52 protein-coding genes and 1 tRNA gene (1 of these 53 cut by a window edge) are annotated in these 57,671 nt (G+C 34.1%); 33 read left to right on the top strand and 20 right to left on the bottom strand.

From position 1 onward, the window contains the following. The first annotated feature begins 65 nt into the window (after positions 1–65). The 5 genes from ACFX5D_RS02350 to ACFX5D_RS02330 all read left to right on the top strand — a co-directional run bounded on the left by ACFX5D_RS02350 (position 66) and on the right by ACFX5D_RS02330 (position 4,323). A complete protein-coding gene (locus ACFX5D_RS02350) occupies positions 66–521 on the top strand; it encodes a DUF4870 domain-containing protein (protein ID WP_379856656.1) in 456 nt (151 codons plus the stop codon). Between the two features lie 77 nt (positions 522–598). Beyond that, on the top strand, positions 599–928 hold the full coding sequence (locus ACFX5D_RS02345; RefSeq protein WP_073210148.1) for a PadR family transcriptional regulator: 330 nt from the start codon (positions 599–601) through the stop codon (positions 926–928). 5 nt (positions 929–933) lie between these two features. Then, positions 934–2,658, top strand: a complete 1,725-nt coding sequence (locus ACFX5D_RS02340; protein ID WP_379856655.1) for a PspC domain-containing protein — start codon at positions 934–936, stop codon at positions 2,656–2,658. A 2-nt stretch (positions 2,659–2,660) separates the two neighbouring features. Next, positions 2,661–3,401 (top strand): head GIN domain-containing protein, encoded by a 741-nt coding sequence (locus ACFX5D_RS02335; RefSeq protein WP_379856654.1) that lies wholly within the window; start codon positions 2,661–2,663, stop codon positions 3,399–3,401. 88 nt (positions 3,402–3,489) lie between these two features. Next, positions 3,490–4,323 (top strand): GIN domain-containing protein, encoded by an 834-nt coding sequence (locus ACFX5D_RS02330; RefSeq protein ID WP_379856653.1) that lies wholly within the window; start codon positions 3,490–3,492, stop codon positions 4,321–4,323. A 131-nt stretch (positions 4,324–4,454) separates the two neighbouring features. Here the strand turns inward: ACFX5D_RS02330 and trxB are convergent, their stop codons facing one another. After that, a complete protein-coding gene (gene trxB, locus ACFX5D_RS02325; protein ID WP_379856652.1) occupies positions 4,455–5,402 on the bottom strand; it encodes a thioredoxin-disulfide reductase in 948 nt (315 codons plus the stop codon). A gap of 158 nt (positions 5,403–5,560) precedes the next feature. Here trxB and ACFX5D_RS02320 point away from each other — a divergent pair. From ACFX5D_RS02320 to ACFX5D_RS02290, 7 genes are all read left to right on the top strand, one after another. Next, positions 5,561–5,638, top strand: a tRNA-Pro gene (locus ACFX5D_RS02320). Positions 5,639–6,084: 446 nt separating this feature from the next. Continuing rightward, the gene (locus ACFX5D_RS02315; RefSeq protein WP_073210141.1) at positions 6,085–6,852 is read left to right on the top strand and encodes a ParA family protein; all 768 of its coding nucleotides are present in this window, start codon (positions 6,085–6,087) and stop codon (positions 6,850–6,852) included. 4 nt (positions 6,853–6,856) lie between these two features. After that, entirely contained in the window at positions 6,857–7,756 is a 900-nt protein-coding gene (locus ACFX5D_RS02310) for a ParB/RepB/Spo0J family partition protein (protein ID WP_379856651.1), read from the top strand. Next, complete coding sequence (locus ACFX5D_RS02305) at positions 7,756–8,316, top strand: DUF5683 domain-containing protein (protein ID WP_379856650.1); 561 nt, start codon at positions 7,756–7,758, stop codon at positions 8,314–8,316. The genes ACFX5D_RS02310 and ACFX5D_RS02305 overlap by 1 nt, the downstream gene beginning before the upstream one ends. Positions 8,317–8,374: 58 nt before the next feature. After that, on the top strand, positions 8,375–9,076 hold the full coding sequence (dapB, locus tag ACFX5D_RS02300) for a 4-hydroxy-tetrahydrodipicolinate reductase (protein WP_379856649.1): 702 nt from the start codon (positions 8,375–8,377) through the stop codon (positions 9,074–9,076). A 59-nt stretch (positions 9,077–9,135) separates the two neighbouring features. Then, positions 9,136–10,707 (top strand): signal peptidase I, encoded by a 1,572-nt coding sequence (gene lepB / locus ACFX5D_RS02295; RefSeq protein WP_379856648.1) that lies wholly within the window; start codon positions 9,136–9,138, stop codon positions 10,705–10,707. A gap of 82 nt (positions 10,708–10,789) precedes the next feature. After that, positions 10,790–11,416: a WbqC family protein gene (locus tag ACFX5D_RS02290; protein WP_379856647.1), complete on the top strand. Its 627-nt coding sequence runs from the start codon at positions 10,790–10,792 to the stop codon at positions 11,414–11,416. Between the two features lie 10 nt (positions 11,417–11,426). Here ACFX5D_RS02290 and ACFX5D_RS02285 read toward each other — a convergent pair whose 3' ends face one another. The 4 genes from ACFX5D_RS02285 to mutL all read right to left on the bottom strand — a co-directional run bounded on the left by ACFX5D_RS02285 (position 11,427) and on the right by mutL (position 16,096). Beyond that, entirely contained in the window at positions 11,427–12,479 is a 1,053-nt protein-coding gene (locus ACFX5D_RS02285; protein WP_379856646.1) for an endonuclease/exonuclease/phosphatase family protein, read from the bottom strand. 43 nt (positions 12,480–12,522) lie between these two features. Then, positions 12,523–13,386: a rhomboid family intramembrane serine protease gene (locus ACFX5D_RS02280; RefSeq protein ID WP_379856645.1), complete on the bottom strand. Its 864-nt coding sequence runs from the start codon at positions 13,384–13,386 to the stop codon at positions 12,523–12,525. Between the two features lie 125 nt (positions 13,387–13,511). After that, a complete protein-coding gene (locus ACFX5D_RS02275; RefSeq protein WP_379856644.1) occupies positions 13,512–14,258 on the bottom strand; it encodes a rhomboid family intramembrane serine protease in 747 nt (248 codons plus the stop codon). After that, positions 14,255–16,096 carry a DNA mismatch repair endonuclease MutL gene (gene mutL / locus ACFX5D_RS02270; protein WP_379856643.1) on the bottom strand — a complete coding sequence of 614 codons (1,842 nt, stop codon included), beginning with the start codon at positions 16,094–16,096 and terminating at the stop codon, positions 14,255–14,257. Before mutL ends, ACFX5D_RS02275 begins: the two co-directional genes overlap by 4 nt. A gap of 409 nt (positions 16,097–16,505) precedes the next feature. On the opposite strand from mutL, the gene ACFX5D_RS02265 reads away from it, so the two are divergent. Then, positions 16,506–17,078 (top strand): YciE/YciF ferroxidase family protein, encoded by a 573-nt coding sequence (locus ACFX5D_RS02265; RefSeq protein ID WP_379856642.1) that lies wholly within the window; start codon positions 16,506–16,508, stop codon positions 17,076–17,078. 154 nt (positions 17,079–17,232) lie between these two features. On the opposite strand, the gene ribH is transcribed toward ACFX5D_RS02265, so the two are convergent. Continuing rightward, positions 17,233–17,808, bottom strand: a complete 576-nt coding sequence (gene ribH / locus ACFX5D_RS02260) for a 6,7-dimethyl-8-ribityllumazine synthase (RefSeq protein WP_379856641.1) — start codon at positions 17,806–17,808, stop codon at positions 17,233–17,235. A 104-nt stretch (positions 17,809–17,912) separates the two neighbouring features. Continuing rightward, positions 17,913–18,686, bottom strand: a complete 774-nt coding sequence (locus ACFX5D_RS02255) for a tetratricopeptide repeat protein (RefSeq protein WP_379856640.1) — start codon at positions 18,684–18,686, stop codon at positions 17,913–17,915. A 231-nt stretch (positions 18,687–18,917) separates the two neighbouring features. Between ACFX5D_RS02255 and recF the strand changes: the two genes are divergently transcribed. From recF to ACFX5D_RS02190, 13 genes are all read left to right on the top strand, one after another. Continuing rightward, on the top strand, positions 18,918–19,997 hold the full coding sequence (gene recF, locus ACFX5D_RS02250; RefSeq protein ID WP_379856639.1) for a DNA replication/repair protein RecF: 1,080 nt from the start codon (positions 18,918–18,920) through the stop codon (positions 19,995–19,997). A gap of 80 nt (positions 19,998–20,077) precedes the next feature. After that, positions 20,078–20,776, top strand: a complete 699-nt coding sequence (locus tag ACFX5D_RS02245) for a thioredoxin domain-containing protein (RefSeq protein ID WP_379856638.1) — start codon at positions 20,078–20,080, stop codon at positions 20,774–20,776. Positions 20,777–20,783: 7 nt separating this feature from the next. Continuing rightward, positions 20,784–21,458: a DUF2461 domain-containing protein gene (locus tag ACFX5D_RS02240; RefSeq protein ID WP_379856637.1), complete on the top strand. Its 675-nt coding sequence runs from the start codon at positions 20,784–20,786 to the stop codon at positions 21,456–21,458. A gap of 3 nt (positions 21,459–21,461) precedes the next feature. Continuing rightward, positions 21,462–22,535: a glycosyltransferase family 4 protein gene (locus ACFX5D_RS02235; RefSeq protein WP_379856636.1), complete on the top strand. Its 1,074-nt coding sequence runs from the start codon at positions 21,462–21,464 to the stop codon at positions 22,533–22,535. Positions 22,536–22,537: 2 nt separating this feature from the next. Further along, complete coding sequence (gene asnB, locus ACFX5D_RS02230; protein WP_379856635.1) at positions 22,538–24,385, top strand: asparagine synthase (glutamine-hydrolyzing); 1,848 nt, start codon at positions 22,538–22,540, stop codon at positions 24,383–24,385. 37 nt (positions 24,386–24,422) lie between these two features. Beyond that, entirely contained in the window at positions 24,423–25,436 is a 1,014-nt protein-coding gene (gene murB / locus ACFX5D_RS02225) for a UDP-N-acetylmuramate dehydrogenase (RefSeq protein ID WP_379856634.1), read from the top strand. A 26-nt stretch (positions 25,437–25,462) separates the two neighbouring features. Beyond that, a complete protein-coding gene (locus ACFX5D_RS02220) occupies positions 25,463–26,077 on the top strand; it encodes an FMN-binding negative transcriptional regulator (protein ID WP_379856633.1) in 615 nt (204 codons plus the stop codon). A gap of 99 nt (positions 26,078–26,176) precedes the next feature. After that, positions 26,177–27,283 carry a glycosyltransferase gene (locus ACFX5D_RS02215; protein WP_379856632.1) on the top strand — a complete coding sequence of 369 codons (1,107 nt, stop codon included), beginning with the start codon at positions 26,177–26,179 and terminating at the stop codon, positions 27,281–27,283. Next, positions 27,274–27,825: an RNA polymerase sigma factor gene (locus ACFX5D_RS02210; RefSeq protein ID WP_379856631.1), complete on the top strand. Its 552-nt coding sequence runs from the start codon at positions 27,274–27,276 to the stop codon at positions 27,823–27,825. The genes ACFX5D_RS02215 and ACFX5D_RS02210 overlap by 10 nt, the downstream gene beginning before the upstream one ends. A 154-nt stretch (positions 27,826–27,979) precedes the next feature. Next, entirely contained in the window at positions 27,980–28,801 is an 822-nt protein-coding gene (locus tag ACFX5D_RS02205) for an energy transducer TonB (protein WP_379856630.1), read from the top strand. 306 nt (positions 28,802–29,107) lie between these two features. After that, on the top strand, positions 29,108–29,977 hold the full coding sequence (lipA, locus tag ACFX5D_RS02200; protein ID WP_379856629.1) for a lipoyl synthase: 870 nt from the start codon (positions 29,108–29,110) through the stop codon (positions 29,975–29,977). Between the two features lie 62 nt (positions 29,978–30,039). After that, the gene (gap, locus tag ACFX5D_RS02195; protein ID WP_379856628.1) at positions 30,040–31,047 is read left to right on the top strand and encodes a type I glyceraldehyde-3-phosphate dehydrogenase; all 1,008 of its coding nucleotides are present in this window, start codon (positions 30,040–30,042) and stop codon (positions 31,045–31,047) included. Between the two features lie 15 nt (positions 31,048–31,062). Continuing rightward, positions 31,063–33,237 (top strand): tetratricopeptide repeat-containing hybrid sensor histidine kinase/response regulator, encoded by a 2,175-nt coding sequence (locus ACFX5D_RS02190; protein WP_379856627.1) that lies wholly within the window; start codon positions 31,063–31,065, stop codon positions 33,235–33,237. Between the two features lie 6 nt (positions 33,238–33,243). On the opposite strand, the gene ACFX5D_RS02185 is transcribed toward ACFX5D_RS02190, so the two are convergent. Together ACFX5D_RS02185 and lpxK are read right to left on the bottom strand one after the other, a co-directional pair. Beyond that, positions 33,244–34,056, bottom strand: a complete 813-nt coding sequence (locus tag ACFX5D_RS02185) for a purine-nucleoside phosphorylase (RefSeq protein ID WP_379856626.1) — start codon at positions 34,054–34,056, stop codon at positions 33,244–33,246. After that, positions 34,028–35,077, bottom strand: coding sequence for a tetraacyldisaccharide 4'-kinase (lpxK, locus tag ACFX5D_RS02180; RefSeq protein WP_379856625.1), 1,050 nt, complete (start codon positions 35,075–35,077; stop codon positions 34,028–34,030). The genes ACFX5D_RS02185 and lpxK overlap by 29 nt, the downstream gene beginning before the upstream one ends. 118 nt (positions 35,078–35,195) lie before the next feature. On the opposite strand from lpxK, the gene ACFX5D_RS02175 reads away from it, so the two are divergent. The 4 genes from ACFX5D_RS02175 to rluF all read left to right on the top strand — a co-directional run bounded on the left by ACFX5D_RS02175 (position 35,196) and on the right by rluF (position 38,883). Continuing rightward, the gene (locus ACFX5D_RS02175; RefSeq protein ID WP_379856624.1) at positions 35,196–36,290 is read left to right on the top strand and encodes a Nif3-like dinuclear metal center hexameric protein; all 1,095 of its coding nucleotides are present in this window, start codon (positions 35,196–35,198) and stop codon (positions 36,288–36,290) included. A gap of 3 nt (positions 36,291–36,293) precedes the next feature. Then, entirely contained in the window at positions 36,294–37,073 is a 780-nt protein-coding gene (locus tag ACFX5D_RS02170) for a zinc ribbon domain-containing protein (protein WP_379851189.1), read from the top strand. A 38-nt stretch (positions 37,074–37,111) separates the two neighbouring features. After that, positions 37,112–37,960 (top strand): alpha/beta fold hydrolase, encoded by an 849-nt coding sequence (locus ACFX5D_RS02165; protein ID WP_379856623.1) that lies wholly within the window; start codon positions 37,112–37,114, stop codon positions 37,958–37,960. Positions 37,961–38,070: 110 nt separating this feature from the next. Then, entirely contained in the window at positions 38,071–38,883 is an 813-nt protein-coding gene (gene rluF, locus ACFX5D_RS02160) for a 23S rRNA pseudouridine(2604) synthase RluF (RefSeq protein ID WP_379856622.1), read from the top strand. Positions 38,884–39,013: 130 nt separating this feature from the next. On the opposite strand, the gene ACFX5D_RS02155 is transcribed toward rluF, so the two are convergent. From ACFX5D_RS02155 to argS, 5 genes are all read right to left on the bottom strand, one after another. Further along, positions 39,014–39,352: a DUF1801 domain-containing protein gene (locus ACFX5D_RS02155; RefSeq protein ID WP_379856621.1), complete on the bottom strand. Its 339-nt coding sequence runs from the start codon at positions 39,350–39,352 to the stop codon at positions 39,014–39,016. A gap of 115 nt (positions 39,353–39,467) precedes the next feature. Next, positions 39,468–40,355, bottom strand: a complete 888-nt coding sequence (locus ACFX5D_RS02150; RefSeq protein WP_379856620.1) for a bifunctional 5,10-methylenetetrahydrofolate dehydrogenase/5,10-methenyltetrahydrofolate cyclohydrolase — start codon at positions 40,353–40,355, stop codon at positions 39,468–39,470. Positions 40,356–40,502: 147 nt separating this feature from the next. Further along, positions 40,503–41,852 (bottom strand): signal recognition particle protein, encoded by a 1,350-nt coding sequence (ffh, locus tag ACFX5D_RS02145; RefSeq protein ID WP_379856619.1) that lies wholly within the window; start codon positions 41,850–41,852, stop codon positions 40,503–40,505. 129 nt (positions 41,853–41,981) lie between these two features. After that, on the bottom strand, positions 41,982–42,707 hold the full coding sequence (locus tag ACFX5D_RS02140; protein WP_379856618.1) for a hypothetical protein: 726 nt from the start codon (positions 42,705–42,707) through the stop codon (positions 41,982–41,984). A gap of 51 nt (positions 42,708–42,758) precedes the next feature. Beyond that, positions 42,759–44,537, bottom strand: coding sequence for an arginine--tRNA ligase (gene argS / locus ACFX5D_RS02135; RefSeq protein ID WP_379856617.1), 1,779 nt, complete (start codon positions 44,535–44,537; stop codon positions 42,759–42,761). A 229-nt stretch (positions 44,538–44,766) separates the two neighbouring features. Between argS and ACFX5D_RS02130 the strand changes: the two genes are divergently transcribed. Beyond that, complete coding sequence (locus tag ACFX5D_RS02130) at positions 44,767–49,050, top strand: T9SS type B sorting domain-containing protein (RefSeq protein ID WP_379856616.1); 4,284 nt, start codon at positions 44,767–44,769, stop codon at positions 49,048–49,050. 195 nt (positions 49,051–49,245) lie between these two features. Here the strand turns inward: ACFX5D_RS02130 and ACFX5D_RS02125 are convergent, their stop codons facing one another. From ACFX5D_RS02125 to ACFX5D_RS02115, 3 genes are all read right to left on the bottom strand, one after another. Beyond that, positions 49,246–49,926, bottom strand: a complete 681-nt coding sequence (locus ACFX5D_RS02125; RefSeq protein ID WP_379856615.1) for a copper homeostasis protein CutC — start codon at positions 49,924–49,926, stop codon at positions 49,246–49,248. Continuing rightward, complete coding sequence (locus ACFX5D_RS02120; protein WP_379856614.1) at positions 49,927–50,922, bottom strand: isoaspartyl peptidase/L-asparaginase family protein; 996 nt, start codon at positions 50,920–50,922, stop codon at positions 49,927–49,929. It lies immediately after the preceding gene. Positions 50,923–51,072: 150 nt separating this feature from the next. Next, positions 51,073–52,080, bottom strand: coding sequence for a 3-oxoacyl-ACP synthase III family protein (locus ACFX5D_RS02115; RefSeq protein ID WP_379856613.1), 1,008 nt, complete (start codon positions 52,078–52,080; stop codon positions 51,073–51,075). A gap of 336 nt (positions 52,081–52,416) precedes the next feature. Between ACFX5D_RS02115 and ACFX5D_RS02110 the strand changes: the two genes are divergently transcribed. Beyond that, positions 52,417–54,828 carry a S9 family peptidase gene (locus ACFX5D_RS02110; protein ID WP_379856612.1) on the top strand — a complete coding sequence of 804 codons (2,412 nt, stop codon included), beginning with the start codon at positions 52,417–52,419 and terminating at the stop codon, positions 54,826–54,828. 191 nt (positions 54,829–55,019) lie between these two features. Here ACFX5D_RS02110 and ACFX5D_RS02105 read toward each other — a convergent pair whose 3' ends face one another. The 3 genes from ACFX5D_RS02105 to ACFX5D_RS02095 form a co-directional block, all read right to left on the bottom strand. Next, complete coding sequence (locus ACFX5D_RS02105; protein WP_379856760.1) at positions 55,020–55,967, bottom strand: ABC transporter ATP-binding protein; 948 nt, start codon at positions 55,965–55,967, stop codon at positions 55,020–55,022. A 105-nt stretch (positions 55,968–56,072) separates the two neighbouring features. Next, complete coding sequence (locus tag ACFX5D_RS02100) at positions 56,073–56,768, bottom strand: YiaD family glycine zipper/OmpA-like lipoprotein (protein ID WP_379856611.1); 696 nt, start codon at positions 56,766–56,768, stop codon at positions 56,073–56,075. A gap of 18 nt (positions 56,769–56,786) precedes the next feature. Beyond that, the gene (locus ACFX5D_RS02095; protein WP_379856610.1) at positions 56,787–57,260 is read right to left on the bottom strand and encodes a hypothetical protein; all 474 of its coding nucleotides are present in this window, start codon (positions 57,258–57,260) and stop codon (positions 56,787–56,789) included. A 180-nt stretch (positions 57,261–57,440) separates the two neighbouring features. Here ACFX5D_RS02095 and htpG point away from each other — a divergent pair, with 180 nt between their 5' ends. Beyond that, positions 57,441–57,671, top strand: the beginning of a protein-coding gene (htpG, locus tag ACFX5D_RS02090) for a molecular chaperone HtpG (protein WP_379856609.1). 1,671 nt of this gene lie beyond the right edge of the window; 231 of the gene's 1,902 nt are visible here — the first part of the coding sequence; the start codon lies at positions 57,441–57,443; its stop codon lies beyond the right edge, outside the window.

Here is a 57,671-nt window from a genome sequence, read left to right as displayed (position 1 = left end):
AATTACTAGGCAACCTAAATATTCAAGAACCTTGGATTTTCAATCATCAATCAAAAAACAAAAAAATGGAAACAACCAGCGACAAAAACACAGCAACATTTACACATTTAAGTACATTAACTCAATATTTTTTTCCTTTTGGAAATTACATTTTTCCAATATTGATTTGGTCATCAAAAAAAGATAAATCTGAGTTTGTAGACTTTCATGGTAAACAAGTACTTAATTTTCAACTGAGTTTATTGTTATATTCTTTGACTTTAATTATGATTGCAGTTCCAATTTTTATCTTCACTGTATTTAATAATATATCTTTTAATTCAATGATGAATCATCACGATTTTGTTTTTACAGATTTCAATTTCGAAAATAACATCGAAATAATTACAGTTGGTCTGGTTGCCGTTCTTATTTTTGTTCTCTTGAAAGTCGCGGAATTTTTCTTAATTATTTATGCTGCAATCAAAACATCAAATGGAGAAAAATACCAATATCCTTTAACCATCCCTTTTATAAAATAAACAGAAGCAAAAAAAATCATCAATTATCAATCAAAAAATGAATAGTTTAATTAACAAAAAATCAAAAAAAACGAATTATGAACATTGAAAACACAAAAGCCCAGATGCGTAAAGGTGTTCTCGAGTTTTGCATCCTATCCGTATTAAAAGAAAAAGATGCATACACGTCGGAAATATTAGACACTTTGAAAAACGCAAAATTATTAGTCGTGGAGGGAACGATTTATCCGCTGCTTACCCGATTAAAAAATGACGGATTACTAAACTACCGTTGGGAAGAATCAACCTCGGGGCCACCTAGAAAATACTATGGTCTAACCGAAATAGGACAAACATTTTTAAACGAACTTAATGGCACTTGGACTGAATTGTCTGATGCTGTAAACCTAATCACAAACCAAAAATAATAGCCATGAACAAGACTGTAAATATTAACTTAGGCGGAATGTTCTTTCATATTGATGAAGATGCATACCAAAAAATGACGCGTTATTTTGACGCTATAAAACGTTCTCTTTCTAAATCATCAGGACAAGAAGAAATCATCAAGGATATTGAAATGCGTGTTTCGGAATTATTGACCGAAAAACAAAAAAGCGATAAACATGTTATTAGTTTGAAAGACGTAGATGAAGTTATTGCTGTGATGGGCCAACCTGAAGATTATATAATCGAAGAAGACAGCCACACTTCACAAACCTATAATGCTGACTCTAAAAGAATCAAAAAGCTTTACCGAGACACTGAAAACGGAATGATTGGTGGTGTTCTTGCAGGATTGGGACATTATTTTGGAATAGACAAAGTTTGGCTTCGAATTTTTCTTTTGTTGATGGTTTTTGTATTTGGATCCGGTGTTTTAGCTTATATCATTCTGTGGATTGTAATGCCAGAAGCAACGACAACTGCTGAAAAACTAGAAATGAGAGGCGAGCCGGTTACCATTTCAAACATCGAAAAAAAAGTAAGAGAAGAGTTTGAAAATGTTTCTGATAAAATAAAAAATGCAGATTACGACAAATATGGCAATCAAATTAAAACGAGCGCCAATAAAATAGGAAGTTCTTTAGGTGATTTTATAATGAACGTTTTCAAAATTTTTGCAAAATTCCTTGGAGTAATTTTGATTATTGCCGGAATTGCAACTTTATTTTCATTACTGATAGCTGTTTTTACTTTAGGTTCTTCTAACTTTATTGATGTGCCATGGAGAAGTTTCATTGAAGCGGGGAATTTTACTGATTATCCGATCTGGTCTTTTGGACTATTGATGTTCTTTGCTGTTGGAATTCCATTCTTTTTCTTGACTCTTTTAGGTTTTAAATTATTATCCCCAACTATCAGGTCTATAGGAAACATTGCAAAATACACATTATTAGCACTTTGGTTAATTGCCATCGCCATTCTAATTTCAATTGGAATCAAACAAGCGTCTGAAGTGGCATTTGAAGGAAAAACAGTAAAAAAAGAAACTATTAATTTGATGCCAAATGATACCTTATTAGTGAAATTCCGATACAACGATTATTACACTAAGGACATTAATGACAGGGAAACCTTCAAGTTTGTACAAGACTCCTCAAACACTGAATTAATTTATTCAAACAATGTAAGATTGCAAATTTTACGCACTGATGAGAAATTACCATTCATTCAGATTGAAAAAATGGCAAGAGGAAAATCATTCCAAGCCGCTAAATTAAGAGCCGAAAAAATAAAATATGCAATTAAAATTGAAGGAAATCATTTAATTTTAGATAATTATTTACTGACTGAAGTAAGCAATAAATTTCGTGATCAGGAAGTGGAAATCTTCTTATATTTACCTGAAGGAACTTTATTAAAACCTGACTCTTCTGTTCAGGATTATGACAGATCTGATGATTCATTCTTCAACTTACATTATAGTTCTGATAACTATGTATACAAAGTACTAGGTTCAAAAGTAAAATGTTTGAATTGTCCTGCCGATGAAAATGAATTTGATGATGTCGATACAGAAAATGATAGCACGCAAACATCAGTTATAATTAATGAAGATGGTGTTACTGTAAAAGGAGATACCATCAGCAATTCGAAAAAAGATTTTAAAGAATTAAAAATAAACAAAGACGGTATTATCATTAAAACCAAATAGCCATGATAAAAATCATCACAATAATCACCAAATTTATTATTGTAACTCTAATTGCCTTACTATTTGCCTCCTGCAACTTTTCAGCAAACATGAAATCAATAAGAGGAAATGGTCACGTTACAACTGAAAAGAGAATTGTAATGGGAGATTTCAAAAGTGTAGAAGTCAGCAATGCCATAGATCTTGTCATTGAACAATCTGACAAAACGGAAATCACTGTTGAAGCCGATGACAATTTGCAAAAAGAAATCATCACTAAAGTAGAAAATGGTGTACTCATAATCTCCTGTGATTACAATTCTTTTATTAACATTAAATCAAAAAAAGTAATTGTAAAAATGCCACTTATTGATAAACTAGAAGCCTCCAGTAGTTCAACAATTAAAAGTACAAGCACACTTAAAGGAGAAAACATTAGCTTGGAAGCCTCGAGTGCAGGCTCTATAAATGTAAATTTAGAAACCGACTCTGTTATTTGCGAAACAAGTAGCGGCAGCACAATTACAATTAGTGGAAAAGCGTTAAAACTGGAAACAACATCTTCAAGTGGAAGCGAAATAGATGCAAAAGGGTTATTGGCAAATGATATAACAGCCAACTCGTCGAGCGGAAGTTCAATATCGGTTCATCCCTTGGTAAGTTTGAATGCGAAAGCCTCTAGCGGTTCTGACATTAATTATGACATTATTCCAAAAAAGATTACTAAAGAAGAAAGTTCAGGAGCCAGTATCAGTAAAACGTAAGAGTTTCCTTTTTATCAAAAACAAAATAAATCATTCATCAAAAGTGGATGATTTTTTTATATTTGTAAAACATTAATCAAAATTCAAAATGAAAAACAATATAACGATATTCCTACTAATACTGTCTACCACTTTAACTTTGGCACAGAAGAAAGACAAAATAAAAGGATCCAGAATAGTAACTATCGAAAACAAGGAAGTGAATAATTTCCAAGCGTTGGAAGTGGAAGATAACATTGAAGTGAACCTAGAGCGAGGAGAAAAAAACACTATAAAAATTGAAGCCGACGATAATCTTCATGATATTATTTCTTTTGATTTAAAAGACAACACACTTCGCATTTATACTTCAAAAGAAGCGGTAAATTATAAAAAATTAATTGTAAGAGTAACCTACAATAGCGATTTAAATCTGGTAACATCAAAAAATGAGGCAACTATAAATGCAATAGAACAAATTCAGTTGGATGAAATCACTTTTAAAACCTTCGACTATTCTAAGCTTTTTTTAAATGTCAATTCTAAAAACTTCATCTTGCAGGCAGATGACAAATCAAAAACAGAACTCAATCTCAAATCGGAAAAAACTACGATACAATTGAGCAAAAATGCAGTATTAAAATCTTTACTTACCACTTTTGATTTAAAAGTTGATTTATATCAAAAATCCAATGCAACCCTAGAAGGTAACGCCACTAAAGCAATAATCCGATTAGACAATAATTCAACTTTAACCGGGAATAAACTAATTGCAAAAGATGCTGAAATAATTACAGAAAGATATACCAATTGCAGCCTATTTATAGAGACAAACGTCATTATTGATGCAGCCGATAAGTCGGAAATACAGCTTTTGGGATCGCCAAAAATAGAAATGCGTCAATTTAGTGGCGAAGCAAAACTATTCAAAAAAATAAATTAAGAAATCTTCTCCTCTGTCCTAAAGAAACGGTCAAAATTAGACTAAATTAATTTCCTAAAAAATTCCTAAAAAAAAAGCCCTGATTTTTTACAAATCAGGGCTTTTTTCTATTGAAAAAATTTCTAAGTCCATTATTCTTTAGAAGCTAAATATCTTTCCGCATCCAATGCAGCCATACAACCTGTTCCAGCAGCAGTTATCGCTTGACGATACACATGATCTGCGGCATCACCGGCAACAAAAACACCGGTAACATTTGTTTTTGAAGTTCCAGGCGTATTAACTATATATCCCGTTTCATCTAATGTGATAAACTCATTAAAAATATCTGTATTAGGTTTGTGTCCAATAGCGACAAAGAAACCAGTTGCTTCTATATCGAAAGTTTCACCCGTTGTTTTATTTAATGCTTTTACACCTGTAACTACTTGTTCATCTCCTAAAACTTCAACGGTATCGTGATTCATTAATATGGTAATATTCTCTGTTTTACGAACACGTTCTTCCATAATTTTTGAAGCTCTGAATTTTTCGCTGCGCACTAACATCGTTACTTTTTTACAAAGTTTTGACAAATAATGTGCTTCCTCACAAGCAGAATCCCCTGCCCCAACTATTACAACTTCTTGGTTTCTATAGAAAAACCCATCACAAACTGCACATGCCGAAACTCCGCCGCCCATTTTCAAATAATGCTGCTCTGATGGAATCCCCAAATATTTAGCAGATGCTCCTGTAGAAATAATTACTGTTTCGCAATGCAATTCTTTAGTTCCATTGATCCATACTTTATGAATATCCCCGGAAAAATCAACTTTGGTAGCCCAACCATCACGCACATCCGTTCCAAAACGTTGTGCTTGTGCCTGTAACCCCACCATCATTTCCGGACCAGTTATTCCTTCAGGATTTCCAGGCCAATTTTCGACTTCGTTAGTTGTAGTCAATTGACCTCCTGGCTGCATTCCTTGATATAAAACTGGATTCATATTTGCTCTGGCAGCATAAATCGCAGCAGTATAACCTGCTGGTCCAGAACCTATAATAAGACATTTAATTTTTTCGATTGTATCTGACATGGTAAGATTTTATTACATTTTTGAAGTTACAAATGTAGTTTTTTAATAAAAAATACGGCTAAAAAAACATCATTTTTACTTATTCCCAAATAATATTCTCCTATTTATCAATATCGCTTGTTAGTCTCAAAATTAGTTTTATATTTGCACTCGCGTTACGGGGTGTAGCGTAGCTCGGTTATCGCGCCTGCTTTGGGAGCAGGAGGCCGCAGGTTCGAATCCTGCCACCCCGACCAAAAGCCGAACATTTCTGTTCGGCTTTTTTTATGCATAAAAATGATTGATCAATCGCATTTTTAAAAAAGAGCATATTATTAAGTTCTACACTAAAATACGATTGCAACCACAAGCAATAAAATTAACCACCTCTCCATCTCAAATCTCTACTTTCCTAGCACAAATTGTAGAGGAAAGCTTCACCGAGCCATAAGCTAATTTTTTCCTGACAGAAAAGAACGACCAAAGGAATCTCCTTTTATGGCAATAGAAAAAAGCTTATCACTCAATTCCTGAAGTATCGAGATTGAGACGAACAGTTGGAACAGCTTCGAAAAACGACCTCAATTTAAAAAATGAGAATAGGCCAAATAGCAAGGAATCAAGCTTTAACAAATGTTAACAAAATAGATTTTTAGAAACCATAAATAATTGTATTTTTACGGTTCAAAATTTAGAAAAATAAATGGGCAAAATCATTGCGATTGCTAATCAAAAAGGTGGAGTTGGAAAGACTACAACGTCTGTAAATCTTGCTGCTTCATTAGGTGTTTTAGAAAAAAGAGTTTTACTAATAGATGCAGATCCTCAAGCAAATGCCAGTTCTGGCTTAGGTATTGATGTAGAAAACGTTGAAATAGGAACCTACCAAATTTTAGAACACAGTCATACCCCGAAAGAGGCCATCATAAAATGTTCCGCTCCAAATGTAGACGTTATCCCATCCCATATTGATCTTGTTGCCATCGAAATCGAATTGGTCGATAAAGAAAATAGGGAATATATGCTAAAAAAAGCATTGGAAAGCGTTAAAGATGACTATGATTTTATCATTATAGATTGCGCTCCATCACTTGGATTGTTGACGCTAAATGCTTTGACTGCCGCTGACTCCGTAATCATCCCAATACAATGTGAATATTTTGCATTGGAAGGTCTTGGGAAGTTATTGAATACGATAAAAAGTATCCAAAAAATCCATAATGCCGATTTAGATATTGAAGGATTACTACTAACGATGTTTGACTCTAGATTGCGTTTATCTAACCAAGTGGTAGAAGAGGTTCAAAAACACTTCAACGATATGGTTTTTGATACAATTATTCAAAGAAATGTAAAATTGAGCGAAGCACCTAGTTTTGGCGAAAGTATTATAAACTACGACGCAACCAGCAAGGGAGCTACTAACTACCTGCACCTGGCTCAAGAAGTTATAAAGAAAAACAGTAAATAGTTTTATGGCAAAAGCAATAAAAAAACAAGCCTTAGGAAGAGGATTATCAGCATTACTGAAAGATCCGGAAAACGATATAAAATCCGTTGCCGATAAAAATGCCGATAAAGTTGTAGGAAATATTATTGAGCTTGAAATAGATGCTATCGAAATAAATCCGTTTCAGCCAAGAAGCAATTTCAATGAAGAATCATTGAGAGAATTAGCCACTTCTATCAAGGAATTAGGTGTTATACAGCCTATCACTGTACGCAAACTAGACTTCAATAAATACCAATTAATATCAGGGGAACGTCGTCTTCGCGCATCTACTTTAGTTGGTTTAACTACCGTTCCCGCCTACATTCGTATCGCAAATGATAACGAATCATTAGTTATGGCATTGGTGGAAAATATTCAGCGTCATGATTTAGATCCAATAGAAATTGCACTTTCGTACCAACGTTTAATCGATGAAATTCAATTGACTCAAGAACAAATGAGCGAACGTGTGGGTAAAAAACGGTCTACGATTGCCAATTATTTAAGACTTTTGAAATTAGACCCAATAATCCAAACTGGAATTCGTGATGGATTCATCAGTATGGGGCATGGTCGTGCGATAATTAATATTGAAAATCAAGATATTCAAACGGATATTTATCAAAAAATCGTAAGTCAAAATCTCTCGGTTCGTGATACTGAGACTTTGGTAAAAAATTATCAGGAAAGTTTGAAACCTAAACCTGCAGGTAAACCTAAAGCGGCTTCTTTTGAAATTGCTGATTCACACAAAAGTACTTTTACGAATTATTTTGGTGCCAAAGTAGATGTAAAAGTAGCTGGAAACGGCAAAGGAAAAATCACTATTCCATTCCATTCCGAAGAAGACTTCAACAGAATTATTAAACTAATAAACGAATAGTGTATAAAATCATTTTCATCGCTCTATTCCTTTTTATTGCAGGAAACACTACTGTTTTTGCACAAACGGAAACAGAAGCGGTGCTGGTTGCTAAAGACACTTTGAAATCAAATAACATAGATCCTTTGACTCCCGCTAAAGCTGCCTTTTATTCGGCTGTTTTGCCTGGATTGGGGCAAGCGTACAACAAAAAATACTGGAAAATCCCCCTTGTTTATGGAGCCATTGGAACCAGTCTCTATTTTTATATTGACAATAATAAAAAATACCATCAATATAGAGATGCCTATAAACGACGATTAGAAGGATACACAGATGATAATTACGCATATTTGGACAAAGCCAGACTGATTGCGGGCCAGAAATTTTATCAAAGAAATCGTGATTTATCTGCTTTAGTAACATTAGCCTTTTACGCATTAAATATTATTGATGCCAATGTTGATGCCGCTTTACTACAATTTAATGTAGGTGAGAACTTGTCTGTCAGACCTATTATTTACCCCAATGATGTAACACTTAAGACTAATGTTAGTCTAACCCTTAATTACCATTTTTAAAAAGTAAAAAACAAGATTTATTTACTTTCTAATTTTTTTAATCATAAATAACAAACAAATGAAAATTGCGCTTTTAGGATACGGAAAAATGGGCCAGGTAATTGAAAGAATTGCACTTGAAAGAGGTCATGAAATCGTTTTGAAAAAAGACGAATTCAATACTTACGATGGACTTTCAGAAGCAGATGTTGCCATCGATTTTAGCGTTCCGACTGCTGCTGTAAGTAACATTTCAAATTGTTTTCATGCAAATGTTCCAGTAATCTCTGGAACAACTGGTTGGTTACAACACTATGATGAAATGTTAATATTATGTGCAGCAAAAAATGGAGGGTTTATATCCAGTTCGAACTTTAGTTTAGGTGTAAACATTTTCTTTGAACTTAATGAATATTTAGCTAAAATAATGTCAAAATTTGATAGCTATAGTGTTGACATGGAAGAAATTCATCACACTCAAAAACTGGACGCACCAAGTGGAACAGCTATTTCCTTAGCAAAAGGAGTTATCGAGAATAGTTCCTACACCAACTGGACTTTGGAAAAACCAGAACGAAATCAAATTCATATCGAAACCAAAAGAATCGGTACTATTCCTGGAACGCACACCGTCACTTATAATTCGACAGTGGATGCAATCGAAATCAAACATACAGCCCACAGTCGTGAAGGTTTTGCACTAGGAGCTGTAATTGCTGCAGAATGGATTGTAGGCAAGCACGGGGTTTTTACAATGAAAGACGTTTTAAATTTAAAATAGAATTATTCAAGTTTGAGGCTTCAAGTGAATCTTAAACAATAAACTTTAAACAAAGAATTATGACTTTATATCAATGGTTTGTATTTTTCTTATTAGTACAAATAGTTCACTTTTTAGGAACATGGAAATTATATGAAAGTGCCGGCAGAAAACGTTGGGAAGCAGCCATTCCCGTATATAATGCCATTGTATTAATGAAGATCATCGGTCGTCCGACTTGGTGGACCGTATTACTTTTTATTCCAATTGTAAACCTGATTATGTTTCCTGTTATTTGGATTGAAACCTTAAGAAGTTTTGGAAAAAAATCTAGTGTAGATACTTTTTTAGGAATAATTACTTTTGGATTCTATATTTATTACATTAATTACACTCAAAAACTAGATTACATAGCCGACAGAAGTTTACATCCTGAAAATAAGACAGCAGACACCATTAGTTCATTACTTTTTGCCGTCATCGTGGCTACTTTAGTGCACACCTATTTTATTCAACCTTACACCATACCAACTTCTTCACTGGAGAAATCTTTATTAATTGGCGACTTTCTATTTGTTAGCAAAATGAATTATGGAGCCAGAGTTCCGATGACCACCGTGGCTTTGCCAATGGTACATGACTCCATTCCTTTGACTAAAAGAAAATCGTATTTAAATTGGCCTCAATTACCGTACATGAGATTACCCGGTTTTCAAACTATTGATAGAACAGATATCGTAGTTTTCAATTGGCCGGTTGACACCGTGTATAAATTTTTTGACACTTCTAAAAGACATGTTTTAAAACCTGTAGATAAAAAATCCAATTATGTAAAAAGATGTGTTGGAATTCCCGGAGATAGTTTGTCCATAAAAGATGGAATTGTGTATATCGATGGCAAAATATTGGTAATGCCAGAAAGAGCAAAACCTCAATATTCTTATGCGGTAGCTTTAGATGGTAAAACACCAATCGATTTTGAATATTTAATAAAAGATTTAAATATAACAGACGAAGCTGGTTTTAAAAGCGAACTAAGAGATACCTTATTCTTAAAAGCACTTACTGCAGCTGGTGCTGAACGATTAAAAAATGTTCCCGGAATAGTGTCTGTTACAAGACAAATTGCTAAAGGAGTTGAAGCTGGTATATTTCCTCATATCAACAAATGGAATCGTGATAATTTTGGTCCAATTTATATTCCACAAAAAGGAAAAACGGTTGCATTAACCGCAGAAACTTTGCCGTTTTATAAAAGGATTATCACTGAATATGAAAAGAATGATAGCGGTAAAAAAAATGACCTAAAAATAACAGGTAATGAAATAAGACTGAACGGAACAATTGTTAAAAATTACACGTTCAAACAAAATTACTACTGGATGATGGGAGACAACCGTCATAACTCAGAAGATAGTCGCTATTGGGGTTACGTGCCCGAAGATCATATTGTAGGGAAACCTATTTTTATATGGATGAGTTGGGATACAAACGGCAAAGGTTTAAATAAAATTCGTTGGGACAGAGTTTTTACAACTGTTAGCGGTGAAGGACAACCACAATCGTATTTTAAATTATTTCTGCTTGGTTTAGTGGCCTTCTTTGTTGGAGAATATTTTTGGAAAAAAAGAAAAGAGAAGAAAAATATTTAGATTAAAATTTCTAATTTAAGGCTAAGGTTTAAAGTTGTATTCGCAACTTTAAACCTTACTTTTTATACTTAAAACTAATTGTATGAAAACCCTGTTGTTCCCTACGTATTTCCCTTCGATAAGTCATTTTGCTACTCTTGCGCAATCAGAAAGCACAGTGTTTGAGATAGAGGATAATTTTCAGAAACAAAGCAATCGCAACAGAACGTATATCTATAGTCCAAATGGAATTCAGCTTTTGAATATTCCAGTAAAGCATTCTAAAGAAAGTCATCAAAAAACAAAAGACATTCAAATAGAAACTGATTTTAATTGGCAAAAACAACATTTTAAATCACTGGAAGCTGCTTACCGAAGTTCACCATTCTTTGAATTTTTTGAAGATGACCTCCGTCCAATTTTCGAAAAAAAACACATTTTTTTATTAGATTTGAATTTTGAAACGTTAGAAATTGTCTCTAAATGTCTCCGAATGAAGCTGGAATACACGACCACTAAAGAATACTTTCATGAGGTGGACACAAATGAGTACAAAGACTTCAGAGCATTAGTAAACGGGAAAAAAGATTCTTCTTTGTTCGAAAGTTATACTCAGGTTTTTGATGATAAATACGGTTTTATCAATAATCTTAGCGTTCTTGATTTATTATTTAATGAAGGGAAGTATGCTTTAGATTATTTAAAGAAACAAGAGCTGATTATAAAATAGGGTTCAGCAATCATTCTCCTTCAAATGACATTCTAGCCATAACAGGAAAATGATCTGAATTTATAAAGTCAGGAAAACTTTCGAATTTTTTAATTTTCATTCTATCATCTGCAAAAATATAATCAATTCTCGCCGGATAATATTTAAATTTATAGGTAACTCCAAATCCTTTACCAGCTTCTTCAAAGCTATCTTGTAGTTTTCCTTTGATGCTCCTGTAAACATAGGAAAACGCACTGTTATTCATGTCTCCACAGATTATTATGGGATACGGACACTTATTCTTATGTTCCATGAACTTCTCTGCTTGTTCCTGTTGCTCTTTGAAAGCGACACTAATTCTTTTGAACATCATTTGGGATTTATCCTGATTAATTGCCTCAATATTTTCATTGATTTCATTAACATCAGGAGATATTTTTAAGGACTGCAAATGCATATTATATACCCTAATTATATCTTTTCCCTTTTTAATATCAGCAAAAATGATGTCATTTGTGGTGTTATCAAAAACAATACTCCCTTGGTTAATAATGGGAAATTTAGAAAAAATAGCCTGCCCTGTTTTGACATTATCACCATCGGTAAAAATATATCTATGCGGATAAACTTTAAAATCAATATTAGCTGAAGAGGAGTATTCTTGAATACATAAAATATCTGGATTTTTCTCATTCACAAACGACAGAATCTCGCTAGGAACATCATCGCTGTCAATCCATTTGAATACATTAAAAAGACGAACATTATAGCTCATTACAGTAAAATCCCTTTCATCTACAGGAAAATCCTTCGAGGAAAATTTATAGAATTTATTTATAAAAGTGATTCCTATCAGAAGTACCAAACCAGACAAAATCATTCTCTTTTTAAATTGTAAGAACCAATAAACAAAGAAAAGCCCATTCATTATAAAAAAAAATGGCATAAATAACGTTAAAACAGCTAAAAGCGGGAAGGATTTAGGTGCCAAAAATGGTAAAACATAAGCTATAAATGTTAATACAATTAGAGCTATATTCAAAAAAAACATTACTTTATTGAACCAAGAGAGGTTTTTCATTTATTCTATTTTTTTATTCCTACTGCAACTGAAAACTACCAACTTACTTCCCTGCTTTGAATAAAAACTCTTTTTCTTCTTTAGTCAAACTATCATAACCAGACTGACTGATCTTATCTAATATTTCATCAATTTGTTGTTGTGCTTTGTCTTTTGTTATGATTCTGGAAGCACTTTTTTCAACAGGTCTGCTATAATTTTTGTGTACCTTTTTGAATGGCCTGGAAGGAGATTTGGTGAAAATATTTGCAAAAAAATCTAAAACACGTGACACTATTTTACTTAAATCAATTCCATTCTCAAGCAATTTAATAAAAATAAAACCAAACAATGCTCCTGAAAGGTGAGAAATATGGCCGCCAGTATTTTCCAGTCTAAATTGCATTAGATCCAGTAAAACAATTACAAAAGTAATATGCCATAGTTTTACGTTACCAATAAGTAACAATCGAACATTCATTAGAGGATGATAAGTCGTCGCAGCAACCAAAACAGCCATAATTGCGGCAGAAGCGCCTACAATCGAAGCACTTAAATTTAAAAAATAATACCCCGCAACAAAAGCGATCCCTGCAAATATACCACTCAATATATACAGTCCCAAAAATTGTTTAGGAGTGAAAAAAGTCAAAAATAGAGAGCTCGAAAAATTTAAGACCATCATATTAAAAAACAAATGCCAAAATCCGTCATGAAAAAAAGCATACGTCAGAAAAGTCCAAGGTTTCAAAATAAAATTAGAAGGCTCGGAAGAAAGCGCAATCCAAGAAGGAAAATCAAATGCTCCAACCTTAAATTGATAGAAAAAAATTAATGAAATTAGAAAACATGACACATTCCAATAGATCAACCTTTGGGCAATTCCACCTAATCTATACTGTAATTTCAAGTCATCAATAATACTCATTGTTTATTTTTTCGTTTAAAAAATTTATTTCGTAAATATATAAAATTCTATTTTTATTTTATTATCCCTCATCGGACTATCTAAAATTCGCAAACTTTGTTATCTCTAAGACACTAGTTTCTAAATTAATTCCAACGATTTTGATTGAACTGATTTCTCTTCCAGTACCACATTATGATAAAACCAAATAACGCACCACCAACGTGTGCAAAATGAGCTATTCCTCCACCTCCGAAAATTGATTTGCCGGAAATTCCTAAATACAGATCTACTAAAACTAAACCGGGAACAAAAAACTTTGCTTTTATTGGAACAGGAATAAACATCAATGCCAATTCGGCATTTGGAAACATAAAAGCAAAAGCAACTATCACTCCATAAATAGCTCCGGAAGCACCTACTGCTGTGCCTAAATAAGCGCTTGTAAAATTTTGCAAGTCAGAAACTGATAAGATTTCCTGCCATCTTGTGTCTATTTTACCTTCATTCAAAATTTGCAAGATCTGTGTTTTTTGAAATCCATTAGCCAATAGTGTATTCAAACTGTCTTGAAAATAATAGTAATTAACGCCTGTATGCAACAATGCTGCACCTATCCCACAGGATACATAAAAAAACAAGAATTTCTTGCTACCCCACATTTGTTCCAATGCTGATCCAAAAGAATATAAAGCAAACATATTGAAAAAGATATGCATCAGCCCACCATGCATAAACATGTGAGTAAGCGGTTGCCAATATTGAAAACTAGGGTTTTCAGGAAAATATAACGCCAAAAATTTATACGTTACATCACCTAAAGCCAATGTTCCAACATAGAATAAAATATTAATAATGATTAATTGCTTAACCGTTTCCGTTACGTTTCTCATACTGCAAATTTTTTGTCTAAATCTTCCACACGCATTGTGATGAAAGTGGGTTTATAAAATGGTGAAACATTGGGGTCCTTACAGGCAAAAAGCCCGTTTACCAAATTTTCCTGTTCCTTTTCTGTAAGATGGGTTCCTGTTTTAACGGCTAAACTTTTAGCCATTGATTTAGCAATCGTGTCATTTTGACTGAAACCGTTTTCTGGAATTCCATCTTGTAAATCACTTAATAATTGTTCCAAAACAATTGACACTTCACTCTCTGTAACATTCACAGGAATTCCTGAAATGACGATGTGGTCTTTATTTGTTTCTTCAAAAACAAAACCAGTATTCATCAGTGATAATTGTAACTCCCCGATGAGTTCCATTTCGCTTGATGAAAAAAACAAGTTCAAAGGAAACAATAACTGTTGGCTCGACGCCTGCAAAACGGTCATATTTACAAGAAATTGTTCGTACAAAACACGCTGATGCGCCCTTTGTTGATCTACAATTACCATCCCAGATTTTATAGAAGAAACAATATATTTTTTATGAATTTGATAGGTTTTATGTACCGCATGATCCACTTCTTCATCATTGAATAAAGAAGATGTGACTTCTTCATTCTCGAAAGCGATACTACCAATTTCGTCCGTATCTTGCTTTAAACCTACATACAAACTTTCCCAGTTTGCTGTTGGTTCTGATTTCTTATAATTAGAAAAATGTTTGTTGACTTTATCATCAGAAAACGGATTGAAATTGCCATCTACTTGAATAGTTGGCGTTGCGCCTTCTAAATCTTTGTAATGATAAGGCGTATCTAAATTAGAATCGCGGTCAAAATCCAAAACTGGCGCTACATTAAACTGACCCAAACTATGTTTTATTGAAGCTCTTAAAATAGCATATAACGCATGCTCGTCATCAAACTTAATTTCTGTTTTTGTGGGATGAATATTGATATCTATTGTATTGGGAGGAACCGATAAATATAAAAAATAACTCGGTTGTGCTCCATCTTTCAAAATACCGTCATAAGCTGCCATAACAGCATGATGCAAGTAGCCACTTTTAATAAATCGATCGTTAACAAAGAAAAACTGTTCCCCACGATTCTTTTTGGCAAATTCAGGTTTGCTGACAAAGCCTTGAATACTTATAATTTCCGTTTCTTCCTGAACGGGCACTAATTTCTCATTTGTTTTACCCGAAAAAACATTGACAATTCTTTGTCTTAAAGTGGAAGGAGGCAAATTGAACATTTCACTACCGTTATGATAAAAGGTAAAATGTATTTTTGGGTGCGCCAAAGCCACACGTTGAAATTCATCAATAACATGGCGATATTCTACCGTATCCGACTTTAGAAAATTACGACGTGCGGGAATATTAAAAAATAAATTTTTGACTGCAAAGGAAGTTCCTTTTGGCAAAACCGCCACATCTTGTGATACAAACTTACTTCCTTCAATGACTATATGCGTGCCTAACTCTTCTTGATCCTGCTTAGTTTTCATTTCCATGTGCGCAATAGCTGCTATCGATGCTAATGCTTCTCCACGAAAACCTTTTGTATGCAAAGAAAAAAGATCCTCAGCCTGACGAATTTTGGAAGTGGCATGACGTTCAAAGCACAAACGCGCATCTGTTACTGACATTCCCAAACCGTTATCGATAACCTGAACCAATGCTTTCCCCGCATCTTTAAGAATTAGTTTTATATCAGTTGCTCTTGCATCTACGGCATTTTCAAGCAATTCTTTGACCACAGAAGCGGGTCTTTGAACGACTTCTCCTGCAGCAATTTGATTGGCAACGTGATCAGGAAGTAATTGAATAATACTCGACATTAAAAAAAAATATTTGAAGTTTAAAGTCCCGACATTGCGGGTTGAAGTTTATTTAAAACCAAAAAAGCAAATTTAATGAAATTCTATTGGGTTTTATTATTAATGTGATTTTAATAAAGAAAAATTCACAACCTAAAAATTAGTAGTACTTGGGATTCCTCAAGAACTAACTTAAGGAGGTAACTCTCACGCGTATTGGTTTAAAAAATATCCCGCTAGTCATACAAAACCAGGATTAACAGTAAATCAAAGACCAAAATCGAATGGGCTCAAATAATATTTAAGTATTTGATAAACAATCTAATAAAGTTTAAATTTTAAAATTTTTTAACGAAATTCTATAATCTTTTTCCAGGTTTAAAACTTAAATTTGTTATATCAAAAAAGTTAATAATTAAAAACACCTATTATGAAAGCGACCAATGAAAAACAAGAAAACGTAAAAGCAGAATCTAAAAAAGGAGCTGTGAAAGCAAAACCAGATGCCGCACGAGGTCTGAGAGATTTTTTTGAAGACGGATTAAAGGACATCTTTTGGGCAGAACATGCATTGACGAAAGCGTTACCAAAAATGGCAAAAAATGCAACTTCATCTAAACTGATTAGTGCCTTTGAAAACCATTTGAAAGAAACTGAGGAACACGTTGTTCGTTTAGAAAAAGTATTTGAAACTTTAGGTATAAAAGCAGTTGGCAAAAAATGTGATGCTATGGAAGGATTGCTGAAAGAAGCCGATGGTATTATGGAAGAAACGCAAATAGGAGTTGTGCGCGACGCCGCAATTATTGCCGCAGCACAAAAAGTAGAACACTATGAAATTGCTACCTACGGTACATTGCATGCTTATGCAATAACACTGGGAGAAAATAAAGCTTCAACTTTATTATCTAAAACTCTCGAAGAAGAGAAAAAAGCTGATGTAACCTTAACAGAAATTGCTTTGTCTGATATTAATCTTGAAGCAGCTCACGCAGATGAATAATTCTTTGAGTTAAATCTTTTATATTTCTCATAATATATTACAATGTTCTACTGTACATCCCGAGAATCTAAAAAATTTAATGCCTAATAAAAAAACCTACTCCAGTAGAGTAGGTTTTTGTTATATTTTAAAAAATAGTATAAAATTATACTCTTCATTCCTTTAATTCTAAAGGCGACCCTTCTTCGATTTGAATAGCCCCTGAAGACAATAAATGTTGATTATCTAATTGATGTGATAACGAAGCTTGTTGACGAATATAGGCCATTTTTATGGCTGCGATAGCTGCTTCAGTACCTTTGTTACCGTGAATTCCCCCACTTCTATCAATGGATTGTTGCAGAGTATTATCAGTCAAAACACAAAAAATGACAGGAATGTCCGTTTGAACATTCAAGTCTTTTATTCCTTGAGTTACGCCTTCACATACAAAATCAAAATGTTTCGTTTGGCCTTGAATTACACATCCAATGGCAATAACAGCATCAACATTCTGTGTCTGTAGCATTTTCTTTGATCCATATATCAGTTCGAAACTTCCAGGAACATTCCAGCGAATAATATGCTGCGATGGAACTTGGTTTTCCAAAAGAGCTTCTATAGCGCCTTTATAAAGTCCCTCAGTAATTGAATCATTCCATTCTGAAACAACAATCCCAAAGCGAAAATTTTTCGCGTTAGGAATTGAATTTTTATCGTACTCGGATAAGTTTTTATTTACGGTAGCCATTTGATTGTAGATTTTTGATTCAGATTTTTAATTTCAGATGTTAAAGATAGAATTTTGAAATCAAAAATCTATAATCTTAAATCAGTAATCTTATATCATTTTTACTATTGTGCCAATCCTATTAAAACATCAACTGAAGCAGCCTCTGGAGTTGCATCATAATTCTCTTTAATATCTGTAAAATATTTCAATGCCGCTTCCTTATTTCCTAAAGCCAAAGCTGTTTTTCCTGCTTTCAACAAGAAACGTGGAGTTGTAAAATCATTTTTGTTTACCTCAGCAGCTTTTACATAATTTTCTAAAGCTTCTTTTGGTTTATTTTGTTGCGAATATGCATCTCCAATTGCACCTTTTGCCATTGCATTCAATACAATGTCTTCTGAGTTAAATTTACTCAAAAAATCAATAGCTTCCGCATATTTTCCAGTATTTAAATAAGCCATACCTGCATAATAATTTGCTAGATTTCCAGCATCAGTTCCAGAATATTCATCTGCGATTTTGATAAACCCAAATTTACCTTCAGAACCATTTAGAGACAACTTGTACAATGAATCACTTGCAACTCCGTCTGTAGCTTTTTGGAAATTTTGTTGTGCAACAAACATTTCGTTAGCAGCTTCATCTTGTTTTGGCGTAGCAATAAATTTTTGATACGCTAAATAACCAACAGTAAATAGTGCAACACCGGCAACTAATCCAATAATGATTTTTTGATTTCTAGCAACCCAGTCTTCCGTTTTTGACGCTGTTTCATCTAGTTTAGAAAAAACACCTGCAGTTGCACTGTCTTTTTCATCAACTTTTACCTCTTCAACTGTATCTTTTACTTCTTTTTCTTTTGGTGCTTTATATCCTCTTTTACTGTAAGTAGCCATTTATTTTTAATTTAGTGAATCGCAAAAATAAAATTTTTATTCAAACCGACATAAAAAATATGCTTTTATATTCAAAAAAAATATTATAGGCGGTTCTTTCTTTCCAAAGGCAAAATAATTACTATAGAAAAACTCTAAATGCCACTTTTATCGATATTTTTCAATAATTTGCACCCGTTTTGAAAAACTTATCAAAAACATCAAAGTTCTAAATACCAGCAAGACTTCCCCATGTATTTAAAAAAGATTTCACTATTCAATTATAAGAATTTTTCGGAAGCAAATTTCGAATTTGACACCAAAATAAATTGTTTTGTAGGTAAAAACGGAATTGGAAAGACCAATGTGCTTGATGCGATCTACCATTTATCTTACGGAAAAAGCTATTTCAATCCATTAGCCGTTCAGAATATTAAACATGGTGAAGAGTTTTTTGTGATTGATGCGGAATTTGAAAAAAACGAAAGAAACGAACAAGTTCTCTGCAGCCTAAAAAAAGGACAGAAAAAAATATTAAAACGCAACGGAAAAGCCTACGACAAATTTTCAGATCATATTGGTTTTATTCCTTTAGTTATTATTTCACCTGCCGACACGGATTTGATTGTTGAAGGAAGTGAAACGAGACGAAAATTTATGGACAGCGTTATTTCGCAATTGAATTCCCACTATCTGCAACAACTCATTCAATACCAAAAAGTAATGAGTCAGCGCAATGCTTTATTGAAATATTTCGCACTGAATCACGTTTTCGAAAATGACACCCTCTCTATATATAATGAGCAGCTTAATAGTTTTGGCAAATATATTTTTGAAAAAAGGAAAGAATTTATCGATCAATTTATCCCTATTTTTAATGTGCATCATAAAGCAATAACTGGATCAGAGGAGACGGTGCAATTGAAATACGAAAGTCATTTATTTGAAAACACCTTACTGACGCTTTTAACAGAAAACGTCAATAGAGATAGAGCTTTACATTATACAAGCGTAGGAACTCATAAAGATGATTTATCATTTGAAATCGACAATCATCCCATCAAAAAATTTGGTTCACAGGGGCAGCAAAAATCATTTTTAATCGCTTTGAAACTAGCTCAATTTGAATTTTTAAAAAAACAAAGTGGCGTAAAACCTATTCTGCTTTTCGATGATATATTCGACAAATTAGATGAAAGTAGAGTGGCTAAAATCATTGAAATGGTCAATAGCGATACTTTTGGACAGCTGTTTATTTCAGATACGCATCCTGAACGCACAGAAACTATTGTAAAATCGACGCATCAGAGCTATAAGATTTTTAATTTATAACTTTTATTTAATAGTTTATATAATTCGAAAATTGAAAAATTACCTACTTTAGCCTACACAAATTTCAAATCTTAGTTGCCATGAAGTACCCTCTTACATTCCTTTTACTTATATCATTTACGATTCTATCCTGTAACGGCCAAACTTCGAAAAACATAAAAACTATTGAGCCTGCAGCATTTGCTGAAAAAATCGAGAAAACTCCAAATGCACAAATTCTGGATGTTCGGACTCCTGAAGAATTTGTCTCGGGGCACATTGACAATGCCACCAATATAAATTGGAATGGTACTGATTTCGTTACAAAAGCAGCAGTATACGATAAAACAAAACCTGTTTTTGTGTATTGCAAAAGCGGAGGAAGAAGCAAACAAGCTGCAGCAAAATTAGAAGAATTAGGCTTTATCACTATTTACGAATTACAAGGTGGAATGCTAAAATGGGATGCCGCCGGATTGTCTAAACCAACTGACAAAATCATAGGAATGTGCAGTCAGGAATACAGTGAACTATTAAATACCGACAAAAAAGTACTGATTAATTTTTATGCAGAATGGTGTGCTCCATGCAAAAAAATGGCTCCGTATATTTTACAAATGCAAAAAGAGCTAGCTGATAAAGTAACAATTGTGAGAGTGAATGCTGATGAAAATAAAACTTTAATTTCTGAAATGAAAATCAGCGAACTCCCTACTTTATTACTATATGAAAATAAAGAAGTAAAATGGAAACATTCCGGTTTTATTAGTGAAGAAGATTTAAAAAAACAATTACAATAATATTAAGATGCTTTCAAAAGACACTTTACAATTTCTGGAAGATTTAAAAGCCAATAACAATCGGGATTGGTTTTTGGAGAATAAAAAACGTTACGAAGCTTTCAAAAAAGATTTACATCAACTCATTGGTGATTTACTTGATACAATGAAACCATTGGACCCATCACTGGAAATGCTGGAAGTAAAAAATTGTACTTTTAGAATCAACCGGGATATTCGATTCTCTAAAGACAAGTCCCCATATAAATCACACGTGGGCATTTGGATTTCTTCGGGAGCAAAAGGAATGAATCGTTCCGGATATTATATTCAAATAGAAAAAGGAGCCAGCTTTATTGCGGGAGGATTGTATTGTCCTGAAGCGGCGGATTTAAAAAAAATGCGCAAAGAAATTGCTTATTTCCATGATGATTTAGAAGCAATCCTTAATGCGAAAGAGTTCAAGAAAGAGTTTACCGATTTTGATCGGAATGAAAAAAATACACTTAAAAACCCACCAAGAGGTTACGAAAAAGACCATCCTGCGATTGACTTATTAAAACTAAAAAGCTTTGAGTCTACTCAGAGAATTGATATTTCAGCAGTAACAAAAAAAGATTTTGTTGCCACAGTGAGTAAAAAATTAATAGCACTAAAACCGCTGAATGATTTTATAAATCGAGCATTAACTTCTGATGAATAATTTATGTTGGCAAAAAAAAAGAAAATACTTTTCCTTGGAGAATCCTACAGAGCTGACGCCATCACATGGGTGAATGGTCTGAAAGAATTTGGTGATTTTGAAATTATTAGTTGGGAATTAAAAACACCCAATAATTGCCTTCACAACCGAATTTTAAGGATTTTTGAATATAAATTTGCCATTTTTAAAATAAAAAAAATAATCAAATTGCACAAACCTGACATGGTTATTGCGGAGAGAACTACCAGTTATGGATTTCTTGCCGCCTTGTCTGGAATAAAACCTGTTGTTATTGCACAACAAGGCAGGACTGATTTATGGCCTGAAAAATCCATTTTATTACCGTTAAAAAAAATCATCCAACATTATGCTTTTCAAAAAGCAGATTTGATTCATGCATGGGGTCACGTAATGACTATTTCCATGAGAGAGGCTAATGTCGATATGAATAAAGTTTTGGTATTACCAAAAGGAATTGATTTATTGAAATTTGGAAATAAAAACAATGCCGATCCTGAAAAAATTTGTGCTATTGTAACCCGCTCCTTGATGCCAGAATACCGTCATGATATCATTTTAAAATCCTTTGCCATTTTAAACGAAAAAGGAATCGATTTTGTTCTTACTATCATTGGAGATGGAACTCAACTTTCAAAATTAAAGGAATTAGCGAAAAAATTAAAAATCGAAAACAAGGTCATCTTTGCCGGAAGAATTTCAAATATAGAATTACCGAAATTATTGCAGCAATCTAACTTTTATATTAGTACGCCAATTACCGAAGGAGTTTCAGCTTCTTTATTTGAAGCAATGGCCTGTCACTGTTATCCAATTGTAACCGATATAATAGGAAATCAAAGTTGGATTAAGCATAGAGAAAACGGCCAATTAATTCCAGTTGATGATTTTAAGACACTTGCAGAAGAATTAATATGGTCATTTGAGAATAGTGAATATAGAAACAATGCTGTTTTGAAAAACAGAAAATTTGTGGAAGAAAATGCCAATTACAATACAAACATGAAAATTATTGCTGATAAATACCACCAATTAATCAACACAAACAGCCCCAATTAACTATGTGTGGAATTAATGGAATCTTGCATTTACAATCGCAAAAAAAAGTTGACGAACGTATTCTGACAAAAATGCGTGATTCGTTAGAGCATCGCGGACCAGATGACAAAGGATTATTCGTTGAAAATAATATTGGTTTTGGCCACAGGAGACTTTCGATTCTTGATGTTTCCGTAGCCGGACACCAACCTCTTCTTTCCGACGATGGTCGATATATACTCGTTTACAATGGCGAAATTTATAATTTCAAGGACTTTTATCCCGAACTAAAAAGCAACGGTTTTGATATCAGAACAAATTCTGACACTGAAGTTTTATTAAAATTATTTCAATTGCATGGCTTAAAAATGCTCAACCGCCTTAACGGTATGTTTGCTTTTGCTATTTGGGATAAATCCGAAAAAAAACTTATCGTTGTTCGAGACCGAATGGGAGTTAAACCTTTATATTATTCCTTTTACAACGAGACTTTCTATTTTGCCTCTGAACAAAAAGCCCTTTTCACAGCCGGTGTACCTCTCAAAATGGCGCAAGACGGATTAGAAGAATATATCTTTAATCGGTTTGTTGCAGGCGAAAACACGTTATACGAAAACGTAAAAAAAGTGTTGCCTGGACATATAATGACCATTCACGAAGGAGGAAAAGTCACTACCGAAAAATGGTGGAATCTAAAAAAGGAAATTCAAGAGCAACCCGAAATAAAAAATCCTGTAGAATGGTTTAGGGAAACATTCGACGATTCTATAAAATTACGAATGGTAAGTGATGTACCTGTTGGCGTTTTATTAAGCGGCGGACTGGATTCTTCCTCCGTTCTGGCTTCTTTAAACCATCAGAATTATAAAGACATACAAACTTTTAATATTGGTTTCAAAGAAAAAGAACATAACGAAGCTCATTTAGCCAAAATAATGGCAGAGAAATTTGATTATGGTTTTCATACGATGCAATTAGAGAATAAAAACCTTTACGATAAATTAATAAGCGCTACTTATTTTCAGGACGAGCCCATCATGCATTTGAGTGAACCACACTTATTGGCAGTTTCACAAATGGCAAAACCATCCGTAAAAGTATTACTTTCCGGTGAAGGAGCCGATGAATTAATGGGCGGTTATGTTAGGTATAAGGCTTTACAATATCCATCATTATTGAATTCCATTGCGACAATTAGCAATTTGGATCTATTCACAAATAAGCCGCGGTATGAAAAGCTAACTCGTTATGCACAAATTACTAAAAAATCTCAATTGGTAATTTTTAATGGCTCAAATATTTATCCAAAAGATATTGAGGAGAATTATGGAATTAACACACTTCCAAAAAATGAATACAGAAAACAAATTTATAAAGACGCAAAATCATTATACCCGAACAATTTACGAAGACAAGCGCTTTATTTTGACCAACATACTTATTTGTGTTCGTTGCTGGACAGAAACGACCGCTGCACTATGGGTGCTTCAATAGAATGCCGGGAACCGTTTTTGGACCCCAGATTAGTCATTGGCTTAGGCTCCTTAGAAGACAAATGGCTATTTGCAGGAAAAAAATGGAAATTCATTCTAAAGTCAGCAATGACAAAACGATTGCCAGACGAAATCCTAAAATTTAGAAAAGTGGGATTAAGCGTTCCTTGGGGCGATTATATCACGAAAAGTCCCGCTTTTAAAGATGAATTAGAATCTTTTTCGAAAAGTGATCTGTTTCAAAATCCATATTTTGAAAATATAAACATCAAAAAGCTCGTTCAGAATTTACAAAAAGGAGATGACCTAATGACTCCTTATATTATGCCTCTTTTTATGATGCATATCTGGATGAAATCCTACGTAAATAAATTTTAATCCTTACTTTTGAGGGTTTAAAAAAGCAATCTCTTTTATGGAAATACAACATAATATCTCTTTAAAAAAATATAATACTTTTGGCATTGAAGCCAAAGCGAAACAATTCGCAGCAGTTCATTCTACTGACGAGTTGAAAGTTATTTTAGAAGAAAATAAAGAAAATAAGAAGTTTATTTTAGGAGGAGGAAGCAACATGCTTTTGACAAAAGATATTGATGCCCTAGTCATTCATATCGACTTGAAAGGAAAAAAAATCATCGAAGAAAACGAAAATTTTGTTTGGGTTGAAAGCCAAGCCGGTGAAAACTGGCATGAACTTGTGCTTTGGACAATCGACCAAAATTTTGGCGGACTGGAAAACATGTCGCTAATTCCAGGAAATGTAGGGACGACTCCTGTTCAAAACATAGGTGCTTACGGTACTGAAATCAAAGATACCTTTGTTTCCTGCGAAGCAATGACTATCGAAAATCAAGAAATGAAAACCTTTGTAAAGGACGATTGTCATTTTGGCTATCGAGAAAGCGTTTTCAAAAACGAAGCGAAAAATCAATATGTTATTACATCGGTTGTTTTTAAATTGACAAAACGCAATCATAAAATCAATATTTCTTACGGAGATATTACGGCTGAATTAACAAAGAATGACATTGCCAATCCTACTTTAAAGAACGTGAGTAATGCGGTTATTGCTATTCGCCAAAGCAAATTACCCGATCCAAAAGAACTGGGAAATAGTGGTAGTTTCTTTAAAAATCCTATTCTCTTAAAATCTGATTTTGAGAAAATTCATCAGCAATTTCCAGAAATGAAATATTACGAGGTTTCGGATACCGAAGTAAAAGTTCCCGCAGGATGGCTCATTGAAAAAGCTGGTTTCAAAGGAAAACGTTTTGGAGATGCTGGAATCCATAAAAATCAAGCTTTGGTTTTAGTCAATTACGGCAATGCAACCGGACAGGAAATTTTGAATGTTTCCAAGAATATCCAAGAGACCATTTTTAAGACTTTTGGAATTCATATTGAGGCCGAAGTAAATGTGATTTAATCTTTTATTTAAAATCCAAAACTTACATGTACATTCCAGATCTCTATAAAAACGAAAATCAGGAAGCCATTACCGCTTTTCTAAAAGAAAACAGTTTTGGCATACTAATCAATCAAACTAATGGAAAATTGTGGGCAACTCATATTCCGTTAGAACTAAGCATTAATGCATTAGGAAAAATAATTTTAGAGGGACATATTTCTAAAGAAAATCCACAATGGAAAGGCTTTGCGGAGAATGACCAAGTATTAGCCATCTTTTCTGGACCACATTCTTATATCTCTCCTTCTTGGTACGATCACGAAAATGTGCCAACATGGAATTATATTGCGGTTCATGTTTATGGAAAAATTAAAATTATAGAAGGGGACGCAGTTATCAAATCACTAAAAAAGCTAGTAGACAAATACGAGCAGAATTCTGAAAACCCAGTTCAAATAGAAGATTTGTCTAAGAAAACCATGATGCAAACGCGAGGAATTGTAGCTTTTGAAATCGAAATTGGAGAAATTCAGGCCCAGCAAAAAATGTCGCAAAACCGTGACGATAAGAACTACAAAAACATCATTTCTGAGTTGGAAAATATCAACACAAATCAGTCCATTGCGGTCGCAAATGAAATGAAGAAATGTCCCAGATAAATTCTTTTAAAATTCACAATTTATGATTAACAATTCATAATTCTATTCATACCTTTGCATTCTCCCGAAATTGTGGGATTAGAAACTCATTAAACTCCGATGCTTATAATCATTCTCTACTTTTTTATTTTTATTGTTGCCGTTCAGATTTTATTTTACTTAGGGTTTTTTGGGAAATTTGCTTTCGCAAAAGCGCAGAAGATAACGCCCAAAAAAATTCCGATATCGGTTATTGTTTGTGCCAAAAACGAAGAAGAAAATGTAACAAATTTTATTCCGTTACTTGCTGAACAGAACTATTCAGATTTTGAAATTGTCTTAATAGACGATGCTTCAAACGATAACACCTTAGCCATATTTGAAGCTTTTGAAAAACAATATACAAATGTACGTTTGGTAAAAGTGCAAAACAATGAAGCCTTCTGGGGCAACAAAAAATACGCTTTAACGTTAGGTATAAAGGCAGCAAAAAAAGAATATTTACTATTTACTGATGCAGATTGCTATCCTACCTCAAAAGAATGGATTACTGCAATGAGTTCTCAATTTACAATGCAAAAAACAATTGTTTTGGGTTATGGTAAATATGAAAAAGTTGCCAATTCATTTTTGAATAAAATAATTCGTTTTGAAACTTTACTTACAGCCATTCAATATTTTTCCTGGTCAAAAATGGGTTATCCCTATATGGGCGTAGGTAGGAATCTAGCCTATAAAAAAGAAGAATTTTTTAATGTAAATGGTTTTATAGAACACATGAAAGTACGTTCAGGCGATGATGATCTATTTGTCAATCAAGCTGCTACTGCGAGAAATACAACCATTGCTTTTATGCCTGAAAGTTTCACTTATTCTAAGCCAAAAACGACTTACAAAGACTGGATCATACAAAAAAGAAGACATATTGCTACGGCAAACTATTACAAAAAGTTCGATAAATTTCAGTTAGGAATATTCTATTGTTCGCAGTTGCTTTTTATACTACTGGCCATCGTATTACTAGCTTTTCAGTTTCAGTGGATGATAGTATTAGGCTTATTTTGCGTCCGATACATAATAGCTTGGACAATCATTGCGTTTTCGGCAGGGAAACTAAAAGAAAAAGATGTGGTATATTGGTATCCAGTAATCGAATTAGTACTTATATTCACACAAATTAATATCTTTATAACAAATACATTCTCAAAACCGGTACATTGGAAATAAACAAACAAATAAAAAAAGCGAAACAAGGTGACCAGGTTGCCTTCACTTTTCTATTGGATTATTATTGGAACGAAGTGTATGGTTTCATGCTAAAACGCACGGAAAACGAGACCAATGCTGAGGATATTACAATTGAAACTTTTTCGAAAGCTTTTGATAAAATAGCTACATATAACTCAGAATTTCAGTTTAATACTTGGCTTATTGCGATTGCAAAAAACGTACATATTGATTTACTTCGAAAAAAGAAATCAGGTCTTTTTGTCGAAATTACAGATGAAGAAGACCAACAAGCCTATAATATTGCTGACACTACTCCATCGGCAGAAGATGAACTGATTACAGAACAAAATCTTTCTCAGCTACTTCAGTTTATCAAAGAGCTTAAACCCCATTATCAAGAAGTAATTCAACTTCGTTATTTTCAGGAAATGAGTTATCAGGAAATTTCCAATAAAATTGGTGAACCCTTGAGTAATGTAAAAATAAAACTCCTTCGCGCAAAGAAATTATTAGCAGAAATCATCCAGAATAAAAGGTAGTTTTATTGTTTATGCGGTTAATCGAATAGCCAGTTAAACGATTACAGTAAAAAAATTCCCTATTCATATACTAAAATTCCTGTTATTTACGTTGTTAATTTAAATAGTCGATGCTTATGATTTAAATGCTACTTAACCATTAAATCCATAAACCATGTCAAAATTAAGCATTTACGAAACCAGCTGGATTGATCTTGTTTTTCAATACAAAAATAAAGAATATGGAGCGTATCAATTGAGGAAAGAAAGCACTAAAACTTCTTTGTTAGCTTTCTTTGTGGGAATTTTATTTTTAACATCCGTATTGAGCATTCCTATAATTCTAAATTATTTTAATCCTGAAAATAGGATAACATTACCCGATCTCACAAACACCATACTCAACGTGACTGACGTTATACCCAATCAACTTCAGGAGACAGAAAAACCGATTCTTCCCGAAGTAAAAACAAAAAATACCGAAGCACCTATTCAAAGTGACCAACTTGTAAATCCTGAAATTGTACAGGCACAACAGGCGAACCAAGACATAGCCAAGAACACGGATAATGCTACGGATACAAATATAAGTATTACAGGAACAGCTACCGTTGGAGTAAATCCAAGGTCTTCCTCTGGACAAGGACCAGCAACTGAGACGCCCACTGACTTAGCAAATTCTATTATAGCTAGTGCAAGTTTAGATAAACTACCTGAATTCCCTGGCGGAATAAATAAGTTTTATACCTATGTGGGAAATAATTTTGAAAAACCAGAAATTAATGACGGCACCACCATTCGGGTATATGTTTCTTTTGTAATTGAAAGAGACGGCAGCATGACTGACATTCAGGTAAAAAAAGATCCTGGTTATGGCTTGGGAAAAGAAGCCGTTCGAGTGTTGAGATCCTTGAAAACAAAATGGTCTCCTGGAATGATTGACGGAAAAGCAGTACGAACCGCCTATAATCTTCCTATTACGGTACAGATGAATTAAATATAAAAAGAGAAGCTTCAATTAATTTTGAAGCTTTTCTTTTTAAGACCATTTTTTTATTTTTATATTTTATCCTAAAACAAAAAAATGTCCAAATCTAGCCCTGATTGCAGTGATATCCCATACTGCCATTGTGAGGAACTAATCAACGACAGCAGTAATCTAAAGGAAAACAGAACAACTATTTCTTAAAAAAACAACAAATATTCTGCTCGTAAATCTCACATTACTCTTCCATGAAATTAACAAATAAACGAATCCACAAATAAAGTACATTCCTTATCTTTGTCCTTTGAAAATTGATATATGGAAACTTTTTTAGAAAATACTTTACCGATTGGAAAACCGAAATGGTTGAAGGTAAAACTCCCGATAGGTCAAAAATACACAGAGCTTCGTGGCTTAGTTGATAAATATAGCCTTAATACGATTTGTACTTCAGGAAGTTGTCCTAATATGGGGGAATGCTGGGGCGAAGGAACGGCAACGTTTATGATTTTAGGAAATGTGTGTACGCGTTCTTGCGGTTTTTGCGGTGTAAAAACCGGAAGACCAGAAACCGTAGATTGGGATGAGCCGGAAAAAGTGGCCCGTTCTATAAAAATTATGAATATTAAACATGCCGTAATTACCAGCGTCGACAGAGATGACCTGAAAGATGGTGGCTCGATCATTTGGATAGAAACCATAAAAGCTATTCGCAGAATGAATCCCAACACGACATTGGAAACTTTGATTCCTGATTTTCAAGGTATCGAAAGAAATATAGACCGAATTGTGGAGGCAAATCCCGAAGTAGTTTCGCATAATGTAGAAACCGTTCGCAGGCTGACTCGTGAAGTGCGCATTCAGGCCAAATATGACCGAAGTCTGGAAGTTTTGAGATACTTAAAAGAAAAAGGCGTCAACAGAACTAAATCTGGAATTATGCTGGGACTTGGAGAAAAACAAGACGAAGTTTTTCAAACGATGCGAGATTTGCGTAACGCTAATGTTGATATTGTTACTATAGGCCAATACTTACAGCCCAGTAAAAAACATTTGCCTGTAAAAGAATTCATAACACCAGACCAATTTGCTATCTACGAAAAATTTGGTTTGGAATTGGGTTTCCGTCATGTAGAAAGTGGTCCATTAGTACGTTCTTCTTACAAAGCGCAAAAACATATTTTATAAAAAATAGTTTATTTATTTAATCGGTTAAGCGGTTAACCAAATAAACGATTAAACAAATACATTTGAAAACAAGAATTGCCATTAATGGTTTTGGAAGAATAGGAAGAAATTTATTTCGACTTCTTTTAAACCATCCCGATATTGAAGTAATTGCCATCAATGATATTGCCGACACAAAAACAATGGCACATCTCGTTAAATACGACAGTATTCATGGAGTTCTACCATGTAAGGTAACTGCGGATGAAAAAGGTTTTTTTGTAGACAACAAACATTTTTTATTTTTTCATGAAAAAAGCATTTCAAAACTCGACTGGAAAAGCATAAATATAGATTATGTAGTTGAATCAACTGGAAAATTTAAGACTTTTGAAGAGCTTAATGCCCATATTCTAGCTGGTGCCAAAAAAGTAATTCTTTCCGCTCCTTCTGAGGTTGACACTATAAAAACGGTAGTTTTAGGTGTCAATGAAAATATTCTTGATGGTACTGAAACGATCGTATCTAATGCGAGTTGCACAACGAACAATGCCGCACCAATGATGAAAGTTATTGATGAACTTTGTGGTATTGAACAGGCATACATCACAACCATTCATTCTTATACCACTGACCAAAGTTTACATGACCAGCCCCATAAAGACCTGCGAAGGGCTCGTGGTGCCAGCCAATCAATAGTTCCAACTACAACAGGTGCAGCTAAAGCATTAACAAAAATTTTCCCAAAATTGCAAGGGAAAATTGGCGGCTGCGGAATTCGAGTACCTGTTCCAGATGGTTCCTTGACCGACATTACTTTTAATGTAAAAAGAGCGGTTACCATAAATGATATAAATGCTGCTTTCAAGATTGCAGCACAGACCAATTTAAAAGGAGTTCTTGATTACACGGAAGATCCAATCGTTTCTGTAGATGTAATTGGTAACAAAAATTCATGTATATTTGATGCTCTACTAACCTCCGTTATTGATAAAATGGTGAAAGTTGTTGGGTGGTACGACAATGAAATAGGATATTCATCCCGAATAATTGATTTAATACTTTTGATGGAACGTAAAAATAGAACCTAAAAAAATCAGCTATAAATGAAGTATTTCTTTGTTTTTATCTTTTTTTGCAACTCGTCTCTGTATTCTCAAACCAATGAGAAAATAGATAGCATCAAGTATTACAGTAATTTGGCTAATTCAAATATTAAAGCGGATAATTACAAAAAAGGTTTATTCTACACACAAAAAGCCATAAATCACTCGAAAGCAATACGCAATATCCAAGATCAAGCGGAGCAAACATTCAAATTAGGCAAAATGTATTTTGATTTAAAAAAATACAATGATGCAATTAAAACCTTTCATAACAGCATTGAATTTTATAAAAAACTAGAGCCCAGTACACACTACGCATACTGCAACTATTACATTGGCGTAAGTTTTATTGAAAAAAGAAATTTTAACGATGCCGGAATATATTTTAACACGACAAAATCAATATCGGATCGATTAAAAAGCCCTGATACTGCACAAATAAATAATTTACTCGATCTGCAAAAAGGAATAATAAGCAAATATAAAGGAAATGACGAATTAGCTTCCGCAATTTTTAAGACAATAATAGCTAAACCGGACAACCCAGAGATACGGAATTCGAGAACTGAAGCGCTTTACCAGATTGGCACTATTGAAGCTAAAAATGAAAGGTACAATTTAGCGCTAAACTATCTCAATAAAGCGCTAGAACTGAATATTAAAAATAAAAATTTAGACCAAAAATCTAATGTTTTAATCGCCTTAAGTTCTGTTTACGATAAAATGTTAGATAAAAATAATGCCTACTTTTATCTAAAACAGCATCTCAACCTGAAAGAGAATATTTCCCTTTTGAATGACAAAAGACTTGGAATAGATGATTATGATGAATTTAAAGAGTCCGAGCGATTAAAAGAAATCAGGCAAATTATCAATAAAAACAAGCAACAGGAAAAGACCAATAAATTCTCAAAACTAATCAGTATTCTGGCAATTGCATTAATTTCAATTTTATCTTTACTGAGTTTATCTTTATATAAAAACAATATCATTAGGACACAATCCAATCTGATGCTAAAAGAGAAAAATAAAGAATTAGAAATTGCACGAGATAAAGCGGAAAAAGCCTCTAATGCTAGATCTGAATTTCTGTCCACTGTAAGCCATGAACTTCGTACACCACTTAATGCCATAAACGGAATCACTCATTTATTATTGGAAGAAAAGCCAAAGAAATCACAAATGCATTATTTGTCATCCTTGAAATTTTCAGGCGATTATCTGACAAAGTTTATAAATGAAATTCTGGAAATAAATAAAATCGACTCTCATAAATTCGAAATAGAATACATCAATTTTAATCTTAAACAATTATTAGAAAATATACAAAACTCTTTAAAAGAACTAGCCTTGGTAAATAACAACCAATTTATTCTGAAAATAGATTCGGAAATCCCTGATTATTTGATTGGCGATCCTACAAAATTGTCTCAAATCATGATGAATTTGATAAACAATGCTTTAAAATTTACCAAAAACGGCACTGTAAATGTAGTTGCAAAACTTAAATTGATAGCCAACGAAAATGCTACTATCTATTTTGAAGTGACTGACACTGGGATTGGAATTCCTGAAGACAAACTAAAAAGTGTTTTTGATAGTTTTTCTCAGGGTTCGATAGAAGTAAATCGCAAATATGGAGGAACTGGTCTTGGATTAACAATCGTAAAAAAAATAATCAAAACCCTTGGCGGTCATATAACGCTAAAAAGTGCCGTGGGAAAAGGATCTACTTTTTCGTTTGAACTAAAGTTAAAAATAGGCTCCCAATTATTAAAAGAAGAACAAAAACAGAAATCATATGATGATTCTGTTTTAAGGAATAAAAAAATTCTTTTAGTGGAAGACAATAAAATCAACCAAATGGTTTCGGCAAAAATGCTAGAAAACAAAGGAATAATTTGCGATATAATTGATAATGGAGAAGATGCAATAGAAACTGCCCGAAACCATAAATTTGACCTAATCCTAATGGATGTTCATTTGCCGGGGATCAACGGTACGGTAGCAACGCAACAAATCCGAAAATTTGATCCAACCACCCCTATTATCGCACTTACTGCAATATCATTGGATGAAAATCGCGAAATGCTGTTATCCTTTGGAATGAATGATGTAATTACAAAACCATTCATTCCCGACGAATTTTACAGTACGATTGCCAATTACGTATAGAAGTCTCTAATATTTTAGAATCAATTCTTTGATTAGACTTCGCACCATAGGTTCTGCTTGTTTTGCCGCTTCCAGTACTTCATCATGCGAAATAGTGTCAATACTTTCTTCATTTCCCATATCAGTAATTACTGAAATTCCAAAAGTTTCAACATCCATGTGACGCGCCACGATTACTTCCGGAACGGTTGACATTCCTACACAGTCAGCTCCAAGAATTTTGACCATTCTATATTCCGCCAAGGTTTCAAAAGTTGGTCCTTGTAATCCATAATAAATTCCATCAAAAACCTCAATATTTAAATCTAATGCTATCTCTTTGGCCTTAGCAATCATCTTTCTTGAATAGGGTTCGCTCATATTTACAAAACGAGGTCCGAAACGTTCGTCATTTTTTCCTCGTAACGGATGCTCGGGAGTCATATTGATATGATCTTTAATAATTACAATAGATCCCACTTTATAATTTGGATTAACTCCACCTGAAGCATTCGAAACAACTAATTTTTGAACACCCAAAAACTTCATCACCCGCACTGGAAAAGTTACTTCCTTCATAGAATATCCTTCATAAAAATGAAATCGTCCTTGCATAGCGACCACTTTTTTTTCTCCAATTGTTCCAAAAACTAATGCTCCTTTATGACCTTGAACTGTCGATACCGGAAAATTTGGGATTTCATTATAAGGCAAGGTATAGTCTACTTTCATTTCTTCAGTAAAACTGCCTAACCCTGATCCTAGTATCACGCCATATTCTGGAGTGAAATTTACTTTTTCTTTAATGTAACTAACGGTTTCTTGTACTTGTTCCCACATAATTTAAAATGTTTTTATCAAAATTATCACTCCGTTCCGACACTTGGGAATCTGGACCGGCAATAAAAGAACTTTGTATAGGTAAATAGAAAAGTTGTTTACTTGGTAAACTTCCTTGTAATCGTACATAATCTTTTTCGGTAGTGATAATGATATTGTTTTGCGCTAAATTTTTAATTTCTAAAAGGTCTTTATCTGTAAAATTATGATGGTCTGGAAAAGACAAACAGACATCATTTGTATCTTGTAAATAGGCAAAAAACGGTTCCGGTTTTGCAATTCCTGCCACCAGCAATTTTGCAGCTGCTTGGATTTCGTTTACATTTATCTTTAGGTTTTCCCCGTAAATATAATTATCATAGGCTATATAAGTAAAGTACAATTCTTGATTTGCTGAAACCTTTAATCTGTTTCTAATATCATCCTGTTTGTTAAGGGAGAGATTAAAAGGACATTTGGTTACAACAATCACGTTAGCCCTTTTTGCTCCACTCGTGCTTTCGCGTAAACTTCCGGTTGGCAACATAAAATCATCCGAATACAAATCCCCAAAGCTCGTAAGCAAGATATAGAAACCAGCTTTTACTTTTCTATGTTGAAATGCATCATCCAACAAAATAACTTCCGGTTTTTCTGGGAGAGAAAGCAATTGTTCTATTCCGTTCTTTCGATTAGCATCAACCGAAACTTGAATGTTTTTGAATTTTTGAAAAAACTGAAAAGGTTCATCGCCAAGAATTGCCGCATTAGAACAGGCTTTCGCCAAAATAAAACCTTCCGATTGTCTTTTATAACCTCTACTTAATGTGGCAACTTTATATTTATCCCCTAGCAACCGAATTAAATATTCTATTTGCGGAGTTTTCCCCGTTCCGCCAACACTAAGATTTCCGACAGCAATTACAGGCAAATCAAATGAGTATGATTTCAAAATACCTTTATCGAAAAGAAAGTTCCGAATACTCGTTATGATACCATATAAAATGGCAAACGGGAATAGTATTTTTCGAAGTAAATTCATTTTACGAAAGTAGAATAAATTATCTTTATAAAAAAAAGTTGATTTGGTTATTCGGTGATTTGGTTATTCGATAAATTGAACAATCTAGAAATCCAACAACCTAAAAATCGAAATAAAAATGAAAATAAAAGAAATTCTTTCCGTACTGGAAGAAATGGCACCGTTGGCCTATGCAGAAGATTTTGACAATGTGGGATTATTGGTTGGTGATCCCGAATCAGAAGCAACTGGTATTTTAGTTTGTCATGATGCTTTAGAAAATATAATTGGCGAAGCAATCGCTAAAAAATGCAATTTGGTGGTTTGTTTTCATCCCATTCTATTTTCTGGATTGAAAAAAATTACGGGTAAAAATTATGTGGAACGAGCCATTATAAAAGCTATAAAAAATGACATCGCCATATATGCTGTCCACACTGCTTTAGACAATCATCAAGAAGGCGTAAATAAAATTTTCTGCGATGCGCTTGGACTAATAAACACCAAAATCCTTATTCCGAAGCAAAATTTTATTCGGAAATTAGTAACGTATACTATTACGGAGAATGCTGAAGAAGTACGAAATGCACTATTTAATGCCGGTGCCGGAAATATTGGCAACTACGAAAATTGCAGTTTTAATTCGAAAGGAATTGGAACTTATATGGGAAATGAACACAGTAATCCACAAGTTGGTGAACGTTTTGAGTTTGTCCAGGGAGACGAAATCAAAATAGAAGTCACTTTCGAAAAGCATTTAGAAAATAAAATTCTAAAAGCATTGTTCAAAAGTCATGCTTATGAAGAAATCGCCTATGAAATTTACGATTTGCAAAACAAACATCAGAATATTGGTTTGGGAATGATTGGCGAATTGAAAAATCCCATGAAAGAAAAAGAATTCTTGCTTTTTGCAAAAGAGAAAATGCAAGCTGATGGTATTCGACATTCCAACTTTATAGGAAAAGAAGTAAAAAAAATAGCGGTGCTTGGCGGAGCTGGAAGTTTTGCCATAAAAAATGCAATTCAGGCTGGGGCTGATGTGTTTTTAACGGCAGATTTAAAGTATCATCAGTTTTACGAAGCCGAAAATCAGCTTTTATTGGCAGATATCGGACATTTTGAAAGCGAACGCTATACAAAAAATTATATTGTTGAGTATCTTCGGAAAAAAATCCTTAATTTTGCAGTTATTTTATCAGAAGAAAATTCAAATCCAGTTAAGTACTTATAGAATATGGCGAATACGAAAGAATTAAGTGTTGAGGACAAGTTAAGAGCAATTTACGATTTACAACTAATTGACTCTAGAATTGACGAAATCAGAAACGTAAGAGGAGAACTTCCTTTAGAAGTAGAAGATTTAGAAGATGAAGTTGCAGGTTTAAGCACCCGTTCAGAAAAATTGAAAAATGAACTTGAAACTATCGAAGATCTTATCAAGGTAAAAAAGAATGCGATTGATGAGCACAAAGAGGCTATCAAAAAATACACAAAACAACAAGAAAGCGTTCGTAACAATAGAGAATTTAATTCGTTGACTAAAGAGGTTGAATTTCAAGAATTAGAAATTCAATTGTCTGAAAAACAAATAAAAGAAATGAAAGCTTCTATCGAACATAAGAAAGAAGTGATTTCTCAGTCAAAAGAAAGATTAGAAACAAAATCTAATCACTTGAAACATAAGAAATCAGAATTGGATGCTATTATGTCTGAGACTGCTAAAGAAGAAGCTTTTTTAACGGAAAAATCAGCAGAATACCAAGCATTAATCGAAGAAAGATTATTGAAAGCTTACAATAGAATTAGAACAAGTGTTCGCAATGGTTTAGCTGTTGTTTCTATTGAAAGAGGCGCATCTACAGGATCATTCTTTACAATTCCACCGCAAACGCAAGTCGAAATTGCTTCAAGAAAGAAAATCATCACTGATGAGCATTCCGGAAGAATATTAGTCGATAGTTCATTGGCTGACGAAGAAAAAGAAAAAATGGAAAAATTATTTTCTAAATTCTAATTACAGCTAAGTCCCGATACATATCGGGACTTTTTTTTATGAAAAAAACACTTTATTACCTGTTCACCAAATCGGTCGGATTATACGTAAATGTATTAAGCTACGTACTTCCTGACCAGGCAAACCAACTTGCCTACTCTCTTTTTAGCGAGCCCCGAGAAGGCAGACTCATAAAGGCAAAGCTCCCTAAAATACTGCAAGAAACAGACACTGAAACACTCCAACACGACGGACACGATATTCAAACGTATACTTGGAAAGGAAATGATACGATTATACTACTCGTACACGGATGGGAAAGCAATTCTTCACGCTGGAAAAAAATGTTGCCTTATTTAAAAAAAACGGGCAGTACCATCATAGCCATTGATGCTCCTGCCCACGGCTTATCCGGTGGAAAGGAATTTAACATCCCCCAATATGCTAAGTCTATTGATTTTATTGTTCAACGATTCAAACCACAATACCTAATTGGTCATTCTTTAGGAGGAAAAACCTGTTTATATTACCAATCCGTTTATCAAAATAACAGCATTGAGAAAATGGTGATTCTTGGATCTCCCAGTGATTTCAAAATTATTCTTAATAATTATATTGCAATGTTGAGTTTGAATTCTAAAATTTCAAAAGGACTCGAAGCACATTATCTAAAACATTTTAAGCTAGAACTGGAAAAATTTTCTGCTAAACAATTTGCATCTGAAATAAAAACAAAGGGCTTTATCGCTCATGATACTGATGATAAAGTTGTTTTATTTGAAGAAGGAAAAAAAATAGCAAGCACCTGGAAAGATTCAATTTTCATCGAAACAAACGGTTTAGGACACAGCATGCATGATGAACAATTATATAAGAAAGTGATTTATTTTTTATTTGAAACAGAGTAACTAAAAATAATCAATTCGTACAATATTATACTGAATTTTTAATTTTTCAAATAAACAAATAAACAAATAACCACATAAACGATTAAACAATTTAGCATTACTTTTGCAGTATGGAAGAAAATCTAAAACGCCTCAACAAATTCATAGGAGAAACTGGGTACTGCTCCCGTCGTGAAGCAGACAAAATCATTGAAGAAGGTCGAGTGACTATCAATGGAGTTGTTCCTGAGTTAGGTACTAAAGTTTCCCCAGATGACGAAGTGCGTATTGACGGAAAATTAATCCGTGAGAAAAATGAAAAACCCGTTTATCTTGCTTTTTACAAACCGGTAGGAATCGAATGCACCACTAACCTTGATGTTCGTAATAATATTGTAGATTATCTCAATTACCCGAAACGTATTTTCCCAATTGGGCGATTAGACAAAGCCAGCGAGGGATTAATTTTCATGACCAATGACGGCGATATCGTAAATAAAATATTACGCGCCAGAAACAATCACGAAAAAGAATATACTGTTACCGTAAACAAACCTATAACGGATCGCTTTATCGAAAGAATGGGAAATGGAGTTCCAATTTTAGACACCGTAACCCGAAAATGTAAAGTAGAACAAATTAGCAAATACACTTTCAAAATCATTCTGACACAAGGTCTAAACCGCCAAATTCGTAGAATGTGTGAATATTTAGGTTCTGAAGTAACTGCTTTAAAACGCATCAGAATCATCAATATTTCACTGGATATCCCTGTTGGAAGATACCGCGATTTGACCGATGCCGAAATCAAAGAATTGAATGAACTCATAGAACCTTCTAGCAAAACAGAAGAAGCGAGTTTACCTAAAGCGGAACCTGCAAAAAGAAGAACGGAATTCATCAAAAGAGATGATCCGAGATTTAAAGGAAGAGGCGAATATTAGCATACCGAAAATCAGCAATATTTTAAAAGCAAAACATGAATTTCACTAATTTACACGAATTAATTTGTACAAATTAATGAAATTCGTGTTTGAATATTACGCCTAATTATTTTCTATTTTTAAATTTATTTTACTGAATTTTTCGTCGTTTCGCTTTAACGATTTGTTCATCAATTACAATTGCTTCATAGATTTGTTGCTTCAACAATGGGACATCAATTTCTTTAACAAAATTGAAAGTTAGCTTTGAAGCAAATTTTGTAGTTTCAAAAGTTTCGTCTAAAAATGAAGCGCCTTTGCAGAAACCAATCGCTACTCCTTCTTCAACTTTTCCCCAAGAAATAGAAGCCGGCCAGATATAACAAATTCGGGAATGGCGATAATAAAAAGGAACGTTGTAAGCTAATTTCTCTTTGCAATCAGGCATAAATTCTAGAATAATTTTACGCAGAAAAAGAACAATTTCCAATTCTTCTTCACTCAGATAATCTAAAAACTCCTCAGTCGTTTTAAATTCTAATCCTTGTGTATTTCACATAAGTATTTAAAAAAGCCTATTCGAGTGAATAGGCTAAGTGTTTTTATTATTGTAATTTTAATATTTTCATCTCTCTTGCCAAAAGTGTGTTTTTCAACAACATAGCAATTGTCATAGGCCCTACTCCACCTGGAACCGGGGTAATAAAAGAGGCTTTTTTACTAACATTTTCAAAATCAACATCTCCAGTGATTACATAACCTTTAGGATTCGTTTCATCAGCAACTCTGGTAATACCCACATCTATAACTACTACACCATCCTTAACCATATTAGCTTTTAGATAATTGGGAACTCCAAGTGCAGTAATAATGATATCTGCCTGAATTGTGATATCTTCGATGTTTTTAGTGTAACTATGAGTCAAGGTCACTGTTGAATTTCCAGGAAAACCTTTTCTTCCCATCAAAATACTCATAGGTCTACCTACAATATGACTACGTCCAATTACAACGGTATGCTTTCCTTGAGTTTCTACTCCATATCTTTCTAATAATTCCAGAATTCCAAAAGGAGTCGCCGGAATAAAAGTACTCATGTCTAATGCCATTTTCCCAAAATTCTCAGGATGAAAACCGTCAACATCTTTACTTGGATCAACAGCCATTAATACTTTTTGCTCGTCAATCTGTTCGGGAAGTGGTAATTGAACGATAAATCCATCAATATTAGGATCTTCGTTTAACTCTTTTATTTTTTTAAGCAGTTCTGTTTCAGAGGTAGTGCTTGGCATTTTTACTAAAGTAGATTCAAAACCAACTCGTTCACATGCTTTTACCTTACTTCCCACGTAAGTTAAGCTCGCTCCGTCATTACCTACAATAACTGCTGCTAAATGAGGCACTTTCTCCCCATTGTTTTTCATCTTTTGTACTTCTGCTGCGATTTCACTCTTAATATCTTCCGCCGTTTTTTTTCCGTCTAGTAGTTGCATTTTAAATTTAGTTTAAAGTTTAAAAGTTTAATGTTTTCATTGCAATCGAAAAACAAAACTTCCTCACTGAATAGTTGTGTAATTATATTTCAAAAAGTTAAGGTTTAAAACTTCAACAACTTGAACTTTTAAACCTTAAATAAATATTTATCTCATTCCCGGCATACCACCTGGCATTCCGCCCATCATCTTCATGAGGTTTTTTCCTCCTGGTCCTTGCATCATTTTCATCATTTTGCTCATTTGCTCAAACTGTTTCATCAGCTGATTTACTTGCTCTATTTTGGTTCCCGAACCTTTCGATATTCTGGCTTTTCTTTTAACATCAATTATAGCAGGTTTGCTTCTCTCTGTCGGAGTCATGGAGTGAATGATTGCTTCAATATGCTTGAAAGCATCATCTTCAATTTCTACATCTTTCATCGCTTTTGAAGCGCCTGGTATCATTCCTACCAAGTCCTTCATATTACCCATTTTCTTTACTTGCTGAATTTGAGATAAGAAATCATCAAAACCAAATTCGTTTTTGGCTATTTTCTTTTGGATTTTTCTTGCCTCTTCTTCATCAAATTGCTCTTGTGCTCTTTCTACCAAAGACACAACATCTCCCATTCCAAGGATACGTTCTGCCATACGAATAGGATAAAACACATCAATAGCATCCATTTTTTCACCGGTACCAACAAATTTTATAGGTTTGTTTACTACTGATTTAATTGAAATAGCAGCTCCACCACGAGTATCACCATCTAATTTGGTTAAAATAACCCCATCAAAATTTAATATATCGTTGAAAGCTTTAGCTGTATTTACCGCATCTTGACCCGTCATTGCATCAACTACAAATAAAGTCTCTTGTGGTTCAATCGCTTTATGAACTTTAGCGATTTCGTCCATCATCTCTTTATCTACAGCCAAACGACCAGCCGTATCCACAATCACTACATTAAAGCCATTTGCCTTTGCATGTTTGATGGCATTTTGTGCAATTTCAACAGGATTTTTATTTTCTGGTTCTGAGTAAACCTCAACACCTATCGAATCTCCAACAACATATAATTGCTGAATTGCCGCAGGACGATAAATATCACAAGCCACCAAAAGCGGTTTTTTATTCTTTTTTGTTTGAAGATAATTCGCTAATTTCCCGGAAAATGTTGTTTTTCCAGACCCTTGCAAACCTGCCATTAAAATAACGGTTGGATTTCCGGAAAGGTTTATTCCCGCAACATCACCACCCATCAATTCCGTAAGCTCGTCCTTGACTAACTTTACCAACAGTTGTCCTGGTTGAAGTGTAGTCAAAACGTCTTGTCCAATGGCTTTTTCTTTTACTTTAGTAGTAAAATCTTTGGCAATTTTAAAGTTGACATCGGCATCAAGTAAAGCTCTGCGAACTTCTTTCAAAGTTTCGGCAACATTTACTTCGGTGATTTTTCCGTGACCTTTTAGTATATGGAAAGCTTTATCTAATTTATCGCTTAAATTATCGAACATAATTTTTTTTCTCTTTAATTAAGGTGCAAATTTAAGCATTTGATTTTGAAGTTTAAATAGTATTATAAATAAAAAGAGGCTGTCTTTTCAAGATAGCCTCTTATATTATTAAATCAATTTAATTTTTGATTAGTCCTTGTCGTCTAAATGCGTTTGTTTTTCAAGTAAATCTCTAATTAGTTCTCCTAAATCATGATGACCATCATCATTATCAGTACTAATTTCAATAACTCCATCGCCATCCGTATCTGTAAGCAATCCTTGACCTGCTAAAGCAGTTATCTTAGCCATAATTGCATCAAGCTGAATTTTAATATTTAGAGAAATATCAGTACCATTCACTGTGAAATCTTTGGAAGGATCAGCAAAGTCCATTCCTAGTTCCACTTGTTTAGTGCTCCAAACCATAAAACTTTTTCCATCAACAGTTCCTTTAATCATGAAACACTTCCCATTCATTTCTCCTGCTAATGTGCTTGGTTGAAATTTAAATTTTATTTCTTCATATTTAGCATTCGGAATAGAAACCGAAGTAATAACTTGTGATAAAGTTTTATCTGGATCTAATAAATCAAGTAAAAAAGGACCTGTAAGTTTAACATCCTCATGTAAAGGATCTTCGGTATGTCTTATATCTTCTGAATCTGTTTCCAATTTGATACTACCAATATTAATTTTAAAATCGGTAATAACTACAGCAGAAGCAACTGCAGTTCTAGCTGTCATAGAAGTCTTTCCAGTTGATGATACCGCTGAGGCTTTCAATGTAACATTCCCACTAGTTGAATCCGTTTGATTATCGGAACAGGAACTGGCCGCAATAACCAGCAACGCTAAAATTGATATTTTGTTCATAATGACATCTTTAAATTGTTATTAATCAATAACGTAAAAGATTTATGATTATTACATTCTTTCCGGTACACTAATACCTAATAGTCGAAACGAAGCCGCAATCGTATCCGCTACTTTTTTAGAAAGTTGCACTCGGAATATTTTTTCATTTACTACATCTGATCCTAAAATAGGAACCGCTTGGTAGAATGAATTGTATTCTCGCACTAAATCATACGTATAATTTGCCAGCAGTGCAGGGCTGTGATTGTGTGCCGCATTTTGTATCACTTCAGGAAATAATTCGAGTTGCTTCAATAATTCTTTTTCCTTTTCATGAAGGGTAACTATTTCTGATTTACTAGAAAAATCAAAATTTGCTTTTCGAATTATAGATTGGATTCTGGCATAAGTGTATTGGATAAACGGCCCTGTATTTCCCGCAAAATCAACTGATTCTTCCGGATTAAAAAGGATTCGCTTTTTTGGATCCACTTTTAAAATATAATATTTCAAAGCACCTAGACCTATTGTATTGTATAATTTAGCTTTTTCATCTGCTGAATAAGTATCTAATTTACCCAAATCTTCTGCAATTTTCTGAGCCGTATCCGTCATCTCCTGCATCAAATCATCTGCATCAACAACCGTTCCTTCGCGACTTTTCATTTTCCCAGAAGGCAAATCCACCATTCCGTACGATAAGTGAAATAGATTTTTAGACCAATCAAAACCTAGTTTTTTCAGAATTAAGAACAACACTTTAAAGTGATAATCTTGTTCGTTACCAACGGTATAAACCATTCCGCCCACATCTGGGTAATCTTTCACACGTTGTATTGCTGTACCAATATCCTGCGTCATATAAACCGCGGTCCCGTCTGAACGAAGTACGATTTTACGATCCAGACCTTCATCAGTTAAATCAATCCAAACAGAACCATCTAGATCTTTTTCGAAAACTCCTTTTTCTAAACCAATCTGAACAACATCTTTACCTAATAAATAGGTATTGCTTTCGTAATAATAACAATCAAAGTCAACTCCAAGATTTTTATAGGTAATGGCAAAACCATCATAAACCCATTTATTCATGGTTTTCCAAAGCGAAATCACCTCTTCATCACCAGCTTCCCATTTCAATAACATTTCTTGCGCTTCCTGAATTATTGGCGCTTGTTTTTTGGCCTCTTCTTCTGTTTTGCCCGCGCTCATCATTTGAGCAATCTCTGCTTTATAAGCTTTATCAAAAGCCACATAATAATTTCCAACTAATTTATCTCCTTTTAAACCTGTACTTTCCGGAGTTTGTCCGTTTCCAAATTTCTGCCAAGCCAACATCGACTTGCAAATATGAATTCCTCGATCGTTTATGATTTGTGTTTTGTATACTTTTTTACCGGATGCTTTAATAATTTCCGCAACTGAATATCCCAAAAGGTTGTTACGCACGTGACCTAAATGCAAGGGTTTATTCGTGTTTGGTGAAGAATATTCCACCATAACCGCTTTTTCATCAGGATTTGGAGTAACGAAACCATACTTGGCCTCATTCTTAATTTCATTAAAGAAATTGATATAATACTGGTCTGAAATAACAATATTTAAAAATCCTGAAACGACATTAAAACGACTTACTTCAGCAACATTTTCTACTAAATAGTTCCCGATTTTATTTCCTAATTCTACTGGATTACTCTTTACAACCTTCAATAAAGGAAAAATAACCATAGTGATATCTCCTTCAAATTCTTTCCGAGTAGTTTGAAATTCTACTTTGTCAATAGCAATGCCAAATATGGCTTGAACCGCTTTTTCAATCGAGGGCGTAAGAATTTGTGATAATGTCATTTTATGTGTTTATTTTAAGGTTACAAATATAGTATTTAATTAGAAAAATCATTTAGAAAATCGATATGGAAACTCATAATAGCATTACTAAAGATTCTATTCTTCAGAGAAGAATTTTTAGTAAATTATAAGATTAAAATTACAAATAGATTAAAAAATATTATTACATCGTATTAATTTACTTTTTATCGATTTTTTGTATATTTGAAATATGCAATTAATTAATAATATGAAAAAAAATCAACTCCTGTTTTTATTATTATTTAATGTAGTTTGTTTTTCACAATCGGTAACAATTAATACATCTACTTACACGACGGATCAATTGATTAATGATATCTTAATCAATTCACCTTGTGTATCCGGAACCAATGTCACTTATAAATCCGGTTCGTTTTATGGCTCAACAAATGGTATTGGTTACTTTGAAAACAGCAATCCAAATTTCCCGTTCGCAAATGGTGTCGTTTTAACTACAGGCAATGTTAATAAAATTATCAGTCCCAATACTACTATTTTAAGTGATGGTAATTCAGCTTGGCTGGGCGATACTGATTTGGAAAGAAATTTACTTTCTCAATCAGGAATCACAATTAACTCTTTGAATGCGAGCTATATTGAATTTAATTTTCAACCAAAAACACCTAATTTTGATTTTTCATTTCTTTTTGCTTCTGAAGAATACGGAACATCACAATGCAATTTTTCAGATGCTTTTGCCTTTCTTTTAAAAGATGTTACCGCTGGTGGAGCCAATATCAATTTAGCTGTGATTCCGGGAACCACTACGCCGGTTTCTGTTGAGACGATAAGAGACAACACCTACAATAGCAATTGTCCTTCTGCTAATCCTAGCTATTTTGGTGCCTTTAACGGTAGTGGATTTGGTCCTGCCATTAATTTCAACGGACAAACTGTTCCGATGATAGCTTCCGCAAGTGGATTAAATACCAATCACATCTACCGTATAAAATTAGTAATTGCAGACGGAGGAAATAATACAGGCTATGATTCTGCCATCTTTTTAAAAGCAAATAGTTTTAATATTGGACAAAATGTTTTGGGATTAGACTATACTGTTGCAAATAATACGGCTATTTGTCCTGGAACTATTTTGCCAATATTATCCGCAAACAGCTTGAGCCCTGGAACTACATTTTTATGGAAAAAAGAAGGTGTTGCCTTTTCTCCTGCACGAGCTGGAGCAACTTTAGATCTTAGCAGTGTTCTTCCATTAATCGGATCTGGAATCCACACTTATAGTGTTTCTTACTTGGAGCCCGGCTGTACTGAAGTCACGGATAAAATAACAGTCCAAATTCTGCCTATTATTGGATCAATTGCTATTGTTCCTAATATTTACACCTGTAATACAGGAGCTTCATCCTATCTTTTTGATTTAATAAAAAATACCAAAATTATTTTAGCGGGACCAAATCAATCTACTGATGCAACTGGAATTTTAGATGATCTTCCTGCAGGAACAATTATTACCTATCATATTACCAATGTCGATGCAGTTGCTAACAGTGCCCCAATACCCATCCCTTACCCTATTTTAAATTCTGAAAATGGAAAAACAATTTATGTAAGAATTCAAAATCCGACTACTTTGTGTTATGAAATACGTTCTTTTCAACTACAGATTGTCGCCAGTCCAGTAATTGCAGCTGTTCCCAATGATGTAACACTATGTGCCAGAAATAGTATTGATGCACCACCAAAAGCAAACTTCGACTTAACGCCGCAAAAAACTTCAATATTAGGCTTACAAAACCCCGCCTATAACCATCTATCCTTTCATTCTTCTTTAGTTGGAGCAAATAACAATACAAATATAATAAGTCCCAATACTAACAATGTATTATTATCAACGAGCAATACGGTTTGGGTACGTCTGCAAAATATCTCTGATAGTAACTGCTTTGTCGTAACTAGTTTTCAACTTACAGTGACTTCTTTACCGTCAGTGGATATTTTGAAGGATGTATTTGTGTGCACATCCTATACTTTACCCGTTTTAACAAATGCAGAAGCGCAATACTGGACTGGACCAAATGGAACGGGAACGCAACTTTTTACCGGAAATAGTATCAATAAAACTACTGACACCTATATTTTTAACCAAAATGGGATTTGTACCAATCAAGATATATTTAGAATTACCATAGTGAATCTGGCTACAATCTCTCCTGTTTCATCCTCTTATTGTACCAAGTATATACTTCCGATATTGCCCTATGGTAAATATTTCACTCAAAGTGGTGGCACCGCAACATTCGGAAATACTGAAATTGTACCTGGAAAAGTTATAAATACAGCAGGAGAGAATACATTACATGTCTGGTTTGAAGATACAACCGTAACACCTTCATGTACAAAAGAAAACATCTTTAAAATAACGATAATTCCTTTTACTCCGTTACCGGGATATGCAAACCAATTTGACTGTAATTCCTACACGTTACCAGCAGATCCAAACGGTGGCGTTTATTACACAAGACCAAATAAAGGATTGCCAATAATTCCAGCAGGCACTGCCATAAATACAACTTCAACAATTTTTGTTTACAAAGAAACCTATACTTCTCCAAAAAATTGTGCTGATGAAAAAATATTTAAAGTTTTCATTGGGCTAGCACGCATTATTATACCAACAAATGTAAATTCATGTTCAGCATACCTATTACCAAACTTAACAGTAGGAGAATATCGAACTGCTCCTGCGGGTGGCGGAACAGTTATTCCTGCTGGAACATTTATTAATGCCACTACAACACTTTGGTTTTATGTCACAGGTCAATCGTGTACCGATAATTTAGATTTTACCGTAACTGTAAACATTGCGCCATTGCCTGTATTAGCGGGCACAGCTCCACAATGTGATGTTTATTATTTACCGGCAATCGCACATTCTGGTAATTATTTCACGGGAACTTTAGGAACCGGTACGCTTCGACCAGTGGGCTATCCTGTAACTACAACGCAAATCATGTATTTTTATGACAAAGCTACTTCAGGAACTTGTTATGTGCAAGAAGAATTCTTAATTACCATCAATAAATCGCCTGCAATTGATGCAAAACCGGTTGAAGTTATTCGATGTGGCCAAAATTATATTTTAGATAATTTGATAAACGGGGAATATTACGAATTTGCAGGCGGACCATCGCCTACAAATCCTGTTTTACCGCCCGGTACTATTTTGACAACCTCAAAAACAATCTATGTTTATGCTCCTGCTACCGCCACTAACAGCTGCGTATCAGAATATAGCATAGATGTTTTCGTCACATTTGTAAATGAAATACAAGACCAATATGCCTGCAACAGTTTTAACCTACCCGCCATAGTGGGCATGGGAAGTTATTATACTGCTCCTGCGGGTCCCTATGGAACTGGAGTACAATTACTACCGCCCTATTCCCCAATAACGACAACAGCAACGCTTTATGTTTATGTAGAAAACAACAATAGAGTTACCTGTATCGATGAAGATCCTTTTATTGTCACCATTTATAATACTCCAACGATAACACCTATTGCTCCTGTAACCCGATGTGAATCTTATGAACTGCCTTCGTATACAGCTCCTGTAACACGATATTTCACCAATCCAGGAGGTCCGGGAAGCAACAACACTGAAAAATTACCAGGGGATTTCATCACTGTTTCAACCACTATTTATGCCTATGCCGAATCAGGAACATCAGCAACGGTGATTTGTCCTGCCGAAAAACCGATGGTAATAACTATCACCCAAAAACCAAAACCAGTCCTTACCGTCCCTACCATTTGTATCGATATTGATACCGGAAATACTACCGATGCCTTTATTGAAAGTGGATTTAGCGCACCCAGATATTCATTTGAATGGAAAAGCGAAGATGGAACTTTAGTAGGTACAGCTGAGAATTTTTCAACAAATGAACCTGGAAACTATACGCTTACTATTACTAACTTATCTATTTTTGGTTGTACCTCTGACAGCGTCCCTTTTACGGTTATTGAATCTTCAAAACCAGCCTCTGTAAGTTATACAACCAGCGGATGGTTCACGGAAAACCAAACCTTAACTGTTATTACCGTCCCATTTGTAGGTGATGGAAGCAATTTCTTATATTCATTAGATGCAGGTCCCCCTCAAGAGCGTAATGTATTCACCAATGTGAGTTCCGGAATTCATGAAATAACGGTCAGCGATGCCAATTGCGGAACTTTCACCATTCCAGTGATAGTGAAACTTATCAACAGTCCTAAATTCTTCACTCCAAACGGCGATGGATTTAACGATACCTGGAACATCACCGGAATACCAAATCAAGAAAATTTAAAATTATATATTTTCGATCGTTATGGAAAACTATTGAAAGAACTATTGCCAAACGGTTCCGGTTGGGACGGAACTTTCAATGGATATAAACTCCCAGCGGATGATTACTGGTTTTCTATCATATATACCGAAGACAATATATCTAAAGAATATAAATCCCATTTTTCTTTGAAACGATAAAAACTCCCCTATTGTCTATAATGGCTTTCCTAATCGAAAGCTTTTTTTTGTTATTTAAACAAAAAAAGCAAAATCCTTGTAACAAACTAGCCCTTCCTTAGTCTACTCTAAATCAAAAGAAATTTATTTTAATAGTTTGTTGCAAAAAGAAAAACCCGGAGTATGCCAACTCCGAGTTTTTTTATTTATAAAGTTTTACAAAGATTCTAAATTTGCTTTTAGGGCCTGGATCTCCTCCTGATTTGCAAGTTCCCCTGCATCAATAATTGCGGAAGAATGATAGAAAACAGCTTTTGTTTTTTGTTTTAATGCGGTAATATTAACAGAACGCAAACCGCCGCCCGGCATAATTACAATTCGATCAGTTGCTTTTCTAACTAAGGCTGCCAAAACATCGATACCGTCAAGTAGATTTGTATCTTGTCCAGAGGTCAAAATGGTTTTAAAACCACATCCGATTAGAGATTCAAGTGCTTGAAATTTATTTTCTACTCCATCAAAAGCACGATGAAACGTACAAGGAAATGGGTTTGCCAAAGCAACTAAATCTTTATTTTGTTGTTCATTGACACTACCGTCTTCGTTTAAAATTCCAAAAACAAAACCATCTATTTGAAGTTTTTTGATCGCCAAGATTTCTGATTTCATTTGTTCCACTTCAGAATCAGAATAAACGAAATCCCCACCACGAGGCCGAATCATAACATTCAAATCGATGGTAATTTTATCGCGAACAGTTTTGGTAAGTTCTAAATCTGGCGTTGTTCCGCCCGCTGTTCTATTGGCACACAATTCAACCCTGTCAGCACCACTATTTTCAGCAATTATAGCCGATTCTAAATTAAAACAGGCAATTTCCAGTTGTGCTTTTTTCATTTATTTCAAAAAATAATCGGCATCAATTAATCGGTTTCCCATTGCATCATGGATGGCGTAATTAAAACCGCCTTGAATGCAATACGAGCCATATTCTCCTTTTTTATTTAAGGCAATGAAACCAACTTGGATGTCTTTTACATTTTTATTTCTTTTTTGAGTCAAATTGACGATTCGGGCCACCGCTTCCTCACACGCTTTTTGTGGTGATTTTCCTTGGCGCATTAGCTCAACCACTAAGTGACAACCAGAAATCCGAATCACTTCTTCTCCATGACCAGTTGCTGTTGCAGCGCCAATTTCGTTATCTACATACAATCCTGCCCCTATAATTGGCGAATCGCCTACTCGACCGTGCATTTTGAAAGCCATTCCGCTGGTGGTGCATGCGCCGGAAAGATTGCCGTCAGCATCCAAAGCGATCATCCCAATGGTATCATGATTTTCAATATTGGCAATGGGTTTGTATTGGCTGGTTTTCAACCACTCTTTCCATTCTTTTTCAGATTCTTCCAACAATAAATTTTCTTTCACAAAACCTTGTGACAAGGCAAACTGCAGGGCTCCGTCACCAACTAACATCACATGTGGCGTTTTTTCCATCACAGCGCGAGCTACGGCAATGGGATGTTTTATAAATTCTAAACACGCTACTGATCCTATATTTGCATTTTCATCCATGATGCATGCATCAAGTGTGACGCGACCGTCTCGATCTGGTCTTCCGCCATAGCCTACACTACGCTCCGTTGGATCGGCTTCTGGAATTTTTACTCCGGCTTCGACAGCATCTAAAGCTCGTCCGTTATTTTTTAAAATTTCCCAAGCGGCTGCATTCGCTTGGATTCCAAAATTCCATGTCGAAAGCACAATAGGCTTACTTCCTTTTTTAGATGAAAAATCATTTTCTTCCTCTGGTTTCCCTTTGAATGAATATAAAGCCATAGCTGCGGAAGCGAAAGCTGCCGTTTTCAAAAAATTTCTACGATTTGTCATTTTGATTGTATTACTATTGGTTGCATCAATTTTGAACTATAAATATAACGGTTCCTCTTAAATAAAAAAAGCCTGCACAATAATTTGCGCAGGCTTAGACTATTTATTAAAGAACAATTGGAATCGACATACGATTTATTGTACTATTATTTACCATTTAATAATGGCGCTTCCCCAAGTAAATCCACTTCCAAAAGCGGCTAATACAACCGTATCCCCTGATTTTATCTTTCCTTTTTCCCACGCCTCGGTCAAGGCAATCGGAATAGAAGCGGCGGTAGTATTACCGTATTTTTGAATATTATTATAGACCTGATCATCGGTCAAGTTGAATTTCTTTTGGATAAACTGTGAAATTCTCAAATTCGCCTGATGCGGAATCAACATATCAATGTCTGAAACCTGTAAATTATTCGCTTGTAAGCCTTCATTTATTACTTCGCTAAAACGAACTACTGCATTTTTAAACACAAATTGTCCGTTCATGTACGGGAAATAACTATCGTCATCCGGATCATTATCTGCAAGAATATCAGTAACCCAACGTCCACCCATTCCAGGTGCTTTTACAATTAATTCTTCGGCATGTTGCCCTTCTGAATGCAAATGAGTCGATAAAATTCCTTTTGTCAAATCCTCCTCCCTGCTCAAAACGGCTGCTCCCGCACCATCACCAAAAATCACCGAAACGCCTCTACCACGAGAAGTCATATCCAGTCCTGTTGAGTGTACTTCGGATCCAATAATCAAAACATTTTTATACATTCCCGTTTTAATATATTGATCTGCCACTGACAAAGCATATATAAAACCAGAACACTGATTTCTAACATCTAAAGCACCCACGGTTCTTAAACCTAAATCACGTTGCACTAAAACTCCTGGGCCAGGAAAATAATAATCCGGGCTTAAGGTAGCAAAAACAACAAAATCAATATCCTCTTTTGCAACACCGGAACGTTCAATGGCAATTTCAGCCGCTTTTACTCCCATCGAAGTGGTCGTATCTTCACCTCTTATTATGTGTCTTCTCTCTTGAATCCCTGTTCTTTCCTGAATCCATTCATCGTTGGTATCAATGATTTTCGACAAATCATCGTTGGTGACCACATTTGAAGGAACGTAAAATCCTAATCCTGCTATTTTCGAATGGTACATATTTTGTTATTTTATTAAAATCAAGGATGCAAATTTAAATATTCTTTAAAACTTAAGACCACAAATTACTATTTTTTTGGCAACTTATCAATTATATCTATTTTTTAAGGAGCTTTTTCCAGCTGTCTGCTACAAATGAAATTCACTAAACTCTAATTAAAATATAGTGAAGTAATCCTTTCATGCATCGTTAAAACGATATAAGAAAAGGATTTCCACTTTTATCTGGGCTAGGGATACGATACAACAAACATTTGATCCTGAATGTAACAATATTCAATTCTTTGAGACAAATTAGGACGACAACACTTCTATTAATCGATAATATTTCAACATATGAAATTAAAAGTTACCTTCTTATTGTTCCTTGCCCTTGGCTTAACCGCGTTGGCACAAGAAAACTTAAGCTACCAAAAACCATCTAAATCCATTTTAGATTTAGCAGATTATGAAAGAGCTCCTTCAGTATCCATGGATACTAAAAAAGAATATATGCTCTTAAGCTATCGAAATACATATAAAACTTTAGATGATTTAAACCAAGAAGAATTGCGATTAGGCGGTCTAAGGATCAATCCGGTAATCAATATTTCGAGCACTGTTACCTATATCACAAACATCAAATTACGAAAAATAAAAGACAAAACGGAAATACAAGTTTCGGGATTACCTGAAAACCCCCGTATTAGCAATGTATCTTGGTCACCAAATGACAAGAAAATTTTATTCTCTCATTCAACAAATACGGGAGTACAACTTTGGGTATTAGATGTTGCTGCTGCAAAAGCTACAAAATTAACAGAAGCCACAGTAAATGCTAATTTGGGAAACCCTTTCAGTTGGTTCAATGACAACGAAACTATTTTGGTGAAAATGCTGCCAAAAAATAGAGCTGCCTTATTAGATGCCAAAAAAGATTTGCCAACAGGTCCGATTATTTCAAATGCGAACGGTTCAAAATCACAAAACAGAACCTATCCGGATATGTTGAAAAACAAAAATGACGAAATCAATTTTGAAAACATTATTACTTCTGAATTGTATAAAGTAAACATCAACGGAACAGCAACTTTATTCAAAACTGCCAATACGTATGCTGGAGAAAGTTTCTCTCCAGACGGCAATTATTTGATGCTGACGACCATTCAAAAACCATTTTCTTATATTGTTCCGTTGAGTCGTTTTCCATTAAAATCAGTAGTTTGTGATAGAAATGGTACGGAAATAAAAACAGTTAATGAAGTGTCTCTCAACGAAATTATGCCAAAAGGTTTTATGGCAGTTCGAAAAGGGAAAAGAGAAATGAGTTGGAGAAATGATAAACAAGCTACATTATCGTATGTTGTCGCTTTAGATGAAGGAGACCAAGCCAATAAAGTTGATTTTAGAGATGAAGTTTTTCTTTGGAATGCTCCTTTTGATGGCGCTGCAACCTCATTAGTAAAAACACCACAACGATTTAGTACTGTAATTTGGGGAAATGATAACGTAGCGATTATTTCAGATGAATGGTATGATACTCGAAATACCAAAACGTATTTGATAAACCCATCCGATTTAAACCAAAAACCAAAAGTAATTTCGGATAGAAATTCACAGGATATTTATTCTGATCCAGGTAATTTTGAAACCAAGAAAAACCAATACAATAAATATGTGTTGGCTATAGAAAATGATAATGCATATCGCATTGGAGATGGATTTACGAAAGACGGACAATTCCCTTTTATCGACGAATTTAATCTTAAAACCTTATTACCAAAACGTCTTTATACCTCAACCTATAAGGACAAAAAAGAAGATTTATTGGAAATTGAAGATTTCAAAAAAGGAGAGATTTTAGTTCAAATTCAATCTAAAAATGATTATCCAAATTATTACTTTAGAAACATCAAACAAAAAAATAGTTTAACACCAATCACGACTTTTAAAAATCCGTTTGAAAGCATCAAAAATGTAAGTAAAGAAGTAATCAAATACCAACGAAAAGATGGTGTGGAATTATCAGGAACTTTGTATTTACCAGAAGGCTATGATAAAGTAAAAAAAGAAAAATTGCCACTATTGATTTGGGCTTATCCCGCAGAATACAAAGACAAAAAATCAGCAGGACAAAGCAATCAAAACCCGAATGAATTTACGTTCCCGTATTATGGATCATTTGTCTACTGGGTAACCAAAGGTTATGTGGTATTGGACGATGCTTCATTTCCAATTATCGGGGAGGGAACAACAGAACCAAATGATAACTTTATGTCACAATTAGTTGATAATGCGGAAGCAGCAATAAATGCGGTCGATGCCTTAGGTTATATAAACAAGAAAAAAGTCGCTATCGGCGGACATTCGTATGGTGCTTTTATGGTTGCTAACTTATTGACGAATTCTAATCTTTTTGCTTGTGGTATTGCAAGAAGCGGCGCTTACAACCGAACTTTAACTCCTTTTGGATTCCAAAGTGAACAACGCAACTACTGGGAAAGACCAGATGTTTACAATACCATGTCGCCATTTATGAATGCGGATAAAATGAAAACACCAATGCTTTTAGTGCACGGTGAAGCCGATAATAATCCGGGAACTTTTACCTTGCAAACCGAGCGTTATTTCCAAGCTTTAAAAGGATTAGGTGCTCCAGCCAGAATGGTAATTTTACCAAAAGAAGCGCATAGTTATGTGGCAAAAGAAAATATTTTGCATCTACTTTGGGAACAAGACCAGTTTTTAGAAAAATACTTAAAGAACTAAATCAGAAACCAGAGTTCAGATAATCGAGAGATAGATTATAAAACAAAACCTCAAAATCTATAAAATTTTGGGGTTTACTTTTTTACTGCAACAGTGTTATAAAAGGAGAAAAGGACTTTCACTTATAATAGTTATCAAAATTAAAATCACTGGTTACTGAACAATGATTACTAAACACTTCCTCTTGCTTCTTACGCTAACATCAATGTTACTTCTTGATTAACCTCTAATTCTGAATCATGTTCAAAGAAAATTGCTCTTCTTTCAAATGCCGCTTTAATTAAATAATGACTTCCTTTAAAGTAGGACTGTTTTACAACCGCTTTCATCTTTCCGTTATCAACTACTTTTAATTGGTGGGGATATAATAAAAGAAGTTCGTCATGGTCGCCCTCAAGTTCAATTAATTGCGATAATTTCAACTCATTAACTTCTCCAAAAAGGGAAGCAACATATTTATTCGCTGGATTTTCATACAAGGTTTTTGAATTCCCTTTCGCAATCACATCTCCATTTTTCATCACGATAGTTTCATCTGAAAAGGATAAAGCATCCGTGCTATCATGGGTAGCTGTGATACAGGTAATTCCTTTTTCTTTTAGGTATCGGAATAAATTTCGACGTAAAGAGTTTTTCCTGAAAGTATCAATTTGGCTAAAAGGTTCGTCCAACAAAATTATTTCTGGCTCTACCGCTAAAACTCTTGCTAAAGCTACTCTTTGTTGCTGTCCGCCGCTTAGCGTTTTTGCTTTTACTTTTGCAAACTCGGTCATTTCTAACAGTTCTAACAGTTCTTGAACCCTTGCTTGTTTAGCACTACTATTTGTATTCGACAAAAACTTGCCTACATTTTCTTCAACAGTGGTGTAAGGCATCAAGTCAAAATCCTGCGCTAAATATTTTATGTAATCCTCACCCGGGACAAGATTGTGCTTAGGTCCCAGAATTGGTTTTTCATCATTTAAAATGATACCGTGATCAAGATCGTATAAACCGTAAATGAGTTTTAGTAACGTACTTTTACCGCAGCCGCTTTCGCCAATAACGGCTATATTTTGCCCTTTGGCAATCGTAAAACTAACATTCTTTATAACCGGATTTTCAATATAAGTAAAAGAAATGTTTTTAATTTCAAGCATCATCGTGATTTAATAGCGCAAATTTACACTGTTTAATTTAAATAAAAAGCCAAAAAAAAAGCTGTTTCATTACGAAACAGCTTTTCTTTTTTGTATATTATAACGTTAGTTTTTCACCTCCGATTTTGCTTCTTGAATCATTTTTTCATTTGCGGTAATAGCAAACTCCACACGACGGTTTTGACTTCTACCATCAACTGTCTCATTTGATGCAATTGGGTCAGCAATTCCTAAACCAGTTGTTTGAAATCTAGCAGAAGAAACTCCTTTGCTAGCTAAATAACTTTTAACTGATGCCGCTCTTGAAGCAGAAAGTTTTAAATTATAAGCAGCGGTACCCGTATTATCAGTGTATCCGTAAATAATGATATCAGTATCAGGATATTCTTTAAAAACTGGAACTAATTTATCTAAATTAGCTTTTGCGGTAGCAGTCAAGGTCGCTTTGTTTGTATCAAAACGCACTGCATTCTCATTCAAAACTAATTTGATACCTTCTCCTACACGAACCACTTCAGCTCCCGGAAGTGCAGCATCGATTTCTCTTGCTTGTTTGTCCATTTTATTACCAATAACACTACCGGCAACTCCACCAACAACACCACCCAAAACAGCACCAAGTGCTCCTTTTCCACCTTTTCCAAGGTTATTTCCTAAAATTCCTCCTATAACCGCACCACCAACAGCCCCTATTCCAGCTCCTTTTTGTGCGTTATTCGTGTTTTTTAATGCTTCACAACTTGTAAACATTGAACCCATTATCATTAATGTTGCTAGTGCAACTATCGAAATCTTTTTCATATCTATCTTTTTAATTAATTAGTTTTTTTGAAATTGGTAAACTACATCAGTCATTTTACCAGCCACATCAATTTTATCAATTAATTGAAATGATGTTGAAGTTTGGTTTGCTAACATAAGAATGTATCCTTCTTTAACTTTTTTTGCTTTCAAACCTGCATTTAAAACTTTTAATACAAATTGTTTATCTTTATTTACAAACCAAGTTATTGGTGAACTAAATGACGTACAACCTGCCTTTGTTAGAGCCATCGTACCTTTATTATTGTTTGAAACAAACTTCCAAGTACTCCCAACAAAACATTCAGAGTCAGCAATTTGAAATGAATTCACTTTTACATATTGAGAACCAGGATAGCTAACTGAACCGATTACCCAATTTCCTTTCATAGCAATTTGTGCTTTCGAATCTATATTTGTACTTGTTGCTGATGTTGACTTGCAAGCGAACATCAAAACAGACAAAGCACATAATAAAATAATTTTTTTCATCTTTTTAAATATTTGATATTAATATTACTACAAAGATACAAAGGATAAAAAATAAAATAGTTTCAAAATTAAATCATTTTGTATCAAAATTAACAGTTGCGCCAATTTGTCACATCATTTACAATTGGTATTCTATTTGAAAGAATAAATCAATCAGATTAAACTTAAATATTTACAAATATGACAACAGGTAAAATTAATGTTTCAGTAGAAAACATCTTTCCTTTAATCAAGAAATTCTTATACAGCGACCACGAAATTTTCTTGCGAGAATTAATTTCTAACGGAACAGATGCAACACTTAAATTAAAGCATTTAACCAGCATTAGCGAAGCCAAAGTAGAATATGGCAATCCTATTATCGAGATCAAAATTGATAAAGAAGGGAAAAAATTACACATTATCGACCAA

Origin of the sequence: Flavobacterium fructosi (genome assembly GCF_042787335.1) — a bacterium.
GTDB classification, from domain to species: domain Bacteria; phylum Bacteroidota; class Bacteroidia; order Flavobacteriales; family Flavobacteriaceae; genus Flavobacterium; species Flavobacterium fructosi.
Note: the sequence above shows the minus strand (reverse complement) of the source record. Positions and strands in the feature narration are given on the sequence as shown.

What these genes read in the sequence shown, in the direction of transcription:
- ACFX5D_RS02350 (WP_379856656.1), top strand. Translation starts at nt 66, where the DNA reads ATGGAAACAACCAGCGACAAAAACACAGCAACATTTACACATTTAAGT.
- ACFX5D_RS02345 (WP_073210148.1), top strand. Translation starts at nt 599, where the DNA reads ATGAACATTGAAAACACAAAAGCCCAGATGCGTAAAGGTGTTCTCGAG.
- ACFX5D_RS02340 (WP_379856655.1), top strand. Translation starts at nt 934, where the DNA reads ATGAACAAGACTGTAAATATTAACTTAGGCGGAATGTTCTTTCATATT.
- ACFX5D_RS02335 (WP_379856654.1), top strand. Translation starts at nt 2,661, where the DNA reads ATGATAAAAATCATCACAATAATCACCAAATTTATTATTGTAACTCTA.
- ACFX5D_RS02330 (WP_379856653.1), top strand. Translation starts at nt 3,490, where the DNA reads ATGAAAAACAATATAACGATATTCCTACTAATACTGTCTACCACTTTA.
- trxB (WP_379856652.1), bottom strand. Translation starts at nt 5,402, where the DNA reads ATGTCAGATACAATCGAAAAAATTAAATGTCTTATTATAGGTTCTGGA.
- ACFX5D_RS02315 (WP_073210141.1), top strand. Translation starts at nt 6,085, where the DNA reads ATGGGCAAAATCATTGCGATTGCTAATCAAAAAGGTGGAGTTGGAAAG.
- ACFX5D_RS02310 (WP_379856651.1), top strand. Translation starts at nt 6,857, where the DNA reads ATGGCAAAAGCAATAAAAAAACAAGCCTTAGGAAGAGGATTATCAGCA.
- dapB (WP_379856649.1), top strand. Translation starts at nt 8,375, where the DNA reads ATGAAAATTGCGCTTTTAGGATACGGAAAAATGGGCCAGGTAATTGAA.
- lepB (WP_379856648.1), top strand. Translation starts at nt 9,136, where the DNA reads ATGACTTTATATCAATGGTTTGTATTTTTCTTATTAGTACAAATAGTT.
- ACFX5D_RS02290 (WP_379856647.1), top strand. Translation starts at nt 10,790, where the DNA reads ATGAAAACCCTGTTGTTCCCTACGTATTTCCCTTCGATAAGTCATTTT.
- ACFX5D_RS02285 (WP_379856646.1), bottom strand. Translation starts at nt 12,479, where the DNA reads ATGAAAAACCTCTCTTGGTTCAATAAAGTAATGTTTTTTTTGAATATA.
- ACFX5D_RS02280 (WP_379856645.1), bottom strand. Translation starts at nt 13,386, where the DNA reads ATGAGTATTATTGATGACTTGAAATTACAGTATAGATTAGGTGGAATT.
- ACFX5D_RS02275 (WP_379856644.1), bottom strand. Translation starts at nt 14,258, where the DNA reads ATGAGAAACGTAACGGAAACGGTTAAGCAATTAATCATTATTAATATT.
- mutL (WP_379856643.1), bottom strand. Translation starts at nt 16,096, where the DNA reads ATGTCGAGTATTATTCAATTACTTCCTGATCACGTTGCCAATCAAATT.
- ACFX5D_RS02265 (WP_379856642.1), top strand. Translation starts at nt 16,506, where the DNA reads ATGAAAGCGACCAATGAAAAACAAGAAAACGTAAAAGCAGAATCTAAA.
- ribH (WP_379856641.1), bottom strand. Translation starts at nt 17,808, where the DNA reads ATGGCTACCGTAAATAAAAACTTATCCGAGTACGATAAAAATTCAATT.
- ACFX5D_RS02255 (WP_379856640.1), bottom strand. Translation starts at nt 18,686, where the DNA reads ATGGCTACTTACAGTAAAAGAGGATATAAAGCACCAAAAGAAAAAGAA.
- recF (WP_379856639.1), top strand. Translation starts at nt 18,918, where the DNA reads ATGTATTTAAAAAAGATTTCACTATTCAATTATAAGAATTTTTCGGAA.
- ACFX5D_RS02245 (WP_379856638.1), top strand. Translation starts at nt 20,078, where the DNA reads ATGAAGTACCCTCTTACATTCCTTTTACTTATATCATTTACGATTCTA.
- ACFX5D_RS02240 (WP_379856637.1), top strand. Translation starts at nt 20,784, where the DNA reads ATGCTTTCAAAAGACACTTTACAATTTCTGGAAGATTTAAAAGCCAAT.
- ACFX5D_RS02235 (WP_379856636.1), top strand. Translation starts at nt 21,462, where the DNA reads ATGTTGGCAAAAAAAAAGAAAATACTTTTCCTTGGAGAATCCTACAGA.
- asnB (WP_379856635.1), top strand. Translation starts at nt 22,538, where the DNA reads ATGTGTGGAATTAATGGAATCTTGCATTTACAATCGCAAAAAAAAGTT.
- murB (WP_379856634.1), top strand. Translation starts at nt 24,423, where the DNA reads ATGGAAATACAACATAATATCTCTTTAAAAAAATATAATACTTTTGGC.
- ACFX5D_RS02220 (WP_379856633.1), top strand. Translation starts at nt 25,463, where the DNA reads ATGTACATTCCAGATCTCTATAAAAACGAAAATCAGGAAGCCATTACC.
- ACFX5D_RS02215 (WP_379856632.1), top strand. Translation starts at nt 26,177, where the DNA reads ATGCTTATAATCATTCTCTACTTTTTTATTTTTATTGTTGCCGTTCAG.
- ACFX5D_RS02205 (WP_379856630.1), top strand. Translation starts at nt 27,980, where the DNA reads ATGTCAAAATTAAGCATTTACGAAACCAGCTGGATTGATCTTGTTTTT.
- lipA (WP_379856629.1), top strand. Translation starts at nt 29,108, where the DNA reads ATGGAAACTTTTTTAGAAAATACTTTACCGATTGGAAAACCGAAATGG.
- ACFX5D_RS02190 (WP_379856627.1), top strand. Translation starts at nt 31,063, where the DNA reads ATGAAGTATTTCTTTGTTTTTATCTTTTTTTGCAACTCGTCTCTGTAT.
- ACFX5D_RS02185 (WP_379856626.1), bottom strand. Translation starts at nt 34,056, where the DNA reads ATGTGGGAACAAGTACAAGAAACCGTTAGTTACATTAAAGAAAAAGTA.
- lpxK (WP_379856625.1), bottom strand. Translation starts at nt 35,077, where the DNA reads ATGAATTTACTTCGAAAAATACTATTCCCGTTTGCCATTTTATATGGT.
- ACFX5D_RS02175 (WP_379856624.1), top strand. Translation starts at nt 35,196, where the DNA reads ATGAAAATAAAAGAAATTCTTTCCGTACTGGAAGAAATGGCACCGTTG.
- ACFX5D_RS02170 (WP_379851189.1), top strand. Translation starts at nt 36,294, where the DNA reads ATGGCGAATACGAAAGAATTAAGTGTTGAGGACAAGTTAAGAGCAATT.
- ACFX5D_RS02165 (WP_379856623.1), top strand. Translation starts at nt 37,112, where the DNA reads ATGAAAAAAACACTTTATTACCTGTTCACCAAATCGGTCGGATTATAC.
- rluF (WP_379856622.1), top strand. Translation starts at nt 38,071, where the DNA reads ATGGAAGAAAATCTAAAACGCCTCAACAAATTCATAGGAGAAACTGGG.
- ACFX5D_RS02150 (WP_379856620.1), bottom strand. Translation starts at nt 40,355, where the DNA reads ATGCAACTACTAGACGGAAAAAAAACGGCGGAAGATATTAAGAGTGAA.
- ffh (WP_379856619.1), bottom strand. Translation starts at nt 41,852, where the DNA reads ATGTTCGATAATTTAAGCGATAAATTAGATAAAGCTTTCCATATACTA.
- ACFX5D_RS02140 (WP_379856618.1), bottom strand. Translation starts at nt 42,707, where the DNA reads ATGAACAAAATATCAATTTTAGCGTTGCTGGTTATTGCGGCCAGTTCC.
- argS (WP_379856617.1), bottom strand. Translation starts at nt 44,537, where the DNA reads ATGACATTATCACAAATTCTTACGCCCTCGATTGAAAAAGCGGTTCAA.
- ACFX5D_RS02130 (WP_379856616.1), top strand. Translation starts at nt 44,767, where the DNA reads ATGAAAAAAAATCAACTCCTGTTTTTATTATTATTTAATGTAGTTTGT.
- ACFX5D_RS02125 (WP_379856615.1), bottom strand. Translation starts at nt 49,926, where the DNA reads ATGAAAAAAGCACAACTGGAAATTGCCTGTTTTAATTTAGAATCGGCT.
- ACFX5D_RS02120 (WP_379856614.1), bottom strand. Translation starts at nt 50,922, where the DNA reads ATGACAAATCGTAGAAATTTTTTGAAAACGGCAGCTTTCGCTTCCGCA.
- ACFX5D_RS02115 (WP_379856613.1), bottom strand. Translation starts at nt 52,080, where the DNA reads ATGTACCATTCGAAAATAGCAGGATTAGGATTTTACGTTCCTTCAAAT.
- ACFX5D_RS02110 (WP_379856612.1), top strand. Translation starts at nt 52,417, where the DNA reads ATGAAATTAAAAGTTACCTTCTTATTGTTCCTTGCCCTTGGCTTAACC.
- ACFX5D_RS02105 (WP_379856760.1), bottom strand. Translation starts at nt 55,967, where the DNA reads ATGCTTGAAATTAAAAACATTTCTTTTACTTATATTGAAAATCCGGTT.
- ACFX5D_RS02100 (WP_379856611.1), bottom strand. Translation starts at nt 56,768, where the DNA reads ATGAAAAAGATTTCGATAGTTGCACTAGCAACATTAATGATAATGGGT.
- ACFX5D_RS02095 (WP_379856610.1), bottom strand. Translation starts at nt 57,260, where the DNA reads ATGAAAAAAATTATTTTATTATGTGCTTTGTCTGTTTTGATGTTCGCT.